Annotated in this window: 50 protein-coding genes, 1 pseudogene and 3 riboswitches; of the genes and pseudogenes, 22 read left to right on the top strand and 29 right to left on the bottom strand. The window is 73.6% G+C overall.

Annotated elements, in window-relative coordinates:
* Positions 1-144: 144 nt before the first annotated feature.
* Genes ACFV0O_RS08070 through ACFV0O_RS08060 form a run of 3 tightly spaced genes read left to right on the top strand, consistent with a single transcriptional unit; the run spans position 145 to position 4,869 of the window.
* Complete coding sequence (locus ACFV0O_RS08070) at positions 145-1,089, top strand: AAA family ATPase (protein ID WP_380338286.1); 945 nt, start codon at positions 145-147, stop codon at positions 1,087-1,089.
* 1 nt (position 1,090) lies between these two features.
* Positions 1,091-2,413, top strand: coding sequence for a DUF58 domain-containing protein (locus ACFV0O_RS08065; RefSeq protein WP_380337946.1), 1,323 nt, complete (start codon positions 1,091-1,093; stop codon positions 2,411-2,413).
* Positions 2,410-4,869: a DUF3488 and DUF4129 domain-containing transglutaminase family protein gene (locus ACFV0O_RS08060; protein WP_380337943.1), complete on the top strand. Its 2,460-nt coding sequence runs from the start codon at positions 2,410-2,412 to the stop codon at positions 4,867-4,869. The genes ACFV0O_RS08065 and ACFV0O_RS08060 overlap by 4 nt, the downstream gene beginning before the upstream one ends.
* 42 nt (positions 4,870-4,911) lie before the next feature.
* Here ACFV0O_RS08060 and ACFV0O_RS08055 read toward each other — a convergent pair.
* The 3 genes and pseudogenes from ACFV0O_RS08055 to ACFV0O_RS08045 form a co-directional block, all read right to left on the bottom strand.
* Positions 4,912-5,292: pseudogene (locus ACFV0O_RS08055) on the bottom strand (DUF3040 domain-containing protein); the annotation flags it as partial.
* A gap of 536 nt (positions 5,293-5,828) precedes the next feature.
* Positions 5,829-6,581 (bottom strand): methyltransferase domain-containing protein, encoded by a 753-nt coding sequence (locus ACFV0O_RS08050; protein ID WP_360262175.1) that lies wholly within the window; start codon positions 6,579-6,581, stop codon positions 5,829-5,831.
* 45 nt (positions 6,582-6,626) lie between these two features.
* Positions 6,627-7,202, bottom strand: a complete 576-nt coding sequence (locus tag ACFV0O_RS08045) for an SAV_6107 family HEPN domain-containing protein (RefSeq protein WP_380338284.1) — start codon at positions 7,200-7,202, stop codon at positions 6,627-6,629.
* Positions 7,203-7,780: 578 nt separating this feature from the next.
* Here ACFV0O_RS08045 and ACFV0O_RS08040 point away from each other — a divergent pair.
* Both ACFV0O_RS08040 and ACFV0O_RS08035 read left to right on the top strand, forming a co-directional pair.
* Positions 7,781-8,401, top strand: coding sequence for a DUF4126 domain-containing protein (locus ACFV0O_RS08040; protein WP_360262173.1), 621 nt, complete (start codon positions 7,781-7,783; stop codon positions 8,399-8,401).
* Between the two features lie 64 nt (positions 8,402-8,465).
* Positions 8,466-9,959: a phytoene desaturase family protein gene (locus tag ACFV0O_RS08035; protein WP_380337939.1), complete on the top strand. Its 1,494-nt coding sequence runs from the start codon at positions 8,466-8,468 to the stop codon at positions 9,957-9,959.
* Between the two features lie 50 nt (positions 9,960-10,009).
* On the opposite strand, the gene ACFV0O_RS08030 is transcribed toward ACFV0O_RS08035, so the two are convergent.
* Both ACFV0O_RS08030 and metF read right to left on the bottom strand, forming a co-directional pair.
* Positions 10,010-10,885, bottom strand: a complete 876-nt coding sequence (locus ACFV0O_RS08030) for a hypothetical protein (protein ID WP_380337936.1) — start codon at positions 10,883-10,885, stop codon at positions 10,010-10,012.
* A gap of 249 nt (positions 10,886-11,134) precedes the next feature.
* Positions 11,135-12,049 carry a methylenetetrahydrofolate reductase [NAD(P)H] gene (gene metF, locus ACFV0O_RS08025; RefSeq protein WP_380337933.1) on the bottom strand — a complete coding sequence of 305 codons (915 nt, stop codon included), beginning with the start codon at positions 12,047-12,049 and terminating at the stop codon, positions 11,135-11,137.
* A gap of 253 nt (positions 12,050-12,302) precedes the next feature.
* Between metF and ACFV0O_RS08020 the strand changes: the two genes are divergently transcribed.
* Positions 12,303-13,418 carry a polyprenyl synthetase family protein gene (locus ACFV0O_RS08020; protein ID WP_360262169.1) on the top strand — a complete coding sequence of 372 codons (1,116 nt, stop codon included), beginning with the start codon at positions 12,303-12,305 and terminating at the stop codon, positions 13,416-13,418.
* A gap of 21 nt (positions 13,419-13,439) precedes the next feature.
* Here ACFV0O_RS08020 and thiE read toward each other — a convergent pair whose 3' ends face one another.
* Genes thiE through ACFV0O_RS08005 form a run of 3 tightly spaced genes read right to left on the bottom strand, consistent with a single transcriptional unit; the run spans position 13,440 to position 15,706 of the window.
* The gene (gene thiE / locus ACFV0O_RS08015) at positions 13,440-14,090 is read right to left on the bottom strand and encodes a thiamine phosphate synthase (RefSeq protein ID WP_380337930.1); all 651 of its coding nucleotides are present in this window, start codon (positions 14,088-14,090) and stop codon (positions 13,440-13,442) included.
* Entirely contained in the window at positions 14,090-14,455 is a 366-nt protein-coding gene (locus tag ACFV0O_RS08010; RefSeq protein ID WP_360262167.1) for an Rv2175c family DNA-binding protein, read from the bottom strand. The genes thiE and ACFV0O_RS08010 overlap by 1 nt, the downstream gene beginning before the upstream one ends.
* Positions 14,456-14,497: 42 nt before the next feature.
* Positions 14,498-15,706, bottom strand: coding sequence for an NAD(P)/FAD-dependent oxidoreductase (locus tag ACFV0O_RS08005; protein ID WP_380337926.1), 1,209 nt, complete (start codon positions 15,704-15,706; stop codon positions 14,498-14,500).
* Between the two features lie 84 nt (positions 15,707-15,790).
* Positions 15,791-15,903: riboswitch (TPP riboswitch) on the top strand.
* Here ACFV0O_RS08005 and thiO point away from each other — a divergent pair.
* From thiO to pknB, 4 genes are all read left to right on the top strand, one after another.
* Complete coding sequence (thiO, locus tag ACFV0O_RS08000) at positions 15,898-17,079, top strand: glycine oxidase ThiO (protein WP_380337924.1); 1,182 nt, start codon at positions 15,898-15,900, stop codon at positions 17,077-17,079. It overlaps the preceding riboswitch by 6 nt.
* A 65-nt stretch (positions 17,080-17,144) precedes the next feature.
* Positions 17,145-17,345 (top strand): sulfur carrier protein ThiS, encoded by a 201-nt coding sequence (thiS, locus tag ACFV0O_RS07995; RefSeq protein WP_380338281.1) that lies wholly within the window; start codon positions 17,145-17,147, stop codon positions 17,343-17,345.
* 1 nt (position 17,346) lies between these two features.
* Positions 17,347-18,144 (top strand): thiazole synthase, encoded by a 798-nt coding sequence (locus ACFV0O_RS07990; protein ID WP_360262163.1) that lies wholly within the window; start codon positions 17,347-17,349, stop codon positions 18,142-18,144.
* 164 nt (positions 18,145-18,308) lie between these two features.
* Positions 18,309-20,087 carry a Stk1 family PASTA domain-containing Ser/Thr kinase gene (pknB, locus tag ACFV0O_RS07985; protein WP_380338279.1) on the top strand — a complete coding sequence of 593 codons (1,779 nt, stop codon included), beginning with the start codon at positions 18,309-18,311 and terminating at the stop codon, positions 20,085-20,087.
* A gap of 56 nt (positions 20,088-20,143) precedes the next feature.
* Here the strand turns inward: pknB and ACFV0O_RS07980 are convergent, their stop codons facing one another.
* A complete protein-coding gene (locus ACFV0O_RS07980; protein WP_360262162.1) occupies positions 20,144-20,773 on the bottom strand; it encodes a sulfite oxidase-like oxidoreductase in 630 nt (209 codons plus the stop codon).
* Positions 20,774-21,001: 228 nt separating this feature from the next.
* Between ACFV0O_RS07980 and bfr the strand changes: the two genes are divergently transcribed.
* On the top strand, positions 21,002-21,481 hold the full coding sequence (gene bfr / locus ACFV0O_RS07975) for a bacterioferritin (protein WP_360262161.1): 480 nt from the start codon (positions 21,002-21,004) through the stop codon (positions 21,479-21,481).
* A 4-nt stretch (positions 21,482-21,485) separates the two neighbouring features.
* Here the strand turns inward: bfr and ACFV0O_RS07970 are convergent, their stop codons facing one another.
* Both ACFV0O_RS07970 and ACFV0O_RS07965 read right to left on the bottom strand, forming a co-directional pair.
* On the bottom strand, positions 21,486-21,806 hold the full coding sequence (locus ACFV0O_RS07970; protein WP_380337919.1) for a bacterioferritin-associated ferredoxin: 321 nt from the start codon (positions 21,804-21,806) through the stop codon (positions 21,486-21,488).
* A 175-nt stretch (positions 21,807-21,981) separates the two neighbouring features.
* The gene (locus ACFV0O_RS07965) at positions 21,982-23,331 is read right to left on the bottom strand and encodes a class II 3-deoxy-7-phosphoheptulonate synthase (RefSeq protein WP_380337917.1); all 1,350 of its coding nucleotides are present in this window, start codon (positions 23,329-23,331) and stop codon (positions 21,982-21,984) included.
* A gap of 299 nt (positions 23,332-23,630) precedes the next feature.
* On the opposite strand from ACFV0O_RS07965, the gene ACFV0O_RS07960 reads away from it, so the two are divergent.
* Positions 23,631-25,568: an anthranilate synthase family protein gene (locus ACFV0O_RS07960; RefSeq protein WP_380337914.1), complete on the top strand. Its 1,938-nt coding sequence runs from the start codon at positions 23,631-23,633 to the stop codon at positions 25,566-25,568.
* Between the two features lie 59 nt (positions 25,569-25,627).
* On the opposite strand, the gene ACFV0O_RS07955 is transcribed toward ACFV0O_RS07960, so the two are convergent.
* The 3 genes from ACFV0O_RS07955 to ACFV0O_RS07945 are packed head-to-tail and all read right to left on the bottom strand — an operon-like array spanning position 25,628 to position 28,385.
* Positions 25,628-26,323 (bottom strand): response regulator transcription factor, encoded by a 696-nt coding sequence (locus ACFV0O_RS07955; RefSeq protein WP_360262157.1) that lies wholly within the window; start codon positions 26,321-26,323, stop codon positions 25,628-25,630.
* On the bottom strand, positions 26,320-27,534 hold the full coding sequence (macS, locus tag ACFV0O_RS07950) for a MacS family sensor histidine kinase (protein ID WP_380337911.1): 1,215 nt from the start codon (positions 27,532-27,534) through the stop codon (positions 26,320-26,322). The genes ACFV0O_RS07955 and macS overlap by 4 nt, the downstream gene beginning before the upstream one ends.
* Before the next feature lie 29 nt (positions 27,535-27,563).
* Positions 27,564-28,385, bottom strand: coding sequence for a lysophospholipid acyltransferase family protein (locus ACFV0O_RS07945; protein WP_380337908.1), 822 nt, complete (start codon positions 28,383-28,385; stop codon positions 27,564-27,566).
* A gap of 175 nt (positions 28,386-28,560) precedes the next feature.
* On the opposite strand from ACFV0O_RS07945, the gene ACFV0O_RS07940 reads away from it, so the two are divergent.
* Positions 28,561-29,355 (top strand): alpha/beta fold hydrolase, encoded by a 795-nt coding sequence (locus ACFV0O_RS07940; RefSeq protein ID WP_360262154.1) that lies wholly within the window; start codon positions 28,561-28,563, stop codon positions 29,353-29,355.
* Positions 29,348-30,151: a hypothetical protein gene (locus ACFV0O_RS07935; protein ID WP_380337905.1), complete on the top strand. Its 804-nt coding sequence runs from the start codon at positions 29,348-29,350 to the stop codon at positions 30,149-30,151. The genes ACFV0O_RS07940 and ACFV0O_RS07935 overlap by 8 nt, the downstream gene beginning before the upstream one ends.
* A gap of 103 nt (positions 30,152-30,254) precedes the next feature.
* Here the strand turns inward: ACFV0O_RS07935 and ACFV0O_RS07930 are convergent, their stop codons facing one another.
* The 5 genes from ACFV0O_RS07930 to ACFV0O_RS07910 all read right to left on the bottom strand — a co-directional run bounded on the left by ACFV0O_RS07930 (position 30,255) and on the right by ACFV0O_RS07910 (position 34,625).
* Positions 30,255-31,028 carry an endonuclease/exonuclease/phosphatase family protein gene (locus ACFV0O_RS07930; RefSeq protein ID WP_380337903.1) on the bottom strand — a complete coding sequence of 258 codons (774 nt, stop codon included), beginning with the start codon at positions 31,026-31,028 and terminating at the stop codon, positions 30,255-30,257.
* 173 nt (positions 31,029-31,201) lie between these two features.
* Positions 31,202-32,149 (bottom strand): ROK family glucokinase, encoded by a 948-nt coding sequence (locus ACFV0O_RS07925; protein ID WP_360262151.1) that lies wholly within the window; start codon positions 32,147-32,149, stop codon positions 31,202-31,204.
* 192 nt (positions 32,150-32,341) lie between these two features.
* Positions 32,342-32,794, bottom strand: coding sequence for a DUF5304 family protein (locus ACFV0O_RS07920; protein ID WP_380337899.1), 453 nt, complete (start codon positions 32,792-32,794; stop codon positions 32,342-32,344).
* Between the two features lie 172 nt (positions 32,795-32,966).
* Positions 32,967-34,139: an ArsA family ATPase gene (locus ACFV0O_RS07915; RefSeq protein WP_380337897.1), complete on the bottom strand. Its 1,173-nt coding sequence runs from the start codon at positions 34,137-34,139 to the stop codon at positions 32,967-32,969.
* A gap of 24 nt (positions 34,140-34,163) precedes the next feature.
* Positions 34,164-34,625 (bottom strand): SRPBCC family protein, encoded by a 462-nt coding sequence (locus ACFV0O_RS07910; protein WP_380337894.1) that lies wholly within the window; start codon positions 34,623-34,625, stop codon positions 34,164-34,166.
* 334 nt (positions 34,626-34,959) lie between these two features.
* On the opposite strand from ACFV0O_RS07910, the gene ACFV0O_RS07905 reads away from it, so the two are divergent.
* Positions 34,960-36,753 carry an AMP-dependent synthetase/ligase gene (locus ACFV0O_RS07905; protein ID WP_380337891.1) on the top strand — a complete coding sequence of 598 codons (1,794 nt, stop codon included), beginning with the start codon at positions 34,960-34,962 and terminating at the stop codon, positions 36,751-36,753.
* A gap of 60 nt (positions 36,754-36,813) precedes the next feature.
* Here ACFV0O_RS07905 and ACFV0O_RS07900 read toward each other — a convergent pair whose 3' ends face one another.
* Positions 36,814-37,950, bottom strand: a complete 1,137-nt coding sequence (locus ACFV0O_RS07900) for a glycosyltransferase family 4 protein (RefSeq protein ID WP_380337889.1) — start codon at positions 37,948-37,950, stop codon at positions 36,814-36,816.
* Between the two features lie 233 nt (positions 37,951-38,183).
* On the opposite strand from ACFV0O_RS07900, the gene ACFV0O_RS07895 reads away from it, so the two are divergent.
* Entirely contained in the window at positions 38,184-39,554 is a 1,371-nt protein-coding gene (locus ACFV0O_RS07895; RefSeq protein ID WP_380337887.1) for a glycosyltransferase 87 family protein, read from the top strand.
* A gap of 90 nt (positions 39,555-39,644) precedes the next feature.
* On the opposite strand, the gene ACFV0O_RS07890 is transcribed toward ACFV0O_RS07895, so the two are convergent.
* The 6 genes from ACFV0O_RS07890 to ACFV0O_RS07865 all read right to left on the bottom strand — a co-directional run bounded on the left by ACFV0O_RS07890 (position 39,645) and on the right by ACFV0O_RS07865 (position 46,935).
* Entirely contained in the window at positions 39,645-40,667 is a 1,023-nt protein-coding gene (locus ACFV0O_RS07890) for a hypothetical protein (protein ID WP_380337885.1), read from the bottom strand.
* 179 nt (positions 40,668-40,846) lie between these two features.
* Positions 40,847-41,893 carry an NlpC/P60 family protein gene (locus tag ACFV0O_RS07885; protein ID WP_380337882.1) on the bottom strand — a complete coding sequence of 349 codons (1,047 nt, stop codon included), beginning with the start codon at positions 41,891-41,893 and terminating at the stop codon, positions 40,847-40,849.
* 226 nt (positions 41,894-42,119) lie between these two features.
* Complete coding sequence (locus ACFV0O_RS07880) at positions 42,120-43,241, bottom strand: NlpC/P60 family protein (RefSeq protein WP_380337879.1); 1,122 nt, start codon at positions 43,239-43,241, stop codon at positions 42,120-42,122.
* A gap of 10 nt (positions 43,242-43,251) precedes the next feature.
* A riboswitch (cyclic di-AMP (ydaO/yuaA leader) is annotated at positions 43,252-43,405 on the bottom strand.
* Between the two features lie 336 nt (positions 43,406-43,741).
* Positions 43,742-44,779, bottom strand: coding sequence for an NlpC/P60 family protein (locus ACFV0O_RS07875; protein ID WP_360262141.1), 1,038 nt, complete (start codon positions 44,777-44,779; stop codon positions 43,742-43,744).
* 199 nt (positions 44,780-44,978) lie between these two features.
* Entirely contained in the window at positions 44,979-46,280 is a 1,302-nt protein-coding gene (locus tag ACFV0O_RS07870) for an NYN domain-containing protein (protein ID WP_380338276.1), read from the bottom strand.
* A gap of 391 nt (positions 46,281-46,671) precedes the next feature.
* Positions 46,672-46,935, bottom strand: a complete 264-nt coding sequence (locus ACFV0O_RS07865) for a hypothetical protein (protein ID WP_380337876.1) — start codon at positions 46,933-46,935, stop codon at positions 46,672-46,674.
* A gap of 201 nt (positions 46,936-47,136) precedes the next feature.
* Between ACFV0O_RS07865 and ACFV0O_RS07860 the strand changes: the two genes are divergently transcribed.
* Together ACFV0O_RS07860 and ACFV0O_RS07855 are read left to right on the top strand one after the other, a co-directional pair.
* Positions 47,137-47,919: a rhomboid family intramembrane serine protease gene (locus ACFV0O_RS07860; RefSeq protein ID WP_360262139.1), complete on the top strand. Its 783-nt coding sequence runs from the start codon at positions 47,137-47,139 to the stop codon at positions 47,917-47,919.
* Between the two features lie 41 nt (positions 47,920-47,960).
* On the top strand, positions 47,961-48,242 hold the full coding sequence (locus tag ACFV0O_RS07855; RefSeq protein ID WP_189915153.1) for an Lrp/AsnC family transcriptional regulator: 282 nt from the start codon (positions 47,961-47,963) through the stop codon (positions 48,240-48,242).
* Between the two features lie 13 nt (positions 48,243-48,255).
* Here the strand turns inward: ACFV0O_RS07855 and ACFV0O_RS07850 are convergent, their stop codons facing one another.
* The 3 genes from ACFV0O_RS07850 to ACFV0O_RS07840 form a co-directional block, all read right to left on the bottom strand.
* Entirely contained in the window at positions 48,256-49,644 is a 1,389-nt protein-coding gene (locus ACFV0O_RS07850) for an aminotransferase class V-fold PLP-dependent enzyme (protein WP_380337871.1), read from the bottom strand.
* A 51-nt stretch (positions 49,645-49,695) separates the two neighbouring features.
* Positions 49,696-49,814: riboswitch (SAM riboswitch) on the bottom strand.
* A 135-nt stretch (positions 49,815-49,949) separates the two neighbouring features.
* Complete coding sequence (gene trpD, locus ACFV0O_RS07845; RefSeq protein ID WP_360262137.1) at positions 49,950-51,026, bottom strand: anthranilate phosphoribosyltransferase; 1,077 nt, start codon at positions 51,024-51,026, stop codon at positions 49,950-49,952.
* 119 nt (positions 51,027-51,145) lie between these two features.
* Positions 51,146-51,571: a hypothetical protein gene (locus ACFV0O_RS07840; protein ID WP_350522543.1), complete on the bottom strand. Its 426-nt coding sequence runs from the start codon at positions 51,569-51,571 to the stop codon at positions 51,146-51,148.
* Positions 51,572-51,966: 395 nt separating this feature from the next.
* Between ACFV0O_RS07840 and ACFV0O_RS07835 the strand changes: the two genes are divergently transcribed.
* The 4 genes from ACFV0O_RS07835 (at position 51,967) to ACFV0O_RS07820 (ending at position 56,300) form a co-directional block, all read left to right on the top strand.
* The gene (locus tag ACFV0O_RS07835) at positions 51,967-52,587 is read left to right on the top strand and encodes a heme-copper oxidase subunit III (protein ID WP_360262136.1); all 621 of its coding nucleotides are present in this window, start codon (positions 51,967-51,969) and stop codon (positions 52,585-52,587) included.
* Between the two features lie 187 nt (positions 52,588-52,774).
* Positions 52,775-53,584, top strand: a complete 810-nt coding sequence (locus ACFV0O_RS07830; protein WP_380337867.1) for a c-type cytochrome — start codon at positions 52,775-52,777, stop codon at positions 53,582-53,584.
* 8 nt (positions 53,585-53,592) lie between these two features.
* Positions 53,593-54,645, top strand: coding sequence for a Rieske 2Fe-2S domain-containing protein (locus ACFV0O_RS07825; protein WP_380337864.1), 1,053 nt, complete (start codon positions 53,593-53,595; stop codon positions 54,643-54,645).
* The gene (locus ACFV0O_RS07820; protein ID WP_380337861.1) at positions 54,642-56,300 is read left to right on the top strand and encodes a cytochrome bc complex cytochrome b subunit; all 1,659 of its coding nucleotides are present in this window, start codon (positions 54,642-54,644) and stop codon (positions 56,298-56,300) included. Before ACFV0O_RS07825 ends, ACFV0O_RS07820 begins: the two co-directional genes overlap by 4 nt.
* The last annotated feature ends 106 nt before the right edge of the window (positions 56,301-56,406 follow it).

The following is a 56,406-nucleotide window of genomic DNA, read 5'->3' as shown; positions in this document are numbered from 1 at the left end:
CTCTGGACGGGGCGGGCACAGGGTGCCAGGGAGCGTAAACGGGTGACGAGCTACAACGATCAGGCCGGTCTCGGTGGTCCTGCGGGGGGCGAGCAGAGGGCGAACGGGTACCAGCAGGTCGGGCTCCCCGAGCTCGCCGCGGTCGTGGACCGGATCCGCGCCAACGTCGAGAGCGTGATCGAGGGCAAGCCGGAGGCCATCCGCATCGCCCTGACCGTCCTCCTCGCCGAGGGCCACCTGCTCCTGGAGGACGTGCCCGGCGTCGGCAAGACCATGCTGGCCAAGGCGCTCGCCCGCTCCGTCGACTGCACCGTGCGCCGCATCCAGTTCACGCCCGACCTGCTGCCCTCGGACGTCACCGGCACCAACATCTACGACCAGCAGCAGCACGACTTCGAGTTCCGCCCGGGCGCGATCTTCGCCCAGATCGTGGTCGGCGACGAGATCAACCGCGCCTCTCCCAAGACCCAGTCCGCGCTGCTGGAGTCCATGGAGGAGCGCCAGGTCACCATCGACGGCACCAGCTACGAGCTGCCCTCGCCGTTCATGGTCGTGGCCACCCAGAACCCGGTCGAGATGGAGGGCACCTACCCCCTCCCGGAGGCCCAGCGCGACCGCTTCATGGCCCGGATCTCGATCGGCTACCCCAGCCCCGAGGCCGAGCTCGCGATGCTGGACGTGCACGCCGGCGCCAGCCCACTGGAGGACCTCCAGCCCGTCGCGCACGCCGCCGACATCCTCAAGCTGATCGACCTGGTCCGCACCGTGCACATCGCCGACCCGGTCCGCCGCTACGCCGTCGACCTGGTCGGCGCCACCCGCACCAGCCACGAGCTGCGCCTGGGTGCCTCGCCGCGCGCCACCCTGCACCTGGTCCGGGCCGCCCGCGCCGCCGCCGCGCTGGACGGGCGCGACTACGTCACCCCGGACGACGTGCAGCGCCTCGCCGTGCCGGTCCTGGCGCACCGGCTGATGCCGACCGCCGAGACCCAGCTCAGCCGCCGCACCTCGGAGCAGATCGTGACCGACCTGGTCGCCCGGCTGCCGCTGCCGCGCCCGCAGGGCGGCCCGGCCGTCCGGAGGGGCTGAGGTGGCCCAGTCCGACTCGGCGTCGGGGCTGCGGGCCGGGTTCCGCGGCCTCACCACCCGGGGCCGGTCCTTCCTCGCGGCCGGGGTCACCGCGGTGGTCTGCGCCTACCTGCTCGACCAGGACGCCCTGCTGCGCGTCGGCGTGCTGCTCGCCGCGCTCCCGCTGGTCGCCGTGGTCGTGGTCGCCAACACCCGCTACCGGGTGGCCAGCGGCCGCCGGCTCAGCCCGAGCCGGGCCGTCGCCGGCCAGGAGGCGAGGGTCCACCTGCGGCTCGACAACGTCTCCCGGGTGCCCACCGGCCTGCTGCTCCTGGAGGACAAGGTCCCGTACGTGCTCGGGCCGCGCCCGCGCTTCGTGCTGGACCGGGTCGAGCCGCGCGGCCACCGCGAGGTGTCCTACCGGGTCCGTTCCGACCTGCGCGGCCGCTACCCGCTCGGGCCGCTGCAGCTGCGGCTGTCCGACCCGTTCGGGATGTGCGAGGTGACCCGCGCCTTCACCGCCTCCGACGTCCTCACCGTCGTCCCCCTGGTCCAGGCCCTGCCGGCGGTCCGCCTCAGCGGCGAGTGGCTCGGCCAGGGCGAGAGCCACAGCCGCACCCTCGCGCTGGCCGGCGACGACGACGTGATCCTGCGCGAGTACCGGCCCGGCGACGACCTGCGCCGGGTGCACTGGCGTTCCACCGCCAGGTACGGCGAACTGATGGTGCGCCGCGAGGAGCAGCCGCAGCGGGCCCGGGCCACCGTCCTGCTGGACACCCGGGAGATCGGTCACCGGGGCAGCGGCCCCGCCTCGTCCTTCGAATGGTCGGTCAGCTGCGCCGCCTCGGTCGCCGCGCACCTGCTGGAGCGCGGCTACCAGACCCGGCTGCTCACCGACACCGGTCTCGCGGTCCCCGGTCCCGGCGCGGGCGGCCACAACCACGCCGCCGACACCTCCGGGCTGATCCTGGACGCCCTCGCGATCGCCGACCTGTCCGACGGCGGCACGCTCTCCCGCGCCGAGGAGCCGCTGCGCACCGGTGGCGAGGGCCTGCTGGTCGCCGTCCTCGGCGAACTGGACGACACCCAGACCGCCCGGCTGGGCCGGCTGCGCAGCCGCACCGGCGGGGCGATCGCCTTCCTGCTGGACACCGGCACCTGGGCCGGCCTGCGGATGCTCGCCCCGGACACCGGCGGCGACGAGTTCCGGGCCCGGGTCCGGAAGCTGCGCGGAGCCGGCTGGACGGTCATCCCGGTGCGCGCCGGCGACTCCGTACCGGACCTGTGGCGGGCCGCCGAAGGCGCCAGGACGACCGCCCCCAACCGAGAAGAGGCCGGCGCGTGACCACCCGGGCCAAACTGACCGTCTACGCGGCGCTGGCCACCGCCCTCGCCTCGCTCTGCATGCTCCCGCTGCTCACCACGCGCAGCTGGCTGACCCACGCCGTCCTGGTGATCGCCGTCCTCGCCGCGGTCGGCGTCGGCCTGCGCCGCTCCCCGCTGTACCGCTGGACGGTGCCGGTCGCGCAGCTGCTGGTGCTGTTCCTGCTGATGCTGGTCGGCTTCGCCGGTGCCGGCGGGGTGCTCGGCGGCCTGGTGCCCGGGCCGTCCTCGATGCGGGTCCTGGACCAGGTCTTCTCCTCGGGCCTGGACGACATCCAGCAGTACGCGATCCCGGCGCCGCCCACCGCCGGCCTGCGGCTGATCCTGGTCTCCGCGGTCGGCCTGATCGCCGTCGCGGTGGACACCATCGCGGTGACCTACCGGCGCTCGGCCCTCGCCGGGCTGCCGCTGCTGGCGCTGTACTCGATCGGCAACGGCCTGGCCGGGGACCACGGCAGCTGGTTCTGGTTCGCGGTCGCCGCGGCCGGCTACCTGCTGCTGCTCTTCGCCGAGGGCCAGGACCGGGTCTCCCGCTGGGGCCGGGTCTTCCGTGGCAGCGCCCGCGGCACCGTGGGCTCCGGCACGGTCAGCCCGGGCGGCCGACAGGTCGGCGTCCTGGCGCTGGCCGTGGCGATACTGCTCCCCGTCGTCCTGCCGCACTGGAGCTCCGGGTTGCTGGACCCCGCCTCGGGCGGAACCGCCGGCAAGGGCGTCGGCGGGAGCGTGGCGACCAGCCTCGACCCGATGGTCAGCCTGGAGGCCGCGATCACCAGGCCCACCGACGCCGAGCTGCTCAGCTACACCCTGGACAGCGAGCAGGCCGACCAGATCTACCTGCGGACCGGCTCGCTGGACCAGTTCGACGGCACCAACTGGCGGCTCAGCAGCACCGCGGTCACCGACCTCCCGGAGTCGCTGCCCAACCCCGAAGGCCTGCGCAACGCCAACGTCCCCCGGATCGAGGGCGACTTCACGGTCAGCGACGGGCTGGCGAAGAGCTGGCTGCCGATGCCCTACCCGGCCGCCTCCGTCCAGGTCCCCAACCGCGGCGACTGGAAGCTCGACCCGCTGACCCGCACCGTCGTCCCGGCCAACGACAAGGCGATCCGCGGCCTGCACTACCACGTCAGCGCGCTGGACCTGCGGCCCACCGCCACCGAGCTGCGCCTGGCGCCCCCCGGGCCGCAGGACATCCGGGACCGCTACACCACCGTCCCGTCCGACCTGCCCGGCGTGGTCTCCGACCAGGCCCGGCAGATCACCAGCGGCGCGAAGAACGACTACGACCGGGCGATGGCCCTGGTGAACTGGTTCACCGGGCCGGACTTCACGTACGACACCACGGTCGCCGCCGGCACCGGCAGCAACGCCATCGCGGTGTTCCTGCGCGACCGCCGGGGCTTCTGCGTGCACTTCGCCTCCACCATGGCGGCGATGGCCCGGTCGCTGAAGATCCCGGCCCGGGTCGCCGTCGGCTTCACCCCCGGCAACAACAAGGGCGGCAACGTCTACACGGTGAGCGGCCGGATGTACCACGCCTGGCCGGAGCTGTACTTCGCGGGCTACGGCTGGATGCGCTTCGAGCCGACCCCAAGCCGCGGCGTCCCGACCCGCTACAGCGAGGCGTCCAACGCCCCGACCACGGCGCCGACCCAGCACCCGACCGCCGCGCCGCAGACCGCCTCGGCCGCCCCGATGCCGTCCTCCGGCTCGGACTGCGACGCCAAGCAGCGCCAGCTGGGCGACTGCGGGCCCAAGGGCAAGGCCGCCGCGCACGCCGCCGAGGAGTCCTGGCTGCTGTCCGGTCAGGTGCTCGGCACCCTCGCCGCGGTGCTGGCACTGATCGCACTGCTGCTCTCCCCGATGCTCTGGCGCACGGCCCTGCGCCGTCGCAGGCTCGGCGGCGGCGGGCGCCGCCGGCCCGGCGGAACGGGGCCCGGGGAGCTGACCGACGCCCAGGTGCTGGCCGCCTGGGACGAGCTGGTCGACTCCGCCTGGGACCTCGGAATTCCCCCGGACGAGTCACGCACCCCGCGTGCGGCCGCGCGCCGGATCACCGAGACCGCGGAGCTGGACGCGGACTCGGCGGCCGCCACCGGCCGACTGGCGCTGGCCACCGAGCGGGTGCTGTACGCCCCGCCCGGCCAGGGCACCGCGGCACCGCTGGCCGCCGACGTCCGCACCGCCCGGCGCGGCCTGCGGGCGAGCGCCGGCCGGGCCGAGCGGACCAGGGCGCTGCTGCTGCCGCCGTCCTCGGCGCAGCTGTGGTGGCGGATCTCCGACGCGGTGCGGGCGGCCCGGACGGCCGTCGGTACCCGGGCGGCCCGGGCGAACGAGGCGGCCTCCGGCCCGCTCCGGCGGGTCCTCACCCGGCGGCCGAAGCCGGACGCCCCCGAGTCGGACACCACGCAGTCGTGAGCTCCGGCCCCGGACACCGGTCCGGGGCCGGACACGGAAGACGCCGGTCTGCTCGTCCCGGCGACGCTGCCAGCGCTGCTCGACCCGGTCCATCATCCCGGCCTTGCGGCGCGGGGCGGCGGCCTGGCGCGGCCCGGAGCCCTGGCTCGCGGGCCCGCGACGCCAGCCGGTCACGGCGAACACCGCGCAGCCGAGCATCACCAGGAAGCCCACGACGCTGACCCAGATCTGGTTCGGAACGACCATGCCACCCATCAAGAGGCCGATCCCCACCACGAATCCGGCGATGGCCAGGTAGACCCGCCGACGGGTGTAGGTGCGCAGCCCGGTTCCCTCGAGCGCCGACGCGAATTTGGGATCTTCGGCATACAGCGCTCGCTCCATCTGGTCGAGCAGTTGCTGCTCGTGCTCCGAGAGCGGCACGGAGTCCTCCTACTCGTCGGTCGCGGGTGCGACCGGTCCGCCCACCCCGGTCGGGGAGGCAAGTCCAATCAGCCTTGGGGCACACGGTCGGACGCCTGTGCGGGGGACCCGGCCCGTGTCGTCCATATGCCCCACGCATCCGGCTGTCATGCTTTCCGGCTTTACCCAGATCATACGGTCCGTAGGCCCGTTACGGGGTGGTCTGCGCCGCGTGGGCCCAGCCACTTCGACCGGGCACGGCCGCACCGGTGTCAACGCGCCACGCCCCGGACAAGTGCCCGATCCGGTGGAATCAGTCCGGACCTGGGGACCTCCGCCTCGGGAGAACGGAAACCGGCCGGTCAGCCGGGCCCGGGAACGGGCGGGCGTCCGGAATGCGAACCGCCGCCGTACGGTGTGCGAACCGTACGGCGGCGAAGGTCTCGCGGAGGGTTCGCGAAGGCCCGGCGAGGGGCGGCTCCGGCGGGACCCGATCCGGACCCGATCCGAACTCGGGCCGGAACTCCCTCCGGACTCGGTCCGGGCTCGGTCCGGGTTCAGGCCAGGGTCGCCAGCAGGTGCAGCTGGGTCGCCACGGCGTGGAAGGCGGGCTGCTCGGCGGCGGCCTGCTCCAGCTTCAGCAGCGCCTCCAGCGCACCCGGCTCGGTGTCCACCAGCACCCCGGGGACCAGGTCGGCGAAGACCCGCACGCCGTGCACCGACTCCACCCGCAGGCCCGCGTCCTCGGCGAGCCGGCCCAGCTCGTCACCGGTGAAGCGGCGCGGCATCGGGTCCTGCTCGCCCCAGCGGCCGTCGGTGGCGGAGAGCACCGTCCGGGCCTCGGTGAAGTGGCCCGCCAGCGCGCGGGCCAGGACGGCGCCGTTGCGGTTGGCGGCCAGCAGGCTGACCAGCCCGCCCTTGCGCAGGGTGCCGGCCAGGCTGCCGAGCGCCTCCGCCGGGTCGTCCACGACCTCCAGCACGCCGTGGCAGAGCACCGCGTCCACGGTGCCGGGGGCGACGAGGTCGGGCAGTGTCTGGGTGTCGCCCTGGACGGCCCGGACCAGGTCCGTGACGCCGGCCTCGGCGGCCCGCCGCTCCAGGGCGAACAGCGCGTCCGGGCTCGGGTCGACCACGGTCACCCGGTGGCCGAGCTTGGCCACCGGCACGGCGAAGTTGCCCGTGCCGCCGCCGGTGTCGACCACGTCGAGCACCGGCTGGTCCAGCTCGGCCGCCCGCTTCTCGAGGGCTGCCCGCACCACCTCCCACACCACGGCGGTACGCAGGGCACTGCGGGGACGCGTCGGGTACAAGGTGGGACTCCTTGGCACGTGCAGTTCGATCAGGATGCCTCCACCTTAAGCCTGCCGGGTGGCCGGGTCGCTCGCGCCTGACGGCTCCTCGCCGTCCAGCGGCAACCGCGGTGCGGGCGGGACCGCCCGCAGGCCCAGCAGCCGCTCGACCAGGCGCAGGAACAGGGCGGAGTTGCGGATCAGGTCGTCGGCGTCGCGGGCCGACGCGGCGCCCCGGATCCCGGCCTCGGCGGCGGCCCGGCGGCGGGCGCCGGCACCGTAGTAGAGCGCCCACTCGGCGAGCTCCGGGGCGATCTCGGGCAGCACCTCCCAGGCACTGCGGATGGCCTTGCGCCGCCGCGGGTTCTTCTCCGGGCGGCCGCGCACCGCCAGGACGGCCGCCACCGTGCGCAGCGCCGCCAGGTGCGCGGTGGCGTACCGCTCCAGCGGGTCCTCCAGGGCGCGGGCCCGGGCGAGCGTGCGGTGGGCGTCGGTGAGCAGGTCGAGGGCGGCCGGCGGCGCGGCGACCCGGCGCAGCACGGGGTGGACGTCCCGGCCGGCGGGGCGCCCGCCCGACGGGTCCGGGATGTGCGGGAGGGCGGCGGAGTGGAGGCGGGCGGTGACGGGCTCCGGATGGCTGATGGTCATGGTCTCCCCCGTTCCGAGGCAGCGCGCGGACCGGGTGGTCCGTGCCCCTCCATCGTGACCGGCACCACTGACAATCCGTCCGTTCCGGGCGGGAGGCCCCGGAAAGCAGAGCGGCGGCGGGCGCGGGCCCTCCCCCGGACCGCGCCGCCGCCGTGTGCCGTCGCCTCCGCCGTTCCCCCCCACGGACGACGGTGGCGAACCTCCCCCGTGGCCGGTCTCCCCCCGGCCCGCTCCGCCGCCCCGTGTCGGCGGTGCGGGGACCGTGACCAGCCCCGTTGCGGATCTTCCGTCACCGCCCCGGGCCGTACGGCCCGGGGGGACGGAGGATCCGCCACCCGGGTGGGCCCGGCGCCCGACGCGCCGTTCCCTCCCGGGTGTCACCACTCTCCCGTCTCCGCAGGTCGGGGGCCATCCGCTGACGTACTCAACCGTGCATCTGAGTATCCGTACTCAGTGCCCCGGTGCTCCCCCGGCGGCGGAACCGACGGGGGCCCGCACGGCGTCCCGGGTCCGGGTACGGTACGGCGGGGCCGGGTGGAACCGGCCCGGGTTCTTGCGAGGAGGGGGAGGCCATGACGATCCTGCCGCTGATCTTCACCAGCGGACTGGCCAGCGGTATCAACGCCTACGCGGTGGTGCTGCTGCTCGGCCTGCTGGGCCGGTTCGCCGGCGCGGAGTCGGTGCCGCACGCGCTGGAGCGCACGGACGTGCTGATCGCGGCCGCCGTGCTGTTCGCGGTGGAGGCGGTGGCCGACAAGATCCCGTACGTGGACAGCGTCTGGGACGTCGTGCACACCGTGATCCGGCCGATCGCCGGCGCCACCGTGGGCGTGCTGATCGCGAGCAACGACCCCGGTTCGCTCAGCGAGGTCGCGGCCGGCGCGATGGGCGGCACGACGGCGCTGGTCAGCCATCTGGTGAAGGCCTCGCTGCGGATGGCCGTCAACACCTCGCCCGAGCCGGCCAGCAACATCGTGGTCAGCATGGCGGAGGACCTCTCGGTGGCCGGCCTGGTCACCCTGGCGATCTTCCACCCGTGGCTGGCCGCCTCGATCGCGGCCGTGGTCCTGGCCGTCGGGCTGCTGCTGGTGTGGCTGGCGATCAGCAAGATCCGCGCCTTCCGGGCCCGGCGCCGCGAGCGCAAGGCCGCCCGGGCCGCCGCCGGCGCGTACGCCGGACAGCCGGGGGTCTGACGGCAGCAGGCGGCCGGGGGCTGACCGCGGGCCGCGGCGTCCCGGGGTCCTAGGATCAGGACCCATGGCACGGATCGTCATCATCGGCGCAGGAATGAGCGGGCTCGCGGCGGCCTCCCGGCTGGCCACGCTCGGCCACCGGGTGACGGTCTGCGAGGCGGGCGGCACGTACGGGGGCATGGTCGGCCGGTACGAGCGGGACGGCTTCGCCTTCGACACCGGGCCCGGGCTGCTGGCCCTGCCCGCCGTCTACCGCGACCTCGCGCTGAAGACCGGCAAGGAGCCGCTGGAGCAGCTGGTCGAGCTGGCCCCGGTCGATCCGGAGAGCCGGCACGTCTTCGCCGACGGCACCGCCGTCGCACTGCCCAACGCCTCCCGAGGCGGCGTCAGCCAGGCCCTGGACGCGGCCTTCGGGGCCGGCTCCGGCGCCCGCTGGAGCGCGGTGATGAACCACGGCCGGACGGTCTGGGAGGCCACCCGCCGCCCGCTGCTGGAGGAGCCGCTCCCGTCGGACCCCGCGTTCCTGGGCACCGATCCGTACCCCGTCCCGCCGCGCACCGGCCTGGCCCGGCTGCGCCGCGCCGTCCCGTGGACCCTGCACGACGTGGCGGCGCGCCAGCTGGACGGACACCCCGGCCTGACCGCCCTGCTGTTCGAGTCCGCGGTCCGCTACGGCTTCGCCCCGGGCCGGGCCCCCGCCGGGGCGACCGTGCTGCCGTACATGGAGCAGTCCTTCGGCGTCTGGTACGTCCGGGGCGGCCTGCGCGCCCTGGCGGAGGCGGTGTTCCGGCGCTGCGAGCTGCGCAAGGTCGAGTTCCGCTTCGACACCCCCGTCACCCGGGTCGTCGTGGAGGACGGCCGGGCGCGCGGCGTCGAGACCGCGGCCGGCCGGATCGACGCCGACCTGGTGCTCTCCGCGATGGACGCCGGTGCGCTGTTCGGCGGCGGCCTGGCGCAGTGGCCGGGGAAGCCGGCCGAGGAGTGGCGTCCGTCGGGAGCGCCCGGCCGGTTCGGCGTGCTGCTCGCCCTGCGCGGCCCTCGTCCCGCGGGCACGGCGCACCGGACCGTGGTGCACGCTCCCGACCTCGCCGCCGAGGAGCGGTCGCTGACCGGCCGGGGCCCGCTCTGCGAGCGCCCCACCGTGCAGGTGCTGCGCCCGGACGACCCCGCGCTGCGACCCGACGACGCGCACGAGAGCGTGGTGCTGACCGCGACCGTCCCGGCCCAGGGCGAGGTCGACTGGACCGCCCCCGGTGTCGCCGACCGCTACGCCGACCTGCTGCTCGCCCACGTCGACGCGGCCGGCGCCGGCCTGCGCGAGCGGGTGCTGTGGCGGGTCGTGCGCACCCCGGAGGACACCCGCCGGGAGACCGGCGCCCCGGGCGGCTCGGTCGCCCTGCCCGTGCTCGCCGGAGCCGACGGCGACTGGCTGAAGGCCGCCAACGAGACGCCCGTCCCCGGTCTCTACCTCATCGGCGGCACCGCCCATCCCGGCGGCGGACTGGCCCGCGTCGGCATGTCGGCCTGCATCGCCGCCGGCCTGGTCGGCCCCGCCTAGGACGCGGGCCGGGCGGGCGGCGGTGCGCCGGCCTCCGCCCGCCGGGCGCGTCAGCCCTGGTGCCAGGTGTTCTGCTGCTGGTAGCCGTAGGTCTGGTCGTACGCCTGCTGCTGCGGGATGCCCTGGGCGTTCGGGTCCGGCTGGGGCTGCCACTGCTCCTGGTGCTGCTGCTGGTACCCCTGGGTGTTCGGGTCCCAGGCCTGCTGGTGTTGCTGGTGCTGCTGGTAGCCCGCGTACTGGTCGTGCTGCCCGCCCTGCTGCTGGTAGCCGTACGGGTCCTGCTGCTGGTCCTGCTGCGGGTAGGCGCCGTAGGACTGGTCGTAGGCGAAGGCGGGCTGCTGCGCGGTCTGCCACTGCTGCTGGTCGTAGCCGCCCTGGTAGGCGGTGCCGTACGGGTCCTGGGCCTGCTGCTGCGGCTGCTGCTCGTAGTACCCGGGGGCGTAGATGCCGTCCTGGGCGAGCTCCTGCATCTCGAAGGCGGCGGTCTGCTCGACCTCCGGCACCTCCTGCGACACCGGCGCCGGCGGGACGGCCGGGGTCTCCTCGACGGCGCTGACCTCGCCGATCCGCTCCGCCGCGACCGCGACGGCCGCCACCGCGGCCCCGCCGCCGGTGAGGGCGCCGAGCAGCGGCACCTTGGCGAGCGGGCCCGGCAGACTGCCGTCGGCCTTCCGCAGGGACCAGCCGTCCTGGTGGCCGCGCTTGACCGAGAGCGTCACGAAGGTCTGGCCGAGCGCGAACAGCGCCGCACCGGCCCCGATCACCACGACCGACCCCAGGCCCATCCCGACGGCCACGCCCAGGAAGCCGACCAGGGCCAGGGCCCGCCAGTGCACCGGCGCCCGGTTCTGCAGCAGTACCTCGGCGACCAGCCAGAGCGCCACCACCGCCAACGCGGCGTACAGCAGCAGGTATCCGATGCCCATCCGCCCGCTACCTCCAGTCGCGTGCCCGCGCGTCCACGCCGCGCGTGTCCGGCGACTGTACCGGTTCAACGGCCGGGGTACCGCATCGCGTTCCCGCCGCACCCGGCACCGGCCGCACACGACCGAGCCCGTCACCGTCGGTACGGTGGCGGGCTCGTGAACGTCCGGCGTCAGCGCGGCGTTCGGAAGGACCACCCGTCGGCCGGACAGCCTGCGGGAAGGCCCGCCGGCCGGGCGCCGGGCGGCCGCTCAGCGCTGGTGCAGCCCCAGGTTCTGGTAGATCTCCAGGGTCGCCGTCGAGTGGTTCAGCGTGATGAAGTGCAGGCCGGGCGCGCCCTCGGCGAGCAGGCGCTCGGCCATCGCCGTGGCGTGCTCCATGCCGACGGCCCGCAGCGCCGCCGGGTCGTCGATGGCGGCCCGCAGGCGGGCCTCCAGGTCGGCGGGGAAGGCCGAGCCGCTGAGCTGCGGGAAGCGCTCCAGCTGCTTGGCGTTGGTGACCGGCATGATCTCCGGGATGATCGGCGTCTCGCAGCCGGCGGCGGTCACCCGGTCGCGCAGCCGCAGGTAGTCGTCCACCTCGAAGAACATCTGGGTGATCGCGTAGTCGGCGCCGGAGCGGATCTTCGCCACGAAGTGCCGGATGTCGTCGTCCCAGTCCGTCGAGCGCGGGTGCATGTTCGGCGAGGCGGCGACGCCGACGCAGAAGTCACCGATGCCCTTGATCAGCTCCACCAGCTCGTAGGCGTAGGTGACGCCCTCCGGGTGACTGACCCACTCGCCCATCGGGTCGCCGGGCGGGTCGCCCCGGACGGCGAGGACGTTGCGCACGCCCTGGTCCGCGTACTGGCCGATGATGTTGCGCAGCTCCGCGATCGAGTGGTCGACGGCGGTCAGGTGGGCGACCGGGGTCAGCGTGGTCTCGGTGGCGATCCGGCCGACCATGTTGACCGTGCGCTCGCGCGAGGAGCCGCCCGCCCCGTACGTCATGCAGACGAAGTTCGGGTCGAGCGGTTCGAGTCGACGGATGGCGTCCCAGAGCTTCTGCTCACCGGCCTCGGTGCGCGGCGGCATGAACTCGAAGGAGAAGGAGCGCTTGCCGGCCGCCAGGAGCTCGCGGACGGTCAGTGCGCGGTCCGTTCTCGTGGAAGCGATTCCGAGTGCCATGCTGGCAGGCTATCGGGCCTCCGACGAGGCCGGACAACTCGATTCCACGGATTGAGACAACTGGCGGACGGCATTCCGGTTGGTCCCGGGCAACTCCGCTGCAACTCGGCGGCAACTGCACGGCACCCCCGCGGCAACCGCCCGACACCCCGGGCGCCGCCCCCTCCGACCACCCCCGCGGGCCCGCTCGCACGCCCGTTCCCAGCCACCCAGCTACGCTTGCTGCACCCCAGAGAACCAGCGGAGCCCCATCGTGATCTCGTCCAGCACCCGGCCGGCCAACCCCATTGACGTGGAGGACGTCCGCACACGCGTCAACGCCGCGCTCGCCGCGTTCATGGACGGCCAGTCCGCGCTGCTCGGCACGATCTCGCCGCAACTGGTGCCGGCCGCCGACGCCCTGCGCGACTTCCTGCTGGACGGCGGCAAGCGGCTGCGCCCGGCCTTCTGCTACTGGGGCTGGCGCGCCGCCGGCGGCCCGGCCGAGGGCTCCGCCGGCGACGGGATCGCCAACGCGGCCGGCGCCCTGGAGCTGCTCCAGGCGAGCGCCCTGGTGCACGACGACCTGATGGACCGCAGCGACACCCGCCGCGGCCTGCCCTCGGTCCACCGCCGCTTCGAGGCGCTGCACCGCGACAGCGGCTGGCGCGGCGACCGGGAGCAGTACGGCGCCTCGGCCGCCGTCCTGCTCGGCGACCTGCTGCTGATCTGGTGCGACGAGCTGTTCCTGCGCTCCGGCCTGGAGCCGGCCGCCGTACTGGCCGCCAAGCCGGTGTTCGACCTGATGCGCACCGAGGTCATGCTCGGCCAGTACCTGGACGTGCTGGAGCCGGTGGCCGGCGACTCGACGGACGAGGGCGCGCTGGACCGGGCGCGGACCGTGCTGCACTACAAGTCGGCGAAGTACACGATCGAGCGACCCCTGCAGGTCGGCGCGCTGCTGGCCGGGGCCGGGCCGGAGCTGGTCGGGGCCCTCGGGGCGTTCGGGCTGCCGCTGGGCGAGGCCTTCCAGCTGCGGGACGACCTGCTCGGCGTCTTCGGGGACCCGGCGGTCACCGGCAAGCCGGCCGGCGACGACCTGCGCGAGGGCAAGCGCACCCTGCTGGTCGCCCACGCGATGCGCGGCCTGTCCGCCGCCGACGCCCGGCACCTGGACGAGCGGCTCGGCGCGCCGGACCTGGCGCCCGAGGAGGTCGCCGGGCTGCGCGAGCTGGTCGCCCGCAGCGGCGCGCCCGAGCTGGTGGAGCACCGCATCGAGGAGCTGATGCGGCAGTCGCTGGCCGCGCTGGAGGCGGCGCCGCTGGCGGACGAGCGGGCCCGCGGGGTGCTGCTGGCGCTGGCCGAGGCCGCCACCGTCCGCAAGTACTGAGGACGGCGGCGGCCCCCGGGATCAGCTGGAACGCACCCGGCGGGACAGCTCGGCGGCGGCTGCCCGCGGGTCGGCCGCGGCGGTGATGGCCCGGACCACGACGATCCGGCGGGCGCCGGCGGCCAGCACCTCGTCCAGGTTGCCGAGGTCGATCCCGCCGATGGCGAACCACGGCCGGTCGCCGGCCTGCTTCGCCGCGTACGAGACCAGGCCGAGGCCCGGCGCCGGGCGGCCCGGCTTGGTCGGGGTCGGCCAGACCGGTCCGGTGCAGAAGTAGTCCACCCCGGGTTCGACGGCCGCCGCGTCCACCTCGGACTCGGCGTGGCAGGACCGGCCGATCAGGACGTCCTCGCCGAGGATCGCCCGGGCGGCCGGCACCGGCAGGTCGTCCTGGCCGAGGTGCAGCACGTCCGGCCGGGCCGCGTGCGCGACGTCGGCACGGTCGTTGACGGCCAGCAGCTTGCCGTGGCGGCGGCAGGCGTCGGCGAAGACCTCCAGGGCCTCCAGCTCCTGCTTGGCCTCCAGGCCCTTGTCGCGCAGCTGGACGATGTCCACCCCGCCCGCCAGCGCCGCGTCGAGGAACTCGGCGAGGTCGCCCTGCTCCCGACGGGCGTCGGTGCACAGGTAGAGGCGCGCGTCCGCCAGGCGAGCGCGCGGCGTGTCCGCCGCCATCAGATCAGCATCGCCTGGGCGCGGCGCTTGACCTCGGTGCCGCGGTTCTCGCGCAGCGCCTGGATCGGGCTGCCGGGCAGCGACGGGTCCTCGGTGAAGAGCCACTCCAGGATCTCCACGTCGTCGTACCCGCAGTCCCGCAGGACGGTCAGGGTGCCGGACAGGTGCTTGACCAGCCCGGGGCCGTCGATGAACGCCGCAGGGACCTGCAGCGACTTGTTCGGGCCGCGCCGGACGGCGATCAGGCCGCCGTTCTTGACCAGGTCACGCACCTCGGTGACCCGGACCCCCCACTGCTCCGAGATGTCGGGCAGGTACATCCACTCGGTGACCAGGGATTCAATCTTGCTTTCGATCTCACTCACGCCACCAGACTGCCACCTCCACGGCCCACCGCGCACCAGGCGCTACCCGGCGACGGCCGACTTCAGCGGCACCGCCGGGTCCGCCGCGCGGGCCGGATCCAGGGCCGTGCCGCGCTCGATCAGCTTCCGCCCCTGGGTGAGGTCGCGTGGCCGGTCCACCGTCAGCAACGCACTCGGCACCCCGTCGCGCAGCCAGAGCACCGCCCACGAGGCGTCCTGCGGGCCGCCGCGCCACAGCGGCTCGTCGCCCTCGGCGTGCCGGCCCGCGTACTGCACCATCCGCCCGAACTGCTCCGACCAGAAGTACGGCACCGGGTCGTACGGCGGTGCGTCCGTGCCGAGGACGGCGGCGGCCACCGCCTCGCCGGACTGCAGCGCGTGGTCCCAGTGCTGGACGGCCAGCCGGGCACCGGCCCGGACCGAGGGGTAACTGACGCAGTCGCCGGCCGCGAAGACGCCGGGCAGGGAGGTACGCAGCCGCGCGTCCACCACGACGGCGCCGGCGCCGTCCAGCTCGATCCCGGAACCCGCCAGCCACGCGGTCGCGGGCCGGGCGCCGACACCGACGACCACCTCGTCGGCCGGCAGGTGCGAGCCGTCCGCCAGCAGCACCGCGCCGGGCTCGACGGCGGCCACCCCGACCCCGCAGCGCAGGTCGACGCCGGCCTCGGCGTACCAGGCGGCCATCGCCGAGCCGACCCCGGTCGGCAGCGCGCCGGGCAGCGGCGCCGGGCCCGCCTCGACCACGGTCACCTCGCAGCCCGCCTCGCGGGCCGCGGTGGACACCTCGGCGCCGATCCAGCCCGCGCCGACCAGCACCAGCCGCAGACCGGGCCGCAGCAGCGCGCGCAGCGCCAGGGCGTCGTCCAGGGTGTGCAGCAGGTGCGCGCGCTCGGCGCCGGGCAGGGCCCGCGGGACGGCGCCGGTGGCGATCACCAGCGAGCCGTACGGGAGGTCGCCGTCGTCGGTGTGCAGCACGCCGGGGGTGAGGCCGATGGCCCGGCGGCCGGTGAGCACCTCGACGCCGAGATGCGCGTAGTCGATGTCCAGGGTGGTGCTGTCGCTCTTGCCGAGCAGCACGTCCTTGGAGAGCGGAGGCCGGTCGTACGGCGCGTGCGGCTCCTCGCCGACCAGCGTGATCCGCCCGCGCCAGCCGCCCTGCCGCAGTTTGAGGGCGCACTGCGCCCCGGCCAGCCCGGCCCCGACGACGACCACCCGATCCGTTCCGCTCAGCTCTGCCACGCCCGTCACTGTACTCAGCGCCGGGCTGCCGCCCGGGGGCCGTCCACCCTTCGTACGGCCCTTCGGCCCGGCCGGGCCCCGGCGTTATGGTGGGGGCACCATCACGGGAGCCCGGCGAACCGGGCTGAGAGGCGGGCTGGCACGGCCCGCGACCGTCCGAACCTGATCCGGGTCATACCGGCGAAGGGAGAGGAGCAGCTTTGACACGCTTGCCATCAGGCGCCCACGCCGACGTCCTGGTGATCGGCGGAGGCATCATCGGCCTCGCCGTCGCCTGGCGGGCGGCGCAGCGCGGGCTGCGGACCCTCGTGGTCGACCCCGACCCCGGCGGCGGGGCGGCCAGGGTCGCGGCCGGGATGCTCGCCCCGGTCACCGAGCTCCAGTACGGCGAGGAGCCGCTGCTGCGCCTCGGCATGGCCTCCAACGAACGCTACGCGGCCTTCGCCGCCGAACTCACCGAGGCGAGCGGCGGCGCGGACACCGGCTACCGCGCCTGCGGCACGATCGCCGTCGCGCTGGACTCCGACGACCGCGAGGAACTGCGCGAACTGCACGCCTTCCACCGGCGGCTGGGCCTGGACTCGACGTGGCTGACCGGCCGGGAGGCCCGCAAGCTGGAGCCGATGCTCGCCCCCGGTGTGCGCGGCGGCCTGCACGTCGCGGACGACCACCAGGTGGACGGCCGGCGGATGCTCACCGCGCTGCTGCTCGCCGGGGAGCGCGCGGGCGTCACCGTCCGGCCCGCCGAGGCGGTGGAGCTGCTGGTCGAGGGCGGCCGCGCAGTCGGCGCCCGGCTGGGCACCGGGGAGCGGGTGACCGCCGACCGGGTCGTGCTCGCCGCCGGGCCGCACAGCCACCGGCTGGCCGGCCTTCCGGAGGGCGTGCTGCCCGCGGTCCGCCCGGTGAAGGGGCAGGTGCTGCGCCTGCGGATCCCCGCCGCCTACCGGCCGTTCCTCTCCCGCAACGTCCGTGCCGTGGTGCGCGGCGGGCACATCTACCTGGTGCCCCGGGAGAACGGCGAGCTGGTGATCGGCGCGACCACCGAGGAACAGGGCTACGACACCACGGTCACCGCCGGCGGGGTGTACGAACTCCTGCGCGACGCACATGAGTTGGTCCCCGGCATCACCGAACTCCCGCTCGTGGAGACCTCGGCGGGCCTGCGCCCCGGCTCACCCGACAACGCGCCGCTGCTCGGCCCGACCGCGCTCCCCGGGCTGGTCGCCGCCACCGGCCACCACCGCAACGGCGTGCTGCTCGCCCCGGTGACCGCCGACGTGCTCGCCGAGTACCTGGCCACCGGCGAACTCCCGCCACTGGCACAGCCGTTCACCCCCACCCGGTTCTCCCCCGACCGCTCCACCACGAAGGCCCTGGCATGACCGAGACCACCCCCACCGACACCGCGCCGGCCGAGAGCACGCAGGCCGGATCCGCGCCGACCGAGATCGCCCTGAGCGTCAACGGCGAGCCCCGCACGGTGGCCGCCACGACCACCCTCGCCGCACTGGTCGCCACCGTGAGTCGCGCCAACACCGGCGTCGCCGCCGCCCTCAACGAGGCCGTGGTCCCCCGCAGTTCGTGGCCCGGGACGCCGCTGAACGCGGGCGACCGGATCGAGATCCTCACCGCCGTCCAGGGAGGCTGAGATGGCCGACGACCTGCTGACCATCGCCGGGACGACCTTCTCCTCCCGGCTGATCATGGGCACCGGCGGCGCGCCGAGCCTGGAGGTCCTGGAGCGCGCGCTGCTCGCCTCCGGCACCGAGCTGACCACCGTCGCGATGCGCCGGGTCGACGCCGGCACCCAGGGATCCGTCCTGGACGTGCTCACCCGCAACGGCATCCGCGTCCTGCCCAACACGGCCGGCTGCTTCACCGCCGGCGAGGCCGTGCTGACGGCCCGGCTGGCCCGCGAGGCGCTCGGCACCGACTGGGTGAAGCTGGAGGTGATCGCCGACGAGCGGACCCTCCTGCCGGACCCGATCGAGCTGCTGGACGCCGCCGAGACCCTGGTCGACGACGGCTTCACGGTCCTGCCGTACACCAACGACGACCCGGTGCTGGCCCGCAAGTTGGAGGATGTCGGCTGCGCCGCGATCATGCCGCTGGGCTCACCGATCGGCTCCGGTCTCGGCATCCGCAACCCGCACAACTTCCAGCTGATCGTGGAGAGCGCGAGCGTCCCGGTGATCCTGGACGCGGGCGCCGGCACCGCCTCCGACGTCGCGCTGGCGATGGAACTCGGCTGCTCCGCCGTGATGCTGGCCTCCGCGGTGACCCGGGCGCAGGACCCGGTGCTGATGGCCGAGGCGATGCGGCACGCCGCCGAGGCGGGCCGGCTCGCCCACCGGGCCGGCCGCATCCCGCGCCGCTTCCACGCCGAGGCGTCGTCCGCGATGGCCGGCCGGGCGGACCTGGACACCCGGGAACTCCCCGCGTTCTGAGGGTCCGTCGCCGCACTCCCGCCCGTGGGCCCGTCACCGGGGATCCGGGGACGCCCCCCCTGCGGCGGGGTCCGAGGCGTGTCACAAGCCGGGCACAGCCGGGCCCGGGGGCGGTGTCCCCGGGCCCGGCCGGCGGGCCCGGCACTAGACTCGCCCGAGTGGACATGGCACTGCACGACCCCCTGATCGGCACCCTGCTCGACAACCGGTACCAGGTCGAGCAGCGCATCGCCACCGGCGGGATGTCCACCGTCTACAAGGGCACCGACACCCGGCTCGACCGGGTCGTCGCCCTCAAGGTGATGCACCCCGCCCTGGCCGGGGACGAGGGCTTCACCGCCCGCTTCATCCGCGAGGCCAAGGCGGTCGCCAAGCTCACCCACCCCAACGTGGTCAACGTCTTCGACCAGGGCGCGGACGGCGGAAACGTCTTCCTCGCCATGGAGTACGTGCCCGGCCGCACCCTGCGCGACCTGCTGCGCGACCGCGGCGCACTCTCCGTCCGGGCCGCCCTGGACGTCCTGGAACCGGTGCTCGCCGCCCTCGGCGCCGCCCACCGGGCCGGTCTGGTGCACCGGGACGTCAAGCCGGAGAACGTGCTGATCACCGAGAGCGGCCTGGTCAAGGTCGCCGACTTCGGCCTGGTCCGGGTGCTCGGCGCCGCCGACGGCGCACCCACCTCGACCAGCACCGCCACCGGCGGCACGGTCATGGGCACCGTCTCCTACCTCGCCCCCGAGCAGATCCTCCCGGACGCCCCCACCGACCAGCGGGTCGACGTCTACGCGTCCGGCATCCTGCTCTACGAGATGCTCACCGGCCGCCGTCCGCACACCGGCGACAACCCCGTCCAGGTCATGTACAAGCACCTGCACGAGGACGTCCCCGCCCCCTCCCTGATCGCCCCCGCGGTCGGCCCCGAACTGGACGCCATCGTGGCCGGCGCCTGCGCCCGGGTCGCCGACGCCCGCCCGTACGACGCGGTGGAGCTGCTCGCCGCGGTCCAGCGGGTCCGCCGCACCCTCACCCCGGCCGAGCTGGACGCCGAGCCGCCGGCCTCCTCCCGGCCCAGCCCGCGCTACCCGACCAGCGAGCCGACCTCGGTGATCCAGCCGCTGCCGCAGCCCGCCGACGCCCCTCCGACGGAGCGCACCAGCGTGCTGGACGTGCCGCCGGAGCTGATGGACCAGCTGCTCACCGAGCCGCGCCCGTACGACGAACCGGCCCCGGCGCGCGAGCGCCGGCCCGGCCTGCTGCGCCGGGTCCCGCGCAAGGCGCTGATCTGGGCCGCGGCGCTGACCGCGCTGGTGCTGGCGGTCGGCGGCGCCACCTACGGCCTGTCCGAGGGGCTGTACGGCCCGGTGCCCGGGGTGCTCGGCAAGGACCGGGCCGAGGCGCAGCGGATCCTGGACAAGGAGGGCCTGCACGGCAGGTTCGTCGAGGCGTTCAGCGAGTCCGTGCCGTCCGGACAGGTGATCTCCACCGACCCCGGGGTCGGCGCGCGCACCCGCCGGAGCGACACGATCACCGTCACCGTCTCCAAGGGGCCCAGGCGGATCGCGGTGCCCGACCTCGTCGGCAAGAGCGCCGCCGACGCCGCCGCGGCCCTGGCCGGCGCCCAGCTGACCAGGGGCACCGTGACCGAGACCTACGACGACGGCGTCCCGGAGGGCTCGGTGATCAGCAGCTCGCCGGCGGCCGGGCAGCAACTGCAGGAGAACGCCGCGGTCTCGCTGGTGGTCAGCAAGGGCATGGTGCCGGTCCCGAACGTCACCGGGATGACCAAGGACGAGGCGCAGAAGGCGCTGCAGGCCGCGGGCTTCACGATGCAGACCACCGGCTGGGACGTGTTCGGCGCGGTCAAGGTGAACGGCCAGTCCCCGGCGGCCGGTGAGCGGCGGCCGCAGCGCAGCGCGGTCACGGTCAGGTTCTCGCTCTTCTAGCCGCGTCCGACGCCCGGGCCCGGGCCCGGCGCCGCGCGGAAAGTCCGGCGGCGGCCTCAGCGCAGCGGGCCCTCGCCCGGCTCCTCCTGGTAGGAGTAGCGCTGCTCGCGCCAGGGGTCGGCGAGGTTGTGGTAGCCGCGCTCCTCCCAGAAGCCGCGCCGGTCGGCCCGCATGTACTCCACCGCACGGACCCACTTGGGACCCTTCCAGGCGTACAGCTGCGGCACCACCAGCCGGACCGGGAAGCCGTGCTCGGCGGTCAGCGCCTCGCCGTTGCGGTGGGTGGCGAGCAGGGTGCGCGGGTCGGCGAAGTCGGCGAGCCGCAGGTTGGCGCTGTAGCCGTACTCCGCCCAGACCATCACGTGGGTGACGCCGGGGGCCGGGGGCACCAGGTCGAGCACGGCGGCGGCCGACACGCCCGTCCACTCGTTGCCGAGCACGGAGAACTTGGTCACGCAGTGCAGGTCGGCGACGACGGTGGTGCGCGGCAGGGCGCTGAAGGCCCCGAAGTCCCAGCTGTGCTTCTCCGCCGAGGCGGTGGCGCCGAACACCTGGAGATCCCAGGTCAGCGGCTTGAAGCGGGGCACCGGGCCGTAGTGCAGGGCGGGCCAGCCGCGCTGTGCGCGCTGGCCCGGGGGGAGCCTCGGGTCAGACGGCGGCAGCGGTTCGTGTGTGGACTGACCCATGGATCCATGGTGACAGACGGCGGACGAGCCCCGGCACGCGCCCCTTGGCGTGGGTTCACGCCCCGCTCGTACGGGCCAACGGTCGATCGCTCACCGAGCAACTTCCGCCCAAATCGGATATTCCGACACATGTCCTAGTGAGTGTGAACTTACTGGAATTCCTTCCCGCCACGGTGCCAGGATGCGCAGCGCAGGACCCACCCCAGGACGAGCGCAGGAGGCACCGCCATGCAGGGCGATCCCGAGGTCATCGAGTTCCTCAACGAGCAGCTCACCGCCGAGCTGACCGCGATCAACCAGTACTTCCTGCACGCCAAGATGCAGGAGAACTTCGGCTGGACGAAGCTCGCCAAGTACACCCGGCACGAGTCCTTCGACGAGATGAAGCACGCCGAGACGCTCACCGACCGGATCCTGTTCCTGGAGGGGCTTCCCAACTACCAGCGGCTCTTCCACGTCCGGATCGGCCAGACGGTCAAGGAGATGTTCGAGGCCGACCGCCAGGTCGAGGTCGAGGCGATCGACCGGCTCAAGCGCGGGATCGTGGTGATGCGGGCCAAGAACGACGTGACCTCGGCGAACATCTTCGAGGACATCCTGGCCGACGAGGAGCACCACATCGACTACCTGGACACCCAGCTGGAACTCCTGGAGAAGCTCGGCGAGCCGCTCTACCTGGCCCAGCTCATCGAGCAGCCGGAGTCCTGAGGCCTCAGGCCACGCGCAGCGGGAGCACCGGCGCGATCGGGGCCGTCGGAACCGCCCCGGGCGCCGGGGCGGCCGGGGCCGGGTCCGCCGCCGCTCCCCCCGGCTGCGGCTCCGCTTCGGCGAGGCCGAGCTTCGCCGCCAGCCGGGCGGTCGGGCAGGGCCGGGCGCCGTGCTCGCCGAGCAGCGCCTGGATCCGGCGCACGCAGGACCCGCAGTCGGTGCCGGCCTTGCAGCCCTTCGCTATCTGGCGGGGGGTGCCGGCACCCCCGTCGATCGCCTTCTTCACCTGGTCCTCGGTGACCGCATGACACATGCACACGTACATCGCGGTATCTCCCGGGGTGAAGCGGAGTGGATCTTGACTAAGGCTTGCCTTAGCTCACTAAGCCTCACCTTACCCGGCGATCCGGGTACGAAAAAGCCCCTCCGGGCTCGGGAACCCCGAATCCGGAGGGGCTTTCGTCACATTCGGCCCGCGCGGGGCCGGCCGTGCGCGGGGCTCACTGCCCCCGGTACATCTCGGCGACCAGGAAGGCCAGGTCCAGCGACTGGCTGCGGTTGAGCCGCGGGTCGCAGGCCGTCTCGTAGCGCTGGTGCAGGTCGTCCACCATGACCTCGTCGCCGCCGCCGACGCACTCGGTGACGTCGTCGCCGGTCAGCTCCACGTGGATGCCGCCCGGGTGGGTGCCGAGCGCGCGGTGCACCTCGAAGAAGCCCTTGACCTCGTCCAGGACGTCGTCGAAGCGGCGGGTCTTGTGGCCGCTGGAGGCCTCGAAGGTGTTGCCGTGCATCGGGTCGCAGATCCACACCGGCTTGGCGCCGGAGGCGGTGACCTTCTCCACCAGGGCGGGCAGGTGCTCGCGGATCTTGCCCGCACCCATCCGGGTGATGAAGGTCAGGCGGCCGGGCTCGCGCTCCGGGTCCAGCTTCTCGATCAGGGCGAGCGCCTCGTCCACCGAGGTGGTCGGGCCGAGCTTGACGCCGATCGGGTTGCGGACCTTCGAGGCGAACTCGATGTGCGCGTGGTCCAGCTGCCGGGTGCGCTCGCCGATCCACACCATGTGGCCGGAGACGTCGTACAGCTCGCCGGTACGCGAGTCCACGCGGGTCAGCGCGGTCTCGTAGTCGAGGATCAGCGCCTCGTGCGAGGAGAAGAACTCGACCGTCTTGAACTCCTCCGGCGCGACACCGCAGGCGTTCATGAACGCCAGCGCGTTGTCGATCTCCCGGGCGAGCTGCTCGTAGCGCTGGCCGGCCGGCGAGTTGCGGACGAAGTCCTGGTTCCACGCGTGCACCTGGCGCAGGTCGGCGTAACCACCGGTGGTGAACGCGCGCACCAGGTTGAGCGTCGCGGCGGACGCGTTGTACATCCGCTTCAGGCGCTCCGGGTCCGGGTTGCGGGACTCGGGGGTGAACTCGAAACCGTTCACCGAGTCGCCCCGGTAGACCGGCAGGGTCACGCCGTTGCGGGTCTCGGTCGCCTTGGAGCGCGGCTTCGAGTACTGGCCGGCGATCCGGCCGACCTTCACCACCGGCACCGAGGCCGCGTACGTCAGCACGGCGGCCATCTGGAGCAGGGTCTTCAGCTTGTTGCGGATGTGCTCCGCCGAGACACCGTCGAAGGCCTCGGCGCAGTCACCGCCCTGGAGGAGGAAGGCCTCCCCGCGCGCCACGGCTCCGAGCCGGGCGCGCAGCTGGTCGCACTCGCCGGCGAAGACGAGCGGCGGATACGAGGCGAGCTCGGCAAGGGTCTTGCGCAGAGCCTCTTGGTCCGGCCATTCAGGCTGCTGCGCCGCGGGCAGGGACTGCCAGGAGTGGGCAGCCCTCGATGTCTCAGTCGTAGCGGTCACACGGCCAAGGCTACGGGGTGGCACGAGCGATTCGTGACCATTGCCCGAGGGGTGAGACACATCTCGGACAAAGGCGTGACGCCGCTCACCCGTCCTGCCGGATCCGCTACGCTCGACCCATGCACGCGCCCCACAACCACTCCTGGTGGTGGGCCTCCTCCAAGGGTGGCCCACCGATCGCGCGTTCCTAGACGAACACGACGGCCGCCCCTCGGGGCGGCCGTCGGCGTCTGAGCAGACGGCCCTCCGGGAGCGGACCCAGCACCGCCCTCGCCATCCACCCGGAAGGAAGCCGCACCGTGACCACCGTCACCGACCTGCTCACCCGTCTCACCGCCCCCGGCGCCCCCGCCTTCGCCCTGCTGCACCGCCGCACCCCCCGGCTCGCCCCGGACACCGTCGAGGTGCTGCTGGGCACCGTCGACAGCTACCGGCGCCTCGCCGACCTCCCGGTGCGCAGCGGCGTCCCGGCCGGCGGCACCCCGGTGCACGACCTGCTCGCGCTCGTCCCGTACCGGCAGATCCGCGAGCGCGGCTTCGAGGCGCACGACGACGGCACCCCGCTGCAGGCCCTCGCGGTGGCTGAACAGCACGTCCTCCCCTTGGCCGAATTCACGTCCGCCCTACCGCAGTTGCCGGTCTCACTTGCCGGTGGCGCGTTCGACGTGGACGACGATTCGTACGCCTCGATCGTCCGCCGGGTGATCGAGGACGAGATCGGCAACGGCGAGGGCGCCAACTTCGTGATCCGGCGCGACTTCCACGCCACCCTCGACGACTTCGACCCGGCCCTCGCGCTGACCCTCTTCCGACGGCTGCTGGAGCAGGAACGCGGCGCCTACTGGACCTTCCTGGTGCACACCGGCGAACGGGTCCTGGTCGGCGCCTCCCCCGAGGTGCACGTCCGCCAGAGCGGCGGCACCGTCGTGATGAACCCGATCTCCGGCACCTACCGCTATCCGGCGGGCGGCTCCGACATCGACTCACTGCTCCGGTTCCTGCACGACCCCAAGGAGTTGGAGGAACTCACCATGGTCGTGGACGAGGAGCTCAAGATGATGTGCACGGTCGGCGACCTCGGCGGCCAGGTGCTCGGGCCCCGGCTCAAGGAGATGGCCCACCTCGCCCACACCGAGTACGAACTGCGCGGCCGCACCTCGCTGGACGTCCGCGACGTGCTCCGCGAAACGATGTTCGCCGCCACCGTCACCGGCAGCCCGGTCGAGAACGCCACCCGGGTCATCAACCGGTACGAACCCACCGGGCGCGGCTACTACTCCGGCGCGCTCGCCCTGATCGGACGCTCCGCCAGCGGCGGGCAGCTGCTGGACTCGCCGATCTGCATCCGCACCGCCGACATCGACCCGGCCACCGGCCGGCTCGTCGTCCGGGTCGGCGCCACCCTGGTGCGCCACTCCGTGCCGGAGTCCGAGGTCGCCGAGACCCACGCCAAGGCCGCCGGGGTGCTCACCGCGATCGGCGCCCGGCCCGCGCCCGCCCGGCTCCCCCACCCCACCGGCCCCCGGCTCGCCGACGACCACCGGGTGCAGGCCGCGCTCGACGCCCGCCGGGCCGGCCTCGCACCGTTCTGGCTGCGGATGCAGACGCCGGCCCTCGTCACCGAGACCGAGCCGGCCCTGGTCGTGGACGGCGAGGACACCTTCACCTCGATGCTCGCCCACCTGCTCGGCTCGCTCGGCCACCGGGTGACGGTCGTCCGCTACGACGAGCCCGGGCTGCGCGCACTCGTCGCGGCGCACCCCGGTCCGCTGGTGCTCGGCCCCGGCCCCGGCGACCCGGCGCTCGCCGACGACCCCAAGATGGCCGTGCTGCGACCGATCGTCGCGGACTCCCTGGCCGCCGCCCGCTCCGGCGCCCGGACCGCACCGCTGCTCGCGGTCTGCCTCAGCCACCAGTTGCTCTCCGCCGAACTCGGGCTGGCGCTGGGCCGCAAGGCCGTCCCGTACCAGGGGGCGCAGGAGACCATCGACCTGTTCGGCACCAAGCGGACGGTCGGGTTCTACAACACCTTCACCGCGCGCTGCTCGGAGGCCGACGCGGCCCGGCTCGCCGCCGTGGGCGTCGAGGTCGCCCGGGACGCCGCCACCGGCGACGTCCACGCCCTGCGCGGGCCCGGCTTCGCCGGCCTCCAGTTCCACCCCGAGTCGGTGCTCACCCGCGAGGGCGTGGACATCGTGGCGGGCCTGCTGCGCGAGGCGGCGCCGGTCCGCCGCTGAACGGTCGGGGCACGACGGGTCGACGGCGTCCCGGGCGGTTCGCGACCGCCCGGGCCCCGTCAGATCTCGTCGTCCAGGCCCTGCTCGATCGCGTACCGGACCAGCTCCACCCGGTTGTGCAGCTGCAGCTTCCCGAGCGTGTTCTGGACGTGGTTCTGCACCGTGCGGTGCGACAGCACCAGCCGGTCGGCGATCTGGCGGTACGACAGGCCCTTGGCCACCAGCCGCAGCACCTCGGTCTCCCGGGCGGTCAGCTGCGGGGCCGCGGGCGCCGACGCCGGGGCCGGCTCGGTGGCCAGCCGGCGGAACTCGCCGAGCACCAGCCCGGCCAGGCCCGGGGTGAAGACCGCGTCGCCGACGGCCGTCCGGAGCACCGCGTTCAGCAGCTCCTCCCGTCCGGCGGACTTCACCAGGTACCCGGTCGCACCGGACTTCACCGCCTCCAGCACGTCCTGGTGCTCCCCGCTGGCCGACAGCACCAGCACCCGCACCGCCGGGTCGTGCGCGACCACCTGGCGGCACACCTCGGCACCGGGCAGCGCGGGCAGGTTGAGGTCCAGCACGATGACCTGCGGCGAGCAGGCGCGGGCGCGGCGCACGGCCTCCTCGCCGTCGCCCGCCGTGGCCACCACGTCCAGCCCGGCCTCGGCGAGGTCGCGCGAGACCGCGTCCCGCCACATCGGGTGGTCGTCCACCACCATCACCCGCACCGGCCGGTCGGTGGTCGGCTGATCGGTCATCAGCTGGTCTGTCATTGAGTGGCCTTCCTCGGGACCCGCAGTTCGACCTCGACGCCCTCACCGGGCGCCGAGTACAGCTCGGCCGTGCCGCCGAGGTCCAGCAGCCGGCCGCGGATGGACTGGGAGACGCCGAGCCGTCCGGCCAGCTCCGCCTCGCCGAGCCGGCCCGGGGCGAAGCCGGGGCCGTCGTCGCGGATGCTGACCGTGACGGCCTCCGGCTCGTCCTCGACCAGGATCCAGGCCCGGGCCCCCTCCCCGGCGTGCCGGCGGACGTTGTCGACGGCCGCGCCGACCGCCGCGGCGAGCTCGCCGACCGCCGGGGCGGGCAGCAGCACCGGGGTGCCGGGCGCGGAGAGCGTGATCCGCTCGTCGGCGTACGGGCGCAGCAGCGCGGTGAGGTCGCGCGGTTCGGCGGCGTCGGGCTCCGGCAGGCGCTGGGCCGGGATCGGACCACCGGTCATCAGGGTCCGCAGCGCCCGCTCCTGCTCACCCGCCAGGCGGCCCAGTTCGGCGAAGTCCGCGCCGCCGGCGGCGCCGCCCGTCCCCCCGCCCAGCTCCGAGCCGCGCCGCTGGACCAGCGCCAGCACCTGCAGCACGCCGTCGTGGATGTCCCGGGAGAGCCGCTCGCGCTCCCGGGTGGCCGCCTCGACCTGGAGCGCCCGGGTGAGCGTGGCCTCACTGGCCCGGGCCAGCTCGATCACGTAGCCGATCGCGCACCCGGCGACCATCAGCAGCACGATGTTGTGGATGTTGTCGCCGGTCGGCCCGCCGTGGCCGAGGATGTTGGCGACGCCGATCACCGAACCGGTGGCCGCCGCCGGCCGCCAGCCGCCCTTGGCGGCGCAGCCGAGCACCGTGCCCGCGGCCCAGATGGTGGGCAGGGTCGGCGCGCCGTGGCTGATCCGGGCCGGGGCGTCGGTCAGGCCGCTCATCACGATGCCGGTGACGGCGAGGGTGAGGTCGACGCCCAGGACGTACCAGGTGCAGCGCTGCGGGTTGGCGAAGGCCCGGGTGGTGGCGAGGGTCCAGAGGGTGAGCGCGCCCAGGAAGATCCAGCCCGCCACCGGGTGCAGGAAGTGCAGGTACGAGTTGAAGTACCGGAGCAGGGCGTAGATCAGGGCCAGCATCCGGAAGTAGGAGATGGCCTTCCACAGCGGGAGCTCGACGGACATGCCGCCGGCCGCCACCGTCCCGCCCACCGCGCCGGCTCTGCCGCCGTCCGTCATCCGCCCCTCCCCCGGGCCCGGCCGGGCCGTCAGGCCGAGCCGGTCTCCTTGTCCGCCTCGGCGGCCTTCTCGGCCTCGGCGGTCTTCTCCGCCTTCTCCGCCTCGGCGGCCTCGGCCTTCTCCGCCTTGGCCGCGGCGCGACGCTCGGCGTCGGCCTTCTTCTTGTCCTCGGAGATCTGCCGCTTGGCCGCGGTCGCGTAGATGTCCACGTACTCCTGGCCGGAGAGCCGCATGATCTCGTACATCACCTCGTCCGTCACCGAACGGAGGATGAAGCGGTCGTTCTCCATGCCGTGGTAGCGGGAGAAGTCGAGCGGGCGGCCGATCCGGATACCGGGGCGGGTCCCGAAGTTCGGGACCACCTGGCCGGGCGGCTGCACCTTCTCGGTGTCGATCATGGCGACCGGGATCACCGGGGCGCCGGTGGCCAGCGCGACGCGGGCCAGACCGCCGACCTTGCCGCGGTACAGCTTGCCGTCGGGCGAACGGGTGCCCTCCGGGTAGACGCCGAACAGCTCGCCGCGCTCCAGCACCGCGATGGCGCTGCGGATCGCGGCCTCGCCGGCGCCGCGCACGCCCGAGCGGTCCACCGGCAGCTGACCGACGCCCTTGAAGAACGCGGCGGTCAGCCGGCCCTTGAGGCCCGGAGTGTTGAAGTACTCGGCCTTCGCGATGAAGGTCACCCGGCGCTTGATCAGCGCGGGGAAGAAGAACGAGTCCGAGAAGGACAGGTGGTTGCTGGCGATGATCGCCGCACCCTCGGTGGGGATGTTCTCCTCACCCTCGATCCACGGCCGGAAGAAGATCCGAAGCAGTGGCGCGACGATCATCTTCATCAGTCGGTAGAACAACCCGGGCCTCCTGTTATGCGGACCGGTCGATCCTAATGCCCCGCGGCCGTCGACTGTGCCCGCCCCCGCCGATGGGGGTGTACGGCCCGGCGCGGGGCGTGGGACGATGCGAATTCCTGCAGCTGCCCCTCCAGCGTCCCTCCCCCAGCGCCACCCGCCCGCGAAGGAGTCCGCCATGCCGTTGCTGCCCGGTGCCGAACCGTACCGCCACCGCGGTGGAGCGGTGGGCGTGCTGCTCTGCCACGGCTTCACCGGGTCGCCGCAGTCGCTGCGCCCGTGGGCCGAGGAACTGGCCGCGGCCGGGTACACCGTGTCGCTGCCGCTGCTGCCGGGACACGGCACCCGCTGGCAGGACATGCAGCTCACCCGGTGGGAGGACTGGTACGCCGAGGTCGAACGCGAGCTGCTGGCCCTCGCCGACGAGTGCGAGCAGGTCTTCGTCTGCGCGCTGTCGATGGGCGGCGCGCTGGCGCTGCGGCTCGCCGCGCTGCACGGCCCGACGGTCTCCGGGCTGGTGCTGGTCAACCCGTCGGTGCGCTCGGACACCCCCGCGAGTGTGCTGCTTCCGGTGCTGCGCCACCTCGTCCCGAGCGTGCCCGGGATCGCCGACGACATCGCCAGGACCGGGGTGACCGAACACGGTTACGACCGGACGCCGCTGCACGCCGCCTGGTCGTTGAGCCGGCTCTGGCGGGAGGTCCAGGACCGGCTGCCGGAGGTGACCCAGCCGGTCCTGCTCTTCCACAGCCCCCAGGACCACGTCGTCTCGCCGGCCAACTCGGAACTGGTGCTGGCCCGGATATCCTCGACCGACGTGACGGAGCGGCTGTGCCAACGCAGCTTCCACGTCGCGACGCTGGACCACGACGCGGCGGAAATATTCGCGGCCAGCCAGGACTTCATCCGACGGCTGGCCCCCGCGCACGCGGCGGGCGCAACCCGGGTCGAATCCGACGATCACCATGGCTGAAGGGCCGGAAGTGCACGAGAGCAGCACGGCGGGCGGCGGGGACGAGACTCCCCGCGAGGACGGCGCGACGAAGGACGGCGGGGCGAGGGACGGCGCTACGCAGGACGGCGGGGCGAAGGACGCCGCCGCCCCGGGCGGTGCGCCGACGGACCGTACCGGCGCGGAGGGCGCCGCGGCACCGGCACCCGCCCCCACGCCGGCACCGGCGCCCGCGAAGGACACCGCTGGCGACTCCGCCGGGCCGGGGGTCCCCGCCGGGCCACGCCGCGCGCCCGAGCGCAGCCAGGCCGAGCAGGACGAGATCTTCGCGGCCCTGGTCGCCCAGTTCGACGACCCGGTCGACCTCAACAACCCCAACTGGCCCGAGGTCGAGAACCTCCGGGCGCAGAACGGGTTCAAGGGCGGCTACAAGGACGGCCCCGGAGCCGGCGGGCAGGGCGACCTCGCCGACCTCGCACCGCAGCCGCGCCCCCGCTCCGGTCGGCCGGTGATGCCCGCCGCCGGTTCGGGTCCGCGCGACTTCGAGCTGGACGAGGAGACCGACGAGGGCCACTTCGTCCCACCGGAGCCCCCGCCGCTGCCCGAGGCCGACGTGACCGCCAAGTTCGCCTGGCTCGCCGTGCTCGGCGGCCCGGCGCTGCTGCTGGTCGACGCGGTGGTCTGGCGGGAGATCTCCGGCTGGCCCGCCTGGGTCGGGGTCACGGCCTTCCTCGGCGGCTTCGTCACCCTGGTGGCCCGGATGCGGGACCGCGACGAGGACGAGCCGGAGGACCCGGACCACGGGGCGGTCGTGTAGGACCGGCCCTCCGGCGCCGGTCCGCAGGCCCCGCTCCGAGGGCGGGGGTCCCCGGAGAGGGTCCGAGGGCGGGGGTCCGCCGGAGAGGGTCCGAGGGCGGGGCCTAGCCCTCCGGGACCTCCAGGACCGCGAGCACCGGCAGGTGGTCGGTCGCGGCCCGCAGGTCGGCCTCGGTGACCCCGGGCAGCCCGTGCGGCACCCCGCAGCCGAGGACGGTGATCCCGGGGGTGGCGAAGACGGCGTCGATCCGCTGGTAGGGGCGTTCCGGTACGGACGTGAACTCGCCGCCCCAGGGGGCGGTCGGGTGGCCGTCCTGCAGCCGGGAGGCCAGCAGCTGCCAGCCGGGCCCGTCCGGGTGCTCGTTGAAGTCCCCTGCCACGACGCCGTGTTCGGCGATCGCGAGCTGGTCGAGCAGGAGCTCGAACTGCCCGTACCGCTCTTCGGGCTGCAGGCTCAGGTGGCAGCTGGTGAGGGTGAACGGCGCCGTGCCGGGCAGCCGCAGCAGCGCGGTGGCGAAGCCGCGGGCGTGCAGGCCGCGGGTCTTGGGCAGCAGCCGGTCGTGCACCCCCAGCACCTCGGCGGCGCCGGGCCGGCCGAGCAGCAGCGGACCGGCCGCGGTCCGCCCGCCGCCGGCCAGCACCTCCGTCCCGGTGTGCCGGGCCAGCCACCCGGCCTGCCCCTCGGGACGCCAGTAGCGCGGCGACTCCTGGATGCAGACCAGGTCGGGCGCGCAGGCCCGGATCACTCGGGCCAGCGCCCGCCGGTCGTCGCGCAGCGAGCGGATGTTGTAGCTGAGCAGGCGCAGCCGCCGCGGGCCGGCCGGCGGCAGTGGTCCGACGGTCGTGGGACTGCCGACTGGATCGGTCTCGGCGGTCATGGCCCTCCCCTGTGCGTCGTCGCCGGGTGCGTCGTCGTCGGCTCCGACCGTACGCGGGACCGGTCTCCGACCGTACGCGCCGCCGCCGGGACGTGCGACGGCGGCGGCGCGTCCGGGAGCGGTCGGGGCCCGGTCGCACCGCCGCCGGCGGGCTGGGAAGAGGGGTGTGCGTCCTACGCGGGGGTGCGGGCCAGGTCCGCCGCACCGACGATGCCGGCGGCGGAGCCCATCGAGGCCAGTACGACCTCGGCGCGCGGGCGGTGCACACCGCCGGTCAGGTAGTGCTCGAAGGCCTTGGCGACCGGGTCGAGCAGCAGGCGGCCGGAGTCGGAGACGCCGCCGCCGAGCACGAAGACGGCCGGGTCGAACAGCGCGGCGAGGTCGGCCATGCCTCGGCCCAGCCAGTCGGCCAGCTCCGAGTAGCACTCCAGGGCGAGCGGGTCGCCGGCCTCGGCGGCCTCGGTGATGTGGATGCCGCGGATGGTCTCGGCGACGCCGTCGTTGAGCTCCAGCATCCGCCGGCCGCGCACCGGGTCGGCCGCCGCCTTCTCCCGGCCGTAGCGGCGCAGCGCCCGCCCGGAGCCGTACTGCTCCCAGCAGCCCTTGCCGCCGCAGCCGCACTGCAGGCCGTCCGGGACCATGTTGAGGTGGCCGATCTCGCCGGCCACGCCGAACCGGCCGCGGTGCAGCCGGCCGTCCATGACGATGCCGCCGCCGATGCCGGTGCCGACCGTGATCAGCACCATGTCCTGGTGTTCGGCGGCCGCGCCGAAGCGGAACTCGGCCCAGGCGGCGGAGTTGGCGTCGTTCTCGATCACCGCAGACAGGCCGGTGAGCTCTTCGATCCGGCCGCGCAGCGGCTCGTTCTCCCAGTCGATGTTGGGCGCGAAGATCACCGTGGAGCGGTTGCTGTCGACGAAGCCGGGAGCGCCGACCCCGACCGCGGTGACGCCGGGGTGCTCCTCCTTGAGCTCGCGCACGGCCTGCGCGATGGCATCGACCGCCCACTGAGGGTCGGCCGGGGTGGGCACCCTGGTCCGGGCCAGGATCTCGCCCGTCTCGTCGACCACACCTGCCGCGATCTTGGTCCCGCCGACATCGACGCCGATGGTCAGAGCCATGTGTCCCTCAGCTATTCACTCGTTCCCGCTGGACGGAACGGTACCGCCCAACCCGGCCCCCGTACACAGCCTCGCATACATTATTCGAAGACAATTTTGGGGCAACCGCGCGGTGACGCTTCAAAAGTCGTATCTAATCTCCTTCTTCGTGACGTACGGGAGCAACGCGGTCACCCTCCGAAAGTTACGGTTTCACTGCTTGGCGGACGGCTCGTCAGGCCCGTCGAGGTCGATCTTCTCGGTGGCCGCGCCCTGCCCGGCGGTCCAGCGGCTCTCGTGCCCGGCCACGGCGGCGCGGTAGGCGGCCAGCAGCTCGGCGCCCGCGGCGGCGATCCCGGAGCCGGCGGCGGCGAGGTGGGTGTAGATCTCCGGCTGCTGGGTGCGCAGGCGGTCGGCCAGGCCGGAGAGGGTGATCAGGGTGGTGGCGCTGGTCTCCTGCGCCTTCTCGCCGAGGGCCGTGGCGAACCGGCGCACCTCGTCCACCAGCGGGCCCAGCTCCGGCCCGAACGGGTGAGCCTGCCCGTCGGCCCGAGTCCCCTCCTCGCCGTCGGCCTGCCCGGCCCGCCCGTCGGCGGCCCCGGTGCGGCCCCCGACGGACTCGGTGCGGTCGTCGACGGGCTCGGTGCGGTCGTCGGTGCTGGTCATCGCGGGCGCCTCCTCGGCCGTGGCCGCACCCCGCGGCCCTCCGGCCCGACGCTACCCGACCGGCCGTACCCCCCGGAAAGGCCGAACGGCGCCTGCCCGGGGCCCGGTGCGGGCCCGTCCGAGGCCCTGCCGCAGGCCCGCACGGGGCCTCGGATCCGTGCCGGGCGGCCGGTCAGCCCTGCGGCCAGAGCGCAGGATCAGGAGCGAACCGCACGGTGAGCACCCCGTCCAGCAGCCCGGCCCCGGCCACCGTGCAGCGGCGCAGCGCGGACGGCAGGGTGAGCACCCGGCGGTGGGCGCCGAGGCCGACCACCAGGTCGTCGCCCCGGCGGACCAGGTCCAGCTCCGCCCGGTCGGCGCCGGGCAGGTCGAGGTGCCAGACCAGCAGGCCGTCCTCGGCGAGCCGGTCCTCGACCGTCCAGGGCACCGGGGCGAGCCGTTCGGGGCCGGGGCCGTCCCCGTAGAGGCGGTCGGCGACGGCCTCCAGGCTGGCGTCGGCGAGGCCGGTGACCAGGACCGGGGCGTCGGTCCCGGCGGCGAGGGCGGCCAGTTCCTCCTGCCGTCGGCGGGCCAGCGCGGCCAGCCAGGGGTCGGGCGAGGCGGCGGCGGCCTCGGGCAGCGCGCCGTGCACGACCACGGCGTCCGGTCGGTGTCCGTGGAGCGCGAGCCCGGCCCGGATCCGGCGCAGTTCCCCGTACGGGTGGCCGTCGGCGGGGACGACCAGGCGGACGCTGGTGCCGGGGTCGGCGATCGCGGCGCCGGACTCGGCGAGCGCCGCGGCGGCCTTGCCGCGCCCCTCGTACAGCCAGTCGGCGGGCATCGGGACGCCGGCCAGCCCGGCCAGCAGCGGGCGCAGCGCCCGGGCGGCCTGCCGCTGCTCGGGGACGAGCCGATCCAGGTAGCGGGCCAGTTGCTCGGGCAGGGCGAGGGTGGCGATCAGCTCGGCGGGCGGCGGGGCGAGCACGACCAGGACGTCCTGGTCGGCGGCGGGCAGGGCGCGCAGCAGGGCGAGCCGGGCGATGCCGGGGAGCGCGGTGAGCTCCTCGGGGTCGAGCTGTTCGGCGCCGAGCAGGTCGAGGGCGGGCTTGAGCCGGCCGGTGAGCTCGCCGACGGCGTAGCGGAAGGCGGCCTGCTCGTCGATTCGGGAGACGGTCAGGCCGGGGGCGTAGCCGAGCGGTTCGGGCTCCAGCCGGGTGCCGAGGGCGGAGTCGAGCGCCCGGTGCGGGTCGTCGGCCGCCAGCAGCCAGGTGCGGTGTCCGCGCCGTGCGGCGTGCAGGGCGGTGGCGGCGGCCACCGCGGGCGCGCCCGCGTCACCGCTGACCAGGATGGTGCGTGTCGCCGTCATGCCGTCGACCCCCGTTCCGCCGTGTCAGCCCTCGGAGCGCGGCTTGCCGTCGGCGTCCTCGACGCGCTTCTTCAGTCCGGCCAGGGCGCGGTCGATGATGACCTTCTCGGCCTTGCGCTTGATCATGCCGAGCATCGGGATCTTGACGTCCACGGCGAGCTGGTAGGTCACCTCGGTGCGGCCGCCGGCCAGCGGCGCGAGGGTGTACGAGCCGTCCAGCGAGCGGAGCATCTGGCTGCGGACGAGGGTCCAGCCGACCTCGCGGTCGCCGTCCCAGGTGTAGGCGAGGACGTGCTCGTCGCGGATGGCGCCGGCGTCGAGCAGCAGCCGGACCTTGGCGGCGCGTCCCTCCTCGCCGGTCTCCAGGACCTCGATCTCCTTGACCTCACCGGTCCAGGCCGGGTAGGCGGCGAAGTCGGCGATCACGGCCATGACCGTGGCCGGGGTCGCGTCGATGGTGATGCTCGACCTGGTGTGCTCCGCCATGGAATGGCCCTCCGCGTCGTCCCTCTGCCTGCCGGCCCGGCCGGGGCGCCCTCGGCCCGGTCCGCCCGGAGCAGGCTATCGCGACCGGCGATCCGGTCGGCGGCACGGGCGTGCTCCGCGGGCGGCCGCGGCCCGGCGGGCGCCGGGCGGCGGGGCATGCTACCGGCCGGTCACCGCGGGGCTGCCGTAGGGTGCCATTCGAACGACCTGGTCACGGCCTGGTCGGACCCGGCCGGGTGTGACACTTCGAACACCGGGGCCGCCCCCCTGGCCGAAGCTGCCTACCGGGCAGTAACGTCCTGCCGTCCCGCAGCGTCGCGAACGAGGAGCAGTCTTGCTCGACTTCAGCCTTCCGGCCCTCTACCAGGTACCGAGCGGCGGTAACCTCTCCGACCTCGTGCACCAGAACGCCGAGCGGCACCCGGACGTCGTGGTCCTCAGCCGCAAGGTGGACGGCCAGTGGCAGGAGTTGACCGCCGCCCAGTTCCTGGTCGAGGTGCACGCCGCAGCGAAGGGCCTGATCGCCACCGGCATCCGCCCGGGGGACCGCGTGGGCATCATGTCCCGGACCCGGTACGAGTGGACGCTGCTGGACTTCGCGATCTGGTCGGCCGGTGCCATCACCGTGCCGGTGTACGAGACCTCCTCCCCCGAGCAGGTGGAGTGGATCCTCGGCGACTCCGGCGCGGTCGCCGTGCTCACCGAGACCGACCAGCACCGCGAGGTGGTCGAGACGGTCCGCGGCCGTCTCCCGGAGCTGAAGCACACCTGGCAGATCGAGCAGGGCGCGGTCGCCGCGCTGGCCGAGGCCGGCCACGGGGTCTCCGACGAGACCGTCGCCGAGCACCGCGGGAGCGCCGACTCCGACTCGATCGCGACCATCGTCTACACCTCGGGCACCACCGGCCGCCCGAAGGGCTGTCAGCTGACGCACGGCAACTTCCTCGCCGAGTGCGGCAACATCGTCGAGCGGCTGGCCCCGCTGTTCCGCACCGGCGAGAGCTCCGTCCTGCTCTTCCTGCCGCTGGCGCACGTGCTCGGCCGGATCGCCGAGATCGCCCCGGCGATGGCCCCGATCAAGCTCGGCCACGTCTCCGACATCAAGGACGTCACGGCCGAGCTGGCAGCCTTCCGGCCGACCCTGATCCTGGGCGTGCCGAGAGTCTTCGAGAAGGTCTACAACACCGCCCGCGCCAAGGCCCAGGCCGACGGCAAGGGCAAGATCTTCGACAAGGCCGCCGAGACCGCGATCGCCTACAGCCGGGCGCTGGACGCCGGCGGCGCCGGCCTGGTCCTGCGGATCAAGCACGCGGTCTTCGACAAGCTGGTCTACAGCAAGCTGCGCGCCGCGCTCGGCGGCCGCGCCACCCACGCCATCTCCGGCGGCGCCCCGCTCGGCGAGCGCCTGGGCCACTTCTACCGGGGCATCGGCTTCACCGTCCTGGAGGGCTACGGCCTGACGGAGACCTGCGCGGCCACCACCTTCAACCCGTGGGACAAGCCGAAGATCGGCACGGTCGGCCAGCCGGTGCCCGGCGCCTCGGTCCGGGTCGCCGAGGACGGCGAGGTCTTCTTCAAGGGCCCGCACGTCTTCACCGGCTACTGGAACAACCCGCAGGCCACCGCGGACACGCTCAGGGACGGCTGGATGGCCAGCGGCGACATCGGCTCGCTGGACTCCGAGGGCTACCTGACCATCACCGGCCGCAAGAAGGAGATCATCGTCACGGCCGGTGGCAAGAACGTCGCCCCGGCCGTGATCGAGGACCGGATCCGGGCCCACGCCCTGGTCGGCGAGGTCATGGTGGTCGGCGACCGCAAGCCGTTCATCGCCTGCCTGATCACCGTCGACCCGGACTTCTTCCCCAAGTGGAAGGAGCTCAACGGCAAGCCCGCCGGCGCCACCGTCGGCGACCTCGCCGAGGACCCGGACCTGCTCGCCGCCCTGCAGGGCGCGGTGGACGACGGCAACGCGGCCGTCTCGCACGCCGAGGCGGTCAAGAAGTTCCGCCTGCTGGACACCGAGTTCTCCGAGGAGAGCGGCCACCTGACGCCCTCGCTGAAGCTCAAGCGCAACCTCGTGCTGAAGGACTTCGCGGCCGAGGTCGAGGCCCTCTACAAGAAGTGACCACCGCAGCCGCAGGGCCCTGCCTCCTCCCGGAGGCGGGGCCCTGCGCCGTTCGGGGCCTCAGGCCGCCAGCAGCGAGGTCAGCCGCCCGGCCAGCAGGTCCCAGCGCCAGGAGCGCTCCACCCACCGCCGCCCGGCCTCGCCCATCCGCCGCCGCAGCTCCTCGTCGCGCAGCAGCCGCACGATCCGCTCGGCCGACGCCGCGGCCGAACCACCGGGCACCACGTACCCGGTCTCGCCCTCCAGCACCGCGTCCGGTGCGCCGCCGGAGTCCCCCGCGACCACCGGCAGGCCGGTCGCCGAGGCCTCCAGGTAGACGATGCCCAGGCCCTCGACGTCCAGGCCCCCGCGCCGGGTCCGGCAGGGCATCGCGAAGACGTCCCCGGCCCCGTAGTGGGCGGGCAGCTCCTCCCAGGGCACCGAACCGGTGAACCGCACCGAGTCCCGTACGCCCTTGGCGTCCGCGAGCTTCTCCAGGTCCGCCCGGTACGGCCCGCCGCCGACGATCAGCAGCACCGCGTCCGGCACGTCGGCCAGGATCTGCGGCATCGCCTCGATCAGGGTGTCCTGGCCCTTGCGCGGCACCAGCCGGGAGACGCAGACCACGACCGGCCGGTCCGCGAGCCCGAGCCGGCGGCGGACCTCGGCGCCCCCGGAGCCCGGGTGGAAGGTCGACTCGTCCACGCCCGGCGGCAGCTGCACCATCCGGGCCGCGGCCCGCGGCCCGACGGCGGCGGCGATCCGGGAGCGGGTGTACTCGCCCAGGTAGGTCAGCACGTCGGTGCCCGCGCCGATCCGGCGCAGCAGCTGCCGGGAGCCCGGCAGCTGGGCCCAGGCGGCCTCGTGGCCGTGCGTCATGCCGAGCAGCCGCCCGGCGCCGGCCCGGCGCAGCGCGGGCGCCATCAGGCCGAGCGGGGCGGCGGCGCCGAACCAGACCGAGTCGCACTGCTCGGCGCGCAGGATCTCGGCGGCCCGCCGGGTGACCCGGGGTGTGGGAACCATCACCTTCGTCCGGTCCCGGATCACCGGGAACGGCTGCTCGGCGTCGAAGCGCCTCACCTCGCTGCCGTCCCGCCAGGTCGAGGCGTACACCACGATGCTCCCTGCGGGCTGACGGACGGCCATGTTGTGGACGAAGGCCTGGATGCCCCCCGGGCGGGGCGGGAAGTCATTGGTGACGATCAAGGTTCTGTGCATCAGGCCACGGCTCGCTCGGTCGGGGGGTGCGCGGTGTACCGCTGGGTGATCCGTACGATAGGTCAACACCATGACCCGCCGGGAACGGAACCGCGCACGGCAACCGTTTGACCCCCGGGTCAGTCCTAGTACGTGGGTCCGGAGGTCGGCCCCGGGGCCGCGGACACGACGGCCCCGGCGTCCGTCAGTACGACGCCTCCGGTGAGGACGTCCGAGACGAACGAGGGAGCGCAGTGGAATTGGCCCCGGCCACCGAGTCCGGTTCGTCGCGCGGCCGGCTCGGCCGCCCGCTCGGGGCGCTGGCCGCGCTCGGCGCGACCTGGGTGGCCACCCGCACCGTGCTGGTGCTGCTGATCACCGGCGTGCTGAAGTCACCCGGCGGCGACGTCACCGCCGACGTGTGGATGATCTACCACGCCTGGTACGGCGTGCTGCAGACCGGCACCTTCCCCTTCGACGACGTGACCTGGCAGTACCCGCCGGGCGCCGCCCTGGTGATCCTGCTGCCGGGCCTGCTGCCCTGGTCGTACCTGGTCTCGTTCTGGGTGATCTGCGGGGTCGCCGACGCCGCCGCGGCCGCCCTGCTGGTCCGCACCGGCCTGCGCCGGGGCCGGGCGCTGACCGGCGCCTGGATGTGGGTGGCGGGGGTCCCGCTGCTCGGCCCGATGATCTACAACCGCTTCGACGTCATCGTCACCGCGGTCACCCTGGCCGGCCTGCTGGCACTGATCCGCCGCCCGGCGGTCGGCGGGCTGTTGCTGGGCCTGGGCGGCATCGTCAAGGTCTGGCCGCTGCTCGGCCTGATCGGCACCCCCTCCGGCCGCCGCACCCGCCGTTCCTGGACGCTGGCGGGGGCCACCGCCGTCTCGATCGGCTTCCTGCTGGCAGCCGGCATGAACGGCGCCTTCGACTTCCTGGCCTTCCAGAAGGACCGCGGCATCGAGGTGGAGTCGGTCGGCGCCCTGCCGCTGCACCTGGCCCGGATCGCCGGGGGCTGGGACGGCCGGGTCACCATGAACTACGGCTCCCCCGAGATGCTCGGGCCGTGGGTCGGCGTGATCAGCAAGGTGATGATGGCCGGCACGGTGCTGGGCTTCCTCTGGCTGCTGCTGTGGCGCTTCACCTCCAAGCGCCGCAACGCGGCCACCATGTACGACGCGGCGCTGTGCGCGCTGCTGATCTTCGTGGTGACCAGCCGGGTGATCAGCCCGCAGTACCTGGTCTGGCTGGTCGGCGTCGCGGCGGTCTGCCTGACCGTGCGCGGCACCAGCCAGCGGCCGGTGGCGCTGCTGATCCTGATCGCCTGCCCGCTGACGCTGGTCGAGTTCCCGACGATGTTCACCCAGGTCCTGGCCAGCGACCCGCTCGCGATCACCGTGCTGGCCCTGCGCAACCTGCTGCTGGTGGCCGCCGCCGTGCTCTCCTGCGTCCGGCTGTGGCGCTCCACCCGCGGCGAGGCACCGCTGCCGCCGACGGTGGTGCTGGACCGGGACCCGGCCGCGCTGCCGGCCGCGGGCTACCCGGTGCGCCCGGGCATCGCGTACGAGCAGGATCTGCTGGACGGCATCGACCACCCGGGCGCGCCGGCCGAACAGCGGCGCTGAACCGGCCACGCCGGACCACGCCGGACCGGGCCCGAGCAGAAGGGCCGGACTCCGGTCGTCGGTTCCGGCCGTCGGTTCCGGCCGTCGGCCTCAGTCCTTCAGCGCCGCCACCTCGGCCTGCCAGAGCCTGGTGAACTCACCGAGGCCGACGCCCAGTTCGGCGCGCAGCAGCCGGTCCGTCCGGCGCTCGCGATCCTCGTCCGTCCCGTCGGCCGCGCCGACCGCCCGGTAGAAGGCGACCAGCCGCTGCGGCCCGTAGCGGCGGGCGATCAGCTCGCAGGCCAGCCAGGACTGCTCGTAGGCCTGGGCGATGCCGGCGGCCCCGGCGGCGAAGTCCCGGTCCTCGGGCAGGTCGGCGGGCAGCCGCCCGGCGGCGACGTCCCGGGCCAGCTCGGGGGCGATCTGCTGCGGGCTGCGGCCGGAGTCGCGGTAGGCGGTCCAGTCGGCGACGCCCTCGGAGAGCCACAGCGGCGTCCAGGCCCGGGTGTCGGACCTGGTCGCGACGTGGGTGGCCTCGTGCGTGATGACCACCTGCCGGCCGAAGTCGCTGAGGCGCCCGTACGCCTCGGGGTTGACCAGCACCCGGTCCGCCGGGGTGTGCCGGGGCGCGCCAGGGGCGGCCACGGTGACCGCCGCCATGCCCGCCCAGCCCGCCGGGTCGACCTCCAACAGTCGCGCGAACTGCTCCTCGGTGGCGGGCAGTTCGAGCAGCAGCCGACCGGCCCACGCCCCGCCCCAGACCTCCTCGACGGCCGGTACCGCCCGGTCCCCCACCGCGACCAGTCCGGCCGGGTCGGGTCCGTCGGCCGACCCGAGCACCAGACAGTGCGCGCCCGGCGCCGACCGTCCGGGGCCGAAGTCCCAGAGCGCCGGCGGCCCGCTCGCACTCTCCTCGCGCTCGACCCGCCAGCCGTCCTGGGCCCCGGTCAGCGCGATCCGGCGCGGGTACACCACGGGGTCGTCGTCGTACCCGGCGATCCGCACCACCAGGTCGGCCGCGGCGGTCAGCCGGTCCGGCCCGCCGCCCGCGGCGAGCACCAGGTTGCGGTACGCCGCCCCGACCACCGGAAGCCCCGAACGGGCCGGCAGCGAGCGTGCCCGCTCCGCCAGCACCGCGGCCACCTCGGCGCGCCGATCGGCCGCCTGCCGGGCCGGTGCCGCCGCCGGGGCGACCGGCGGCAGCGACAGCTGGGCCAGCCCGCCGGCCGCGAGCAGCAGCGCACCCCGCCGCGACAGCGCGCGACGGGGCCGGTCTATCGGATGCGGCCCGTGGGGGCCGCACGTCGAGGCGCTCAGAGCCGGACCACCCCCGAGACCGGCATGGCGTTGACGCTCTCGTAGCGGACCTTGGCGCCCGGGTAGGGGGCGTGCACGATCACGCCGCCGCCGGCGTACATGCCGACGTGGTGCATGTCCCGGTAGAAGATCACCAGGTCTCCCGGTCGCGCTTCGGAGAGGTTGATCCGCCGGCCGGCGTACGCCTGGGCCTGCGAAGTGCGCGGCAGGGTCACTCCTGCCTGCCGCCAGCTGTAGTACATCAGACCGGAGCAGTCGAACGCGCGGGGCCCGGTGGCTCCGTAGACGTACGGAGCCCCGACCATCCGCACCGCGGCCGCCAGCGCGGCCGCCCCGCGCTCGGAGGCGGCCGGGGCGGAGCCGAGGTCCAGCCGGTCGGTGCCGCGGGTGGCGCGCTGTTCGGCGTCCCGGGCGTCCTGGGCGGTCATCCTGGCCCGTTCGCCGGCGCCCAGGCCGTTGAGCAGCTTCTGCGCCGCGGCGAGCCGCTGCTGGATCTGCTGCTTGCCGTCGGCGAGCGAGCGGCGGGCCTCGTCCAGTTCGGCGAGCTTGCCGGTCGCCTCGACGCGCCGCTGGTCGAGCCGGCGCTCGCGGGCGACCAGCTCGTGCAGCGTCTCCTGCTGCCGCTGCGCCTCCTGGCCCATGGTCCGGGCCCGGGCCAGGTACCCCTCCGGGTCGGAGGACAGCATCAGCTGGGCGGCCTGGGCCATCCCTCCGCCGCGGTACTGCGCCCCGGCCACGGTCGCCAGACTGCCGCGCAGCTCGTTGAGCTGGTCCTGGGCGACGGCGATCTCGCCCTGGAGGATCGTGGTCTCGCCCTGGAGGCGCCGTTGGGCCTCCAGGGCCGCGTTGTACTTCTCGGACGCCTGCTCGGCCTCCTCGTAGAGCTGCTCGACCTGCGCCTTGACCTCCTTGCGGTCGGTCGGGTCCGGGCTGCCGGGGGCGGCCTGGGCGCTGCCTCCGGTCGCGACGCCGAGCGCGGTGGTGGCGGCCGCCGTCAGCACCAGCGCGCGGGCGAGCAGTTGGGAACGGCGGTGCACGGGCATGGCGGCAACGGCTCCAATCCGGCGGCGCGGCCCCGCCGCCGCCCCACTGCGGGCGGCCGTCGAGCGGGAGTCCGGTGGCAGACGTTAGCGAGTCCGGGCAAGCGAGTCCAAACCCCTCCGGACCCGAATATTTGACTCCTAATCGGACATCAGCCCGAGCAGCCGGAAAAGCCGCAGGCCCGGCCTTCCGTGGTGGAAGACCGGGCCCGGAGGCGCCGAGCGGGGATCAGACCCGCACGATGCTGCTCAGCGGCATGTTGGTGACGGCCTCGTAGCGGACCGACGCACCCGGCTTGGGAGCGTGCAGCACCTGGCCGTTGCCGGCGTAGATGCCGACGTGGTGGGCGTCCCCGAAGAAGATCAGGAGGTCGCCGGGCTGGGCCTGGGACAGGTCGGTGCCGATCCGGGTGCCGGCGTGCGCCTGCTCCTGCGAGGTGCGCGGCAGCGAGACGCCGACCTGGTTGAACGCCCAGACCATCAGGCCGGAGCAGTCGAAGGAACTCGGGCCGGTGGCGCCCCACACGTACGGGCTGCCGACCTTGGAGGCCGCGGCGGAGAGCGCGGCGGCACCGCGCGAGCTGCCGGGGGCCGGGAGCGCGCCGGCCGGCGTGGACGAGGGCGCCGACAGGTTGGTGCGGCTGTTGTCGCGCGAGGCGCGGTCGGCGGCCTGCTGCTGGGCCTTCGCGGCGTCGGCCTGGGCCTTGGCGTCGGCGGCGGCCTTCTCCTCGGCCGCACGCAGCGCCTGGCGCTCCTGCTCGGTCAGGGTGTTGAGCAGGTCCTGGGCGGCCTTCAGCTTGTTCTGGACCTCGTCCTTGGAGGCCTTCAGCTGCTGGGTGGTCGACTCCAGCTCGGCGAGCTTGCCCTGGGCCTCGGCGCGGTCCTGGTCGAGCTTGCGCTGCTGCTCCTGGAGCTGCTTCAGCTGGTTCTTCTGGGTGTCGCCGGCCTGGTTCAGCGTGCCGGCCTGGGTGAGGAAGTTGTCCGGGCTGGACGAGAACATCAGCTGGACGGTCGGGGATATGCCGCCGTTGCGGTATTGCTCCCCGGCGATCTGGGCGAGGCCGCCCTGCAGGTCGGTCACCTGCTCCTGCTGGCGGGCCACCTGGTCCTGGAGACCGGAGACCTGCTTCTCCAGCGTCTGCTGCTTCTCCTGGGCGGCGTTGTACTGCTCGGTCGCCACCTCGGCCTGCACGTTGAGCTGGTCGACCTGCTCCTTGACCTGGTCCTTGGTCGGCTGCGGGTCGGCGTGCGCGCCGGACTGCGCGGAGAGGGCGACGGCTGCGGCGGCGACACCGGTCAGGATCGAGACACGGGCGCGGCCTGCTGGCTTGGGACGACGATGGGACGCCACGAAGGCGGGCTCCTTCTTCCTACGTCCGCCTACCGGGTGAGCTGACGGGTTCGGGCCGGAAGCATGCCCTACGACGCCTCACGGCCGTTCCACCGGCCGACCTGGCGCCGATTCACCCCGGAGGAACGTGGTTCCCCGGCTCCGCTGCGCAGCGCCCCCGCTTGCTGGGCTCCCCTGTCGGGCAGTCGCTTCGACCTGCCCCGCTGCCTCGCGAACTCGACGGTGACCACCGCCGCCACCCTGGCTGGGTGATCGACACTGCGGTGCTCTGGGGCATGACCCTAGTAACTGAACCGTGATCGGTTCAAATCCTTGTCAGAAAAAAGACGGAAGATTACCCAAGTTCCTTTGTGAAAATGACCGATGGTGACCATTGCCGTACGCAAGGCTGATCAGGTCTCACCCGTTGGTCGCAAAACGCTCGAAAACCTGAACACCACCCCCGACGGGGGTGGTGCGGATCACAGGGGCCGGTCGAACCTCTCCGGCGTGTCGGGCCGTCAGACCCGGCGGATCGTGTTGATCGGCATCGCGTCGGCCTTCATCACCTTCACCACGTCACCGGTGTGCGGCGCGTGGACCACCATGCCGTTGCCGATGTACATCCCGACGTGGTGCATGTCGCCGCCGTAGATGACCAGGTCGCCGGGCTGCGCCGCGGCCAGCCCGGGCACCGCGGTGCCGTAGTGGCCCTGCTCCTGCGAGGTGCGCGGCAGCGAGACGCCCGCCTGGCCGTACGCCCAGAGCATCAGCCCGGAGCAGTCGAAGGTGCTCGGCCCGGTGGCGCCCCAGACGTACGGGGAACCCTGCTTGCTCATCGCCTTGGCCACGGCCACGGCCGCGTAGCCGCTGGCCGGCGGCAGGTTGCTCAGGTCGACCCGGTCGCTGCCGCGCGAGGCCCGGTCGTCCTGCGCCTGCTGGGCCTTCAGCGCGGCGCGGTCGGCGGCGCTGAGCGAGTTCAGCAGGTCCTGGGCGGCCTGCAGCTTGGTGTTGACGTCCGCCTTGGCCTGGTTCAGGTCCTTGGTGGTGGTGTCGAGGGAGGCCAGCACGGCGGCGGCCTCGGACTTCTCCTGGTCCAGCCGGCGCTGCTGGTCCAGCAGCCCCTTGAGCGCCTCGGCCTGGCTGGCGCTGGCCTGCTGGACGGTGGAGGCCTTCTGGAGGTAGCCGGACGGATCGGAGGAGAGCATCAACTGGACGGAGGGGTCGATGCCGTTGGTGCGGTACTGCTCGCCCGCGACCTCGGCCAGCCCGCCCTGCAGCTGGGTCATCTGCTCCTGGCCGCGGGCCACCTGGTCCTGCAGCTGGTCGGCCTGCTTGCGCAGCTGGTCGGACCGCTCCTTGGCGCCGTTGAACTTCTCCGCCGCCTGCTCCTGCTCCTCCTGGAGCTGGTCGATCTGCGCCTTGACGTCCGTCTTGTTCGGCTGCGGCGCGGCGTGGGCGGCCACCTGGGCCGAGAGGGCGACCGCGGTCGCAGCGGCAGCGGTGAGCACGGAGACCCGCGCGCGGCTCGGCTGCTTGGGACGGCGGTGGGAGGCCAAGGGACCGGCTCCTTCTTCCAACGGACTCACCCGATTGGATGAGATTCCGGAAAATAGGTTTGACGGCAGACCCTAGTGCGGATCTACCGGTTTTGCCACTCCCCCGAAGGCGTGAACTCCGTTTCCCACACCGACTTCACCGGACCCGCACACCACTGCGAAACCGGCGCTGAGCAGGCGTCATCCCGCCCGGCCCGGTTCAGGGCCGGGCCAGCCGGTTCAGCAGCAGCACTGACGCCACCGGGCGCGCGCCCGCCTTCCGCACGCCCTCCGCGACCTCCCGGTCGGCGGACACCACCACGACCGGACGGCCCTGCGGCTCCGCCCGCACCAGGCGGCGGATCAGCTCGTCCGCGGTCTCCCCGGTCCGGCTGAACCGCACCCGGACTCCGCGCGGCGGCGCCATCATCACCGGAACGTCCAGGTCCTGCCCGTCGAACACGCAGGTGACCTCCGCCTGCGTGCGCTGCGCCAGCATCGCCAGCCCGCCCAGCAGCCGGATCCGCTGCTGCTCCAGCGGCAGCGTCGGATAACCGGTCTTGGTCACGTTGTAGCCGTCCACCACCAGGTGCACCTGCGGGATCGCCAACAGCTGGTCCAGCAGCGCCGGGTCGTCCTCGGCCAGCCCCCGCCGGGCCACGTCGTGCGGCGAGGCCGCCCCCGGCACCACCGCCTCCACCAGGTCCGCCGGGCGGATCTGGGAGACCGGCAGCGCCAGCTCCCGCTGCAGCCCCTGGGCCGACTGCAACATCGTGTCCAGCAGCAGCCGCAGCCTCATGTCCTCGACGCTGCGCCCCTCGCGGGCGGACCGGCGGCCCTGCTCGGCGGCGGTCTCCAGCTCGGAGACCCGGTGCCTGAGCCGCCGCGCCTCGGTCTCGGCGGCGCTGCGCTCGGCCGCGCCCTGGGCCTTCAGGGCCTCCAGCTCCCCGGCCACCCGGCGCGTCTCCGCCTGCGCCCGACGGGTGTCGCTCTCCAGCGACCGCACCTTCTTGCGCAGCGACTCGGCCTCCCGCCGGACGCCCTCGGACTCCGCGCGCTGACGCTCCAGGTCCGCCCGCGCGGCGGCCCGCACCTCGGCCAGCTCCGCCTGCAGCTTCTCCACCAGCCGGGACGCCTCGGCGGCCGCGTCCTCGGCGCCGGCCCGCTCGGCCTCCTCGCCGACCTCGGCGACCAGCCGGCTCCAGCCCGCCGAACGCACCAGGTAGGCGGCGGCCGCGACGTCCATCGGATCGGCGGCGCCCGGGACGCTGCCCGACTCCAGCGCCCGCACCAGGTCCGGCTGCCCCAACCGCAGCCGTTCCGCTATCCGCACCCGGAAGGCCGGCTCCGCCTCCAGCGCGGCCGCCAGCGCCGTGGCTGCGTACTTGGCCCGCCGCGCCGGGGTGAACTTCACGTACTGACGCAGGCTCTGCGGGAGCTCACCCGGCGGCAGGCCGCCCAGCGCGTCCGAGGCCAACCCGACCACGCGACGGCGCACCCCCTCGGGCAGCGGCCGGTCCAGCTTCTCGACGGCGCGCTCCGCGGCGGGGCCGGAGAACCCGGGGAGTTCCGAGGGGGTCGGGGAGCCGGCCGCGTCGGAGGCACCGGACGAGGCGCCCTCCGCCGCGAAGCCCTCCGCACCGCCGTGCCCGGACCCGCCGACCCCTGGCTCACCGGCTGCGGGCACGGCGCTCTCCGCCGCTCCCGTCCCGGCGTCCGGCGTCTGCGCAGCGGGCCGAAGCCCCTGCGCTTCGCCGGGCTCCTTCGCTGCGTCCACCACGTCCTCGGCTCCGATCCTGTTTCCGGCTGGGTACGGCCGCGACTGCCCCCTGTCGTCACGCTCCGTGTGTCTTGTCTGTATTGTCCCGTGCGGCGGACGGGCGCGCCGCGCACCGCCCGCCGCTCCGCGGTGATCAGCCCTGCTCGGTCGGGGCCTCCGCGCCCTCGGCACCCGGACGGGCCACCAGCTCGACCTGGTCCACGGCGTTGCACCAGCGGCAGCGCACCGACTCGACGGTCTCGCTCAGCACCTCGGTCTCCTCGACCTCGGAGTCGCCGGCCAGGTCGAAGTGCAGGAACTCCGTCACCCGCGCGGTGCGGGTCACGTCGAAGCGGGTGAGGTTGCCGCACAGGGTGCAGCGCCAGCGCGTCTCGGCGGTCAGGGCGGGGACGGTCATCGGGGGTCCTCTCGGGTGGTCCCTGCGTGGGCTAGGCGCTCCCCCCGGAGCCCCGGCGTCGGCGGCGGGAGGCGGGAATGCCCGTGCCAAGCCTATTGCCTGGGGCAACCATCGCGACCACCGGTCAGCGGAATAGCGGGGCTAGTCCACCTGCCGTAAACCGCCGTGTCACCAGCGGCGCCCGGAGGGATGCTTGGCCGCATGGCGCTCGCGGCCCCCGACCACACCGCCGAGCGGGGAGACCGGCCGGAGGCGGCCGCCCCGGCGGTCACCTACGCCCTGATCGCGGTCAACACCCTGGTCTTCCTCCTCGGCCCGGCCGCCGGGCTGAATCCGCTGTACGGCACCGGCCAGACCCGGGTCTGCGCGGAGCAGCGGTACGAGCAGCGCTGGGGCGCGGTCCCGGCCGAACTCCTGACCGGACGATCGCTGACCACCGAACAGCTCGCCGAGGCCCCCGACCCGGTCCCCGGCTGCCCGGCCGCCCCGACGCCGGGCAAGCACCCGGCGCTGTCCGCCCTCACCGGCCTCTTCCTGCACGCCGGTTGGCTGCACCTGCTCGGCAACCTGCTCTTCCTCCACGTCTTCGGCCCCACCGTCGAACGGCGGCTGGGCCGCGCCCGGTACGCCGTCTTCTACCTGGCCGTCGGCAGCCTGGCCGCGTACGGCTTCGCGCTCGCCGAGGCGCACTCGCCGGATTCCACCCGGGTCCTCATCGGCGCCTCCGGCGCGATCTCCGGCGTCCTGGGCGCCTACCTGCGCTTCCACCCGCGCGCCCGGGTGACGACCCTCGTCCCGCTGCTGTTCTTCCTGCCGCTGCGCTTCCCGGCCTGGCTGGTGCTCGGCCTCTGGTTCGCCCTGCAGTGGTGGTCGGTGCACGCGGCGGGCCCGGGGGTGGCCTACCTGGTCCACGTGATCGGCTTCTCGGCCGGGTTCCTCTACGCCTGCACCGTGGTCCGCCACCCCCCGAGACGACCCGGCTGACGCCCGATACGCTGGCGGCACCCCACAAAGGAGCCGGAACAGTGATCACCGCCATCGTCCTGATCAAGACCAGTGTCGACCGCATCCCGGAGATCGCCGAGGCCATCGCCTCCATCGAGGGCGTCAGCGAGGTCTACTCGGTGACCGGTGGGTACGACCTGGTCGCGATGGTCCGGGTGCGCCGTCACGACGACCTGGCCGAGGTCATCCCGGGCCGGCTCAACAAGGTCCCGGGCGTGGCCCACACCGAGACCCAGATCGCCTTCCGCACCTACTCCCAGCACGACCTGGAAGCGGCCTTCGCCCTCGGCCTGGACGAGTAGCGGCGCCTCCGGCTCAGCCCTCGCGGCGGCCGCGGTCGACCTGCACCGTCGCGACGCAACGCCCGCCCTCGTTGCGGTAGTTCCACGCCGCGCCGTCCGTGACCAGCTCGCGGACGGCGGTCAGGAAGCGGTCGACGTGCTCGTCCGGAGTCCCGGCTCCGAAGCTGACCCGGATCGCGTTCAGGCTGCGCTCGCCCGGCAGCGAGGGCTCCGGCGCACCGCACTCGGAGACCGGACCGGGCGCGACGTCCTCGTCCCCGAGCAGGGTGCGCACCAGCGGGTGGGCGCAGAACAGGCCGTCGCGCACGCCGATGCCGTACTCGGCGGACAGCGCGGCCGAGAAGTGCGAGCTGTTCCAGTCCCGGACGACGAAGGACAGCACGCCCACCCGCGCCGAGCCGGCGCCGAACAGGTTCAGCACCCTGACCTCGGGGATCTCCGCCAGCCCGGCCGTCAGCCGGTCGACCAGCTGCCGCTCGCGGGCCTCCAGCGCGTCGAAGCCGGCCTCGCCCAGTGCCCGGCAGGCCGAGGCGATCGCGTAGGCGCCGATGACGTTCGGCGAACCGGCCTCGTGCCGGGCCGGGCCGGTGTGCCACTCCACGGCCACCGAGCCGTCCGTCTCCCGGGCCACCGTCCGGGTCGCGCCGCCGCCGGCCAGGTACGGCTCGGCCGCGTCCAGCCAGTCCGCCCGGCCGGCCAGCACCCCGGCGCCGAACGGCGCGTAGAGCTTGTGGCCGGAGAAGGCGATCCAGTCGACGTCCAGCTCGCGCACCGAGACCCGGTGGTGCGGGGCCAGCTGGGCGGCGTCCAGCACCACCCGGGCGCCGTGCCGGTGCGCGGTCCGGGTCAGTTCGGCGACCGGCCACAGCTCGCCGGTCACGTTGGAGGCGCCGGTGACGCAGAGCAGCTTCGGGCCTTCGGGCGCCTGGGCGAGGGCGGCGTCCAGAGCGGCCACCGCCCCGGCGCGCGAGCGCGGCGCGCGCAGGTAGGTGACGTCCAGTCCGGCGTGCGCCCAGGGCAGCAGCGAGGCGTGGTGCTCGGTCTCGAAGGCGAACACCCGGGTGCCGGCCGGAACCGCGGAGGCCAGCAGGTTGAGCGAGTCGGTGGTGGCCCGGGTGAAGACCACCTGGTCGCCCTCGCGCAGGTCGAGGAACCCCGCGACGGTGTGGCGGCTCTGCTCGAAGAGGTCGGTGGACAGCTGCGAGAGGTAGCCGGCCCCGCGGTGCACGCTGCCGTAGTACGGCGCGTAGGCGGCGACGTCGTCCCACACCCGCTGGAGCGCCGGGGCGCTGGCCGCGTAGTCGAGCGCCGCGTAGCCGACCTTCTCACCGCTGGCGAGCGGGACCTGGACGTCGGCGCCGAGGACGGCGAGGGGGGCGCAGGTTTCGGTGGCGAGGGACATGAGGATGCACTCCTTCGGGGTATGGGGACCCCGGGAGTGCTAGTCGTCGGGCGTCCGCGCTTGCCGCACGGACGGTGTGCCGTGGCGACCCGGTCCTCACCCAGGGCACCCCGCCACGGACGGAGGGTTGCCGGACAGCAAGCTGGGGCTTGACGCTGTCACTCATGACCTGCCGTCGACTCTAGGGTCGCGTCCAGCGGGCGGTCAAACGGGTATCCACCATCCGGACAGCGCACGCGCCCTCCCTCCTCCGCGGACGCCGGGAGCCCGCGCCGGCGCACCGGCACGGGCTCCCGACCACCGCTTCAGCTCCGGCTGGTGGCCTCCGACCAGCGCCGCAGCAGTTCCTGCGCCGCACCCGAGTCGATGGCCTCCGCGGCCCGCGCCATGCCCGCCGCGAGCTGCTCCGCCAGCGGCGCGTCGCCCAGGTCGAGCGCGACCAGCGCCGCCGCCGTGTTCAGCAGGACGGCGTCCCGCACCGGCCCGCGCTCCCCCGCCAGCAGCCGGCGCGCGACCTCGGCGTTGAACGCCGGGTCCCCGCCGCGCAGCGTCTCGATGCCGACCAGCTCGATGCCGACCTCGCGCGGGTCGAAGGAGGTCTCGGTGACCACTCCGTCGCGCACCACCCACACCCGCGAGGTGGTGGTGATGGTCAGCTCGTCCAGTCCGTCGTCGCCGCGGAAGACCAGCGCGGTCGAACCGCGCCGGGCGAGCACCCCGGCGATCAGCCCGGCGAGCCGGGTGTCGAAGCAGCCCACCGCGTGCGAGGTGACCTTGGCCGGGTTGGTCAGCGGGCCGAGGATGTTGAAGGCGGTCGGCACCCCGAGGTCGCGCCGGGCGGTGGCGGCGTGCCGCATCGAGGGGTGGAACTTCGCCGCGAAGCAGAAGGTGAGGCCGACCTCCTCGACCACCTCGGCGATCCGCCGGGCGGGGAGGTCCAGCGCCACGCCGAGCTTCTCCAGCACGTCCGAGGACCCGGTCGACGAGGAGGCGGCCCGGTTGCCGTGCTTGACCACCCTGGCGCCGGCCGCCGCCGCGACGATCGCCGACATCGTGGAGATGTTGACGGTCTTCGCGCGGTCGCCGCCGGTGCCGACGATGTCCACCGCGGGGCCGGGGACGTCCAGCGGCTCGGCGTGCGCGTACATCGCGTCCACCAGACCGCTGACCTCGTCGACCGTCTCGCCCTTGGCCCGCAGGGCGATCATGAAGCCGGCCACCTGGGCGGGGGACGCCTCGCCGCTCATGATCCGGTCCATCGCCCACGCGGTGGAGGAGCGGTCGAGGTCCTCCCCCTTCAACAGCGCCGACAGGAGGTCCGGCCAGGAGCGGACCACCTGCGCGGGGTCGCTACCGCCGTTCGCAGGGTTCACGTTCACCATGGCTGACTCCAGCTGTTGTCGGTTCCCCCGCTCCGGGGGACGTCCGTACGGATGGAGCCAGCCTATCGAGCGGCGGGGCGCCGATGGCCCCCTCTTCTCTACTACTGAGACGGGACCGCTCAACGAGCGGCCGGAGCCCGCTTCGCCAGCCGCGCCCGCAGCAGGGTGGCGACCGCCTCGGCCAGCGCCACCGGGTCCACCGGGTGGGAGATCGCGGCGTCGGCGCGGCTCCAGGCGGCGAGCCAGGAGTCCTGCGGCCGGCCGATCAGCACCAGCACCGGCGGGCAGCCGTAGATCTCGTCCTTCAACTGCCGCCCGAGCCCCAGCCCGCCGGCCGGGACGGCCTCGCCGTCCAGCACGCAGAGGTCCACGCCGCCCTTCTCCAGTGCCTTGAGCACCGCGGGGGTGGTCGCGCACTCCAGGTAGGACAGCTCGGGAAGATCCTCGGCGGGCCGGCGGCCGAGCGCCGTCAGCACCTGCTCGCGGGTGTTGCGGTCGTCGCTGTAGACGAGAACGGTGAGCGTCTCATCGGTCGTGTACGCCATGGGCCCTGCTCCCTCAAGTGTGATCCGGACCACGTTCGCCTGATCCGGATGCTACTCCCGATCACCCTCCGCCGAGTGCCCCTCGCGCACGTTCCTCCTCAAGCCGCCGCGCCCTGGGCTCACCCGCCCGGAGGACGGCGCGTCACCCTGACCCGCCCGGTCCACCCGTACGGCCGACCCGGGCCGCTCCCCCTACCTCCCGCGGCTGCTCCGACCGTGCAGCGACGCGCCGGGCAACGGGGTCGCAGGCCGCTCCGAGGAACCGTCAGAAAAGGGACACGCCGCTGCTCAGCCCCCATCCGGGCACCCCGCCGGCCCCCAAGCGGGCATACCGCACGCACCGGACACTCCGAGGGACACCCCCCGGCGTGAAGACGGAATAAGGGACCGACATAATGTCCGTCGTGGCGACAGCAACAGCAGTAGAAACCGGGCACGCGCACGGATCGGTCAACCGGCCGAACATGGTCAGCGTCGGAACGATCGTCTGGCTCAGTTCCGAGTTGATGTTCTTCGCGGCCCTCTTCGCGATGTACTTCACGCTCCGCTCCGTCAAGGGGGCCGAGTTCTGGACCGAGAAGGCCCACGCCCTCAACGTGGCGTTCTCCTCGGTCAACACCACCGTCCTGGTGCTCTCCTCGCTCACCTGCCAGCTCGGCGTGTTCGCCGCCGAACGCGGTGACGTGAAGAAGCTCCGCATGTGGTTCATCATCACGTTCATGATGGGCGCGGTCTTCATCGGCGGCCAGGTCTACGAGTACACCGAGCTGGTCAAGAAGGACGGCCTGTCGCTGTCCTCCGACCCGTACGGCACGGTGTTCTACCTGACCACCGGCTTCCACGGCCTGCACGTGACGGGTGGTCTGATCGCCTTCCTGCTGGTCCTGGGACGGACGTACGCAGCCAAGCGCTTCACGCACGAGCAGGCCACCGCCGCGATCGTCGTGTCGTACTACTGGCACTTCGTCGACGTCGTGTGGATCGGCCTGTTCGCGACCATCTACCTGATCAAGTAACCAGCTGATCAGGTCGCTGGCCACCGGCTGCGGCCCCCGCCCTCACCGGCGACGGGCCGCTTCTGCCGGTGCCGACGCTCCCACCGACCGACCGCGCGCGCAGCCCTAGACAGGCAGCCTCGTGCCGGCCAGACCGGCCGCCGGGTGCACCCACCAGTCGACCAGATCCTGACACCGGGGTTATTCCGTGAAAAAGCTCTCCGCACGACGGCGCCACCCATTGGCGGCGCTGGTCGTCCTACTTCTCGCCCTGGCGGCAACCGGGGGGCTGTACGCCGCGTTCGCTCCCGCCGACAAGGCGCAGGCCGACGTCGCCGCGCAGTCGCTCGCGATCGATGAGGGCAAGAAGCTCTTCGCCGTCGGTTGCTCCTCCTGCCACGGCCTGAACGGCCAGGGCGGCAGTGACGGTCCGAGCCTGGTCGGCGTCGGCTCCGCCGCTGTCGACTTCCAGGTCGGCACCGGCCGCATGCCGGCCCAGCAGCCCGGCGCCCAGGTCCCCCGCAAGAAGAACATCTACACGCAGGCCGAGATCGACCAGCTCGCCGCCTTCGTCGCCTCCCTCGGTCCCGGCCCGGTGACCCCGACGGAGGAGCAGTACACCTCGACCAACCCGGAGGACATCTCCAAGGGTGGCGAGCTGTTCCGCACCAACTGCGCCCAGTGCCACAACTTCGCCGGCCAGGGCGGTGCCCTGACCAAGGGCAAGTACGCCCCGTCGCTTGAGGGCGTGGACGCGAAGCACATCTACGAGGCCATGCAGACCGGCCCGCAGAACATGCCGTCGTTCCCGGACGGCACCATGCCCGAGGAGCAGAAGAAGCAGATCGTGGCCTTCGTCCGCCACACCACCAGCGAAGAGCCCAACCCCGGTGGTCTCACGCTCGGCAGCCTCGGTCCGGTGACCGAGGGCCTGTTCGGCTGGATCTTCGGTCTTGGCACGCTCATCGCGGTCGCGATCTGGGTCGCCGCCCACACCACCAAGGCCAAGAAGTCATGAGCCACGACATGTCAGAAGAGAACCTCCCGGAGTCGCACGGCTCCGCCGGCGAGGTCGCCGAGCACGGCAACCCCTTCGCCGACCCGGGCCTGCCGGCCCACGAGCCCCGCCGCACCGACATCGACGAGCGGGCCGCCCAGCGCGCCGAGCGCCAGGTCTCGCTGATGTTCGTGATCTCGATGCTCGCCACCGTCGGCTTCATCGCCTCGTACGTGACCATCGACCCGGACAAGATCGTCTACATCTTCCCGCTGGGTCACGTCAGCGCGCTGAACTTCGCGCTGGGCCTGACCCTCGGCGTCGCGCTCTTCATGATCGGCGCGGGCGCGGTCCACTGGGCCCGCACCCTGATGTCGGACGTCGAGCTGCCGGCCGAGCGTCACCCGATCGAGGCCGACGACGAGGTCCGCGCGGACGTCATCGAGCAGTTCAAGACCGGCGCCGCCGAGTCCGGCTTCGGCCGCCGCAAGATGATCCGCAACACCCTCATCGGTTCGATGGCGCTGGTCCCGCTCTCCGGCGTGGTCCTGCTCCGCGACCTCGGCCCGCTCCCGGAGAACAAGCTCCAGGAGACCGGCTGGAAGGAGGCGACGGAGGCCAAGCCGCTGGCTCTCATCAACATGAACACCATGCTGCCGATGAAGCCCGAGGACATCTCCGTCGGCTCGCTGACCTTCGCCATGCCGGAGGGCCTCTCCACGCACGACGAGGACTTCCAGCAGCAGATCGCCAAGGACGCCCTGATGCTGGTGCGCATCGCACCGGAGGACATCAAGGACGACAAGTCCAAGGACCTGGGCTTCGAGGGCATCCTCGCCTACTCCAAGATCTGCACCCACGTCGGCTGCCCGATCAGCCTGTACGAGCAGCAGACCCACCACGCGCTCTGCCCCTGCCACCAGTCGACCTTCGACCTGGCGGACGGCGCGCGCGTCATCTTCGGCCCGGCCGGCCACCCGCTGCCGCAGCTGAAGATCACCACTGACGAGAAGGGCAACCTGGTCGCCACCGGCGACTTCGCGGAGCCCGTCGGCCCGAGCTTCTGGGAGCGTGCTCGATGAGTAGCGCGAGCAGCACCACGACCGGTGCCGCCAAGCCCTCCAGCACGCGTGACAAGCCCGCCAACAAGTGGGAAGCCGCAGCTGACTGGACGGACGGCCGGCTGGGGATCTACTCCCTCGCCAAGGCCAACCTGCGGAAGATCTTCCCGGACCACTGGTCCTTCATGCTGGGCGAGATCTGCCTCTACACGTTCATCATCATCATCCTGACCGGCGTCTACCTGACGCTGTTCTTCAAGCCGTCGATGGCCGAGGTCGTCTACAACGGCTCGTACGTGCCCCTCAAGGGCATCGGGATGTCCGAGGCCTACGCCTCGACGGTGGACATCAGCTTCGAGGTCCGCGGCGGTCTGCTGATCCGCCAGATCCACCACTGGGCCGCGCTGGTCTTCGTGGCCGCGATGCTCGTGCACATGATGCGCGTGTTCTTCACCGGCGCGTTCCGCAAGCCGCGTGAGATCAACTGGGTCTTCGGCTTCCTGCTGCTGATCCTGGGCATGTTCGACGGCTTCTTCGGCTACTCGCTGCCGGACGACCTGCTGTCGGGCACCGGTATCCGCTTCATGGAAGGCGCGATCCTCGCCGTCCCGCTGGTGGGCACCTACGTCCAGATGTTCCTGTTCGGGGGCGAGTTCCCCGGCCACGACATCGTGCCGCGGTTCTTCACCATCCACGTGCTGCTGATCCCGGGCATCATGCTCGGCCTGCTGGTGGCGCACCTGATCCTGGTCTTCTACCACAAGCACACCCAGTGGGCGGGCCCGGGCAAGACCGAGAAGAACGTCGTCGGCATGCCGCTGATGCCGGTCTACATGGCCAAGGCCGGTGGCTTCTTCTTCCTGGTGTTCGGTCTGATCGCCGCCATCTCGGCGATCGCCACGATCAACCCGATCTGGGCCTACGGCCCGTACCGTCCGGACCAGGTCTCCACGGACGCCCAGCCCGACTGGTACATGGGCTTCTCCGAGGGCCTGATCCGCGTCATGCCGGGCTGGGAGATCGGCCTGTGGGGCCACACCCTGAACCTGGGTGTGTTCATCCCGCTGATGATCTTCCCGCTGGTCCTGGTCTCGATCGCGGTCTACCCGTTCATCGAGGGCTGGATCACCGGCGACAAGCGCGAGCACCACATCCTGGACCGCCCGCGCAACGCCCCGGTCCGCACCGCCCTGGGTGCCGCCTGGATCAGCCTGTACCTGGTGCTGCTGGTCGGCGGTGGCAACGACCTGTTCGCCACCCACCTGCACCTGTCGATCAACTCGATCACCTACTTCGTCCGCGTCGGCTTCTTCGCGGTCCCGGTGATCACCTTCATCGTCACCAAGCGCTGGTGCCTCGGCCTCCAGCGCCGTGACAAGGAGAAGGTGCTGCACGGCCGCGAGACGGGCGTCATCAAGCGCCTGCCGCACGGCGAGTTCGTCGAGGTGCACGCCCAGCTCCCGCAGAAGGACCTGTTCAAGCTCACCGCGCACGAGCAGAACCGGCCGGTCGAGCTGCCGGCCCAGACGGACGAGAACGGTGTGGCCAGCAAGGCCGGCGCTCTCACCCGCACCCGGGCCAAGCTCTCCCGCGGCTTCTACGGCGAGGGAAGCCAGATCCCCAAGCCGACCGCCGAGGAGCACCACGAGATCACCAGCGGCCACGGCCACCACTGATCCCGTACCCGCGCCACCCCGAGGGGGGGGGGGGGGCGGGGGGGGGGGGGGGGAGACGGGGGGAAGAGAGGGGGCGGGAAGACACAACACGCGACACCACCACCCG

This window comes from Kitasatospora sp. NPDC059577 (assembly GCF_042735475.1).
Classification (GTDB): Bacteria; Actinomycetota; Actinomycetes; order Streptomycetales; family Streptomycetaceae; genus Kitasatospora.
Note: the sequence above shows the minus strand (reverse complement) of the source record. Positions and strands in the feature narration are given on the sequence as shown.

Excerpts from the sequence above, each read along its gene's own strand:
- ACFV0O_RS08040 (WP_360262173.1), top strand. The coding sequence starts at position 7,781 with ATGACGATCCTGCCGCTGATCTTCACCAGCGGACTGGCCAGCGGTATC.
- ACFV0O_RS08035 (WP_380337939.1), top strand. The coding sequence starts at position 8,466 with ATGGCACGGATCGTCATCATCGGCGCAGGAATGAGCGGGCTCGCGGCG.
- ACFV0O_RS08030 (WP_380337936.1), bottom strand. The coding sequence starts at position 10,885 with ATGGGCATCGGATACCTGCTGCTGTACGCCGCGTTGGCGGTGGTGGCG.
- metF (WP_380337933.1), bottom strand. The coding sequence starts at position 12,049 with ATGGCACTCGGAATCGCTTCCACGAGAACGGACCGCGCACTGACCGTC.
- thiE (WP_380337930.1), bottom strand. The coding sequence starts at position 14,090 with ATGGCGGCGGACACGCCGCGCGCTCGCCTGGCGGACGCGCGCCTCTAC.
- ACFV0O_RS07990 (WP_360262163.1), top strand. The coding sequence starts at position 17,347 with ATGGCCGACGACCTGCTGACCATCGCCGGGACGACCTTCTCCTCCCGG.
- pknB (WP_380338279.1), top strand. The coding sequence starts at position 18,309 with ATGGCACTGCACGACCCCCTGATCGGCACCCTGCTCGACAACCGGTAC.
- ACFV0O_RS07980 (WP_360262162.1), bottom strand. The coding sequence starts at position 20,773 with ATGGGTCAGTCCACACACGAACCGCTGCCGCCGTCTGACCCGAGGCTC.
- bfr (WP_360262161.1), top strand. The coding sequence starts at position 21,002 with ATGCAGGGCGATCCCGAGGTCATCGAGTTCCTCAACGAGCAGCTCACC.
- ACFV0O_RS07970 (WP_380337919.1), bottom strand. The coding sequence starts at position 21,806 with ATGTACGTGTGCATGTGTCATGCGGTCACCGAGGACCAGGTGAAGAAG.
- ACFV0O_RS07955 (WP_360262157.1), bottom strand. The coding sequence starts at position 26,323 with ATGACAGACCAGCTGATGACCGATCAGCCGACCACCGACCGGCCGGTG.
- macS (WP_380337911.1), bottom strand. The coding sequence starts at position 27,534 with ATGACGGACGGCGGCAGAGCCGGCGCGGTGGGCGGGACGGTGGCGGCC.
- ACFV0O_RS07940 (WP_360262154.1), top strand. The coding sequence starts at position 28,561 with ATGCCGTTGCTGCCCGGTGCCGAACCGTACCGCCACCGCGGTGGAGCG.
- ACFV0O_RS07935 (WP_380337905.1), top strand. The coding sequence starts at position 29,348 with ATGGCTGAAGGGCCGGAAGTGCACGAGAGCAGCACGGCGGGCGGCGGG.
- ACFV0O_RS07930 (WP_380337903.1), bottom strand. The coding sequence starts at position 31,028 with ATGACCGCCGAGACCGATCCAGTCGGCAGTCCCACGACCGTCGGACCA.
- ACFV0O_RS07925 (WP_360262151.1), bottom strand. The coding sequence starts at position 32,149 with ATGGCTCTGACCATCGGCGTCGATGTCGGCGGGACCAAGATCGCGGCA.
- ACFV0O_RS07920 (WP_380337899.1), bottom strand. The coding sequence starts at position 32,794 with ATGACCAGCACCGACGACCGCACCGAGCCCGTCGACGACCGCACCGAG.
- ACFV0O_RS07915 (WP_380337897.1), bottom strand. The coding sequence starts at position 34,139 with ATGACGGCGACACGCACCATCCTGGTCAGCGGTGACGCGGGCGCGCCC.
- ACFV0O_RS07910 (WP_380337894.1), bottom strand. The coding sequence starts at position 34,625 with ATGGCGGAGCACACCAGGTCGAGCATCACCATCGACGCGACCCCGGCC.
- ACFV0O_RS07900 (WP_380337889.1), bottom strand. The coding sequence starts at position 37,950 with ATGCACAGAACCTTGATCGTCACCAATGACTTCCCGCCCCGCCCGGGG.
- ACFV0O_RS07885 (WP_380337882.1), bottom strand. The coding sequence starts at position 41,893 with ATGCCCGTGCACCGCCGTTCCCAACTGCTCGCCCGCGCGCTGGTGCTG.
- ACFV0O_RS07865 (WP_380337876.1), bottom strand. The coding sequence starts at position 46,935 with ATGACCGTCCCCGCCCTGACCGCCGAGACGCGCTGGCGCTGCACCCTG.
- ACFV0O_RS07860 (WP_360262139.1), top strand. The coding sequence starts at position 47,137 with ATGGCGCTCGCGGCCCCCGACCACACCGCCGAGCGGGGAGACCGGCCG.
- ACFV0O_RS07850 (WP_380337871.1), bottom strand. The coding sequence starts at position 49,644 with ATGTCCCTCGCCACCGAAACCTGCGCCCCCCTCGCCGTCCTCGGCGCC.
- trpD (WP_360262137.1), bottom strand. The coding sequence starts at position 51,026 with ATGGTGAACGTGAACCCTGCGAACGGCGGTAGCGACCCCGCGCAGGTG.
- ACFV0O_RS07840 (WP_350522543.1), bottom strand. The coding sequence starts at position 51,571 with ATGGCGTACACGACCGATGAGACGCTCACCGTTCTCGTCTACAGCGAC.
- ACFV0O_RS07835 (WP_360262136.1), top strand. The coding sequence starts at position 51,967 with ATGTCCGTCGTGGCGACAGCAACAGCAGTAGAAACCGGGCACGCGCAC.
- ACFV0O_RS07825 (WP_380337864.1), top strand. The coding sequence starts at position 53,593 with ATGTCAGAAGAGAACCTCCCGGAGTCGCACGGCTCCGCCGGCGAGGTC.
- ACFV0O_RS07820 (WP_380337861.1), top strand. The coding sequence starts at position 54,642 with ATGAGTAGCGCGAGCAGCACCACGACCGGTGCCGCCAAGCCCTCCAGC.